Genomic DNA, 57,346 nt, shown 5'->3' with positions numbered 1-57,346 from the left:
CAACGTACAGGTTCAGTTAAATAGGTGAGAAAATGAAAAAAACAGCTTCTTCTGAAATCAAAAGAGGACAGGCCATCACTTTTCGTATCCCTTCAGATGTATCCGATTATACGTTAAGGCAGCTGCAGAAATTAAAGGAAACGGAAAGAAGAAATTTTTCCAGTAAGATTGCAGAGTATGTTCTTGATGGCGTTGGGCAATCCTCTCATCAGGAACGGGAGATGGTTGCCTTGCCCATGCCGAATAAGCTTAGTAAATCTCAGCGTGACTGGCTAAAGCATTCCCACTCAGAAGCAATGCTTGGAACGATTTTGTACCATCTTTTATCCGATCCTTTACGGGCTACGGCCTTGTTGGCCTCACTAAACAGCAATGGAATCAATGAGGATGTCTATGTAAAGGAAGAGGAAGAATTGGTGGAGAGGAGTTTGGAAGAAGAACCGAAGGAATTACCCGAAATGGATTTGGATGATTTTGATTGGAGTTTCGATGAGACTTCAGAACAGCCAGAGCAGCCGGAACCAGAAGAGGAAAACCTGGATGATCTTCTTGGCGACTTTCTTGATCAAATGAATCAGTAAAAGAGGAAGGGTATCTGACAACATGTTGGATATCCTTTTTTTGATAGGATTCGAAGGGGGTTAAAGGCGAGGATAGGACATGAAAAGAGGAACCGTGATGTCACGGTTCCTCTCTTTTATGCTAAGAAAATGAGTTGGTAAAGAAAAAGAACGGCAAAGATGTATACTAACGGATGGACTTCTTTGAATTTCCCTCTTGCGATTTTTAGTATTGGATATGAGATGAATCCAAGTGCTATACCATTGGCGATACTTGAAGTAAGAGGCATCGTAACAATGACCAAAAAGGCTGGGAAAGATTCGTCGAAATGGGTCCATTCAATCTCATTGATGCTTTTGATCATCATGCTACCAACTATGATCAAGCTAGGTGCAGTGATGGCCGCAATATCTGATACTGCCCCGATAAGTGGGCTGAAGAAAGCAGTGACCAAGAAAAGAATGGCTACGACAAGAGCGGTTAACCCTGTTTTACCACCTGAACCTACACCGGCCGAGGACTCCACGGAGGCGGCAGTAGGGCTTGTACCGAACATGGCTCCGATTGTTGTCCCAACGGAATCCGCGAAGAAAGCACTTCCTGCTTTCTCCAACTTTCCGTCTTTCAATAACCCAGCTTGGCGCACAATCCCGATTAGGGCTCCGGTGGTGTCGAAAAGCATAACGAGAAGGATGGAAAACACTACACCATATAGGCCGTAGTTTACAACATCCGCAAAAGAAGTGATTGGATTAGCGACAATGATGCCCTCGGGTAACGATGGCACCGAAACAAAATGTTCAATTTTAAGTTGTCCAGTAAATAGGGCAATGATCGCTGTAATGATCATCCCGATGAAAATGGAACCCTGAATCTTACGGACCATTAAAATGATGGTTATTACCAAACCGATTAAGGTAAGTGCCACTCCTGGGTCTCTGAAGCTCCCTAGGGTCACCAGGTTCGATTCATGACTCGTTACGACCCCAGATAAACGAAGCCCGATAAAGGTGATGAATAGACCAATCCCGGCGCTGATAGCATGTTTCAGATTATTGGGGATCGCTTCAATCAGTTTAGACCGGAAAGAAGTAAGCGATAATATGACGAAGATAATCCCTGTAACAAAGACTGCCGAAAAGGCAACCGTGTACGAGATATCATGCGTGCCTAGGACAGAGTACGCGAAATAGGCATTCAATCCCATCGCAGGAGCAATGACAATCGGATAATTGGCTAGAAAAGCCATGAAAAGAGTACCGACTAAGGTAGCGATGATGGTTGCTGTAAAAGCCTGTTCAAAAGGAACACCAGCATCAGAAAGAATTTTGGGGTTTACAACGATGATATAAGCTAATGTTAAAAAGGTTGTAAGCCCTGCAAGGACTTCTGTCTTAATATTCGTTTTCCGTTCTTTTAATTTAAACATGCGGCCACTCCTTCTTTTTATATACAAAAACTCCTTGTACGGACATTTACAAGGAGGAGACGCCCACCTTTTTCCAGGCAAGTAGCTCAAATAGTATAGTTAGTCAGAAATTTAAAATCTTATAAATTATATTAGAAAAACATCTAAAGCACAATACCATGAAAAATTTTCTCTCAAAAATAGATAATGATATACTAACAAAGAACTTGGAGTAAAGGAAATTGCCTTAGTGTAGAATCAATAATAGACAATGGATGTAATGATGATTTAAATAAGATATCACAAATATAGAGAGTAGGCCGATACATGACAAATTTCATCGAGCTTGGCATAAGCCCAGAAATTAACACGATATTGAAGCAAACCGGCATAACCAGCCCAACCCCGATACAGGAAAAATCGATACCTGACATAATGGCGGGACGGGATGTCATCGCGAAAGCACAGACAGGAACAGGGAAGACATTGGCATTTTTGCTTCCAATATTAGAAAAAGTCGACCCAAAAGCTTCCCACGTTCAATCATTAATCGTCACACCGACTAGGGAGTTAGCGTTACAGATAACGGCTGAGCTGAAAAAGTTCGCCAATGAGATCGAGGAATTGCAAGTGCTAGCCGTGTATGGTGGACAAGATGTGGAGCAGCAAATGAAAAAGCTGACACGGAATATTTCTGTCGTGGTAGCTACACCGGGCCGATTATTAGACCATTTACGAAGGGGAACCATTGATTTATCCCAAACCGAAACGCTTGTTTTGGATGAAGCGGACCAAATGCTCCATATTGGATTTTTACCGGAAGTGGAAGAAATCATGGGACAATTGCCAGAGACAAGACAAACGTTGCTCTTTTCCGCGACGATGCCAGAACAAGTCCATCAGTTGGCGAAGCGTTATATGGATAGACCATTGACAGCTGCTGTTAAAGCTGAGCAAGTGACGGTCGAGCAGATCCGTCAACTTGTCATTGAAACGACGGATAGGGCCAAACAGTCCTCACTGATCAGCATCATAAAGGAAGAACAGCCATATCTGGCGATTGTTTTTTGCCGGACAAAGCGCCGTGTTTCTGTTTTGAACGATGCTTTAAAGGCGGCTGGTTTCAACTCGGATGAACTTCATGGGGATTTGTCGCAGGCAAAACGAGAGCGCGTCATGAAAAACTTCCGGGATGCGAAGCTTCAATATTTAGTGGCCACGGATGTTGCTGCGCGTGGGCTGGATGTTGAAGGCGTGACACATGTTTTTAACTACGATGTTCCTGAAGATGCCGAAAGCTATATCCATAGGATAGGACGTACAGGAAGGGCCGGTGAGCATGGATTAGCCGTAACCTTTATTGCTACGAAGGATCTTCAGCTTTTGAGTGATATTGAAAAAGGTATTTCCATGAAAATTGAACGGAGAAAGATCGAAGGGGTTAAGATGTTCCAGCCGGGCGAAGTCGAGAATAAACGGAAGCGTCATGACCGCGACTCATCTGAAGGGGAAGCGCGTCGTCCACGTTCTGGTGGTGGACGCCGTCATAGAGAAAGAATCGATACGCGAGGTCCGAACCGAGGAAGTCACCGCTCCGCTAATCAGGCCGACAATCGTGAGTTGAGTCTAGAGAATACACGTGAGGGCTTTGCAAACCGAGGTCCTAAACGCGAGAACACACGAGGAGATCATAGGGATGAAAGTCGGGGACGTAGTCGCGACAATGTCCGAGGAGAACGACAAGGAGGGAGTCAAGGCAGAAGGGGGAATACCCATAGTCCGAATGGGAACCGTCGCAATGATTCAGGAGGTTCACCTAGCAGGGGCAGAAACCGATAAAGGGGGAAGGAGAATTGGACAAACCATGGTTGGCAGAATATCCAGTTTCCTTAGAACTTGCAAAGAATTTGATAAAGAAGCAGTTTCCCGATGTGGGCTTGGAAAAGGTGAGGCAAATCGGGGAAGGGTTTGACAATACGGTCATTCAGTTGAATGAGGAGTATGTATTCAGATTTCCCCGAAGACCCATTGCTGTTACCTTAATTCAAGTGGAAAACAAGCTTTTGCCTTCATTGGCCGGAAATCTTCCGCTAGCCATTCCTGAACCGGTCTTTTTTGGAGAGCCGAGCAGTAGTTATCCATATCCCTTTACTGGCTACAAAATGGTGAAGGGACACTTACCTGTGAAGGAAACCATGGAAAGTAAGATTTCCTCGGCAATAAAGTTTGCCCACTTCCTGAAAGTGCTTCACGGGTTTCCTGTGCCAACGGCGAAACAATTGGGTGTACAGCCTGATGGAATGCGGAGGCTTGATGTTTCTTTCCGGCAGGACAGCCTTGATGAGCAACTCTTAGCATTAGTGGCACTAGGCTATTCTGAACAGGCCCATGCCGTTTCGATGTATTTGAAAGACCTGGATGTATCGTATGAAGGGACATGCGATACCCTTGTCCATGGTGATATTCATGTCCGGAACGTCTTGCTCGATGCCCAGGGTGTACTAATGGGCATCATTGACTGGGGGGACGTTCATATCGGGCATCCAGCTATCGATTTTTCTTTTTTATACAGCTACTTTCCAAAAGAGGCGAGACGGTCCTTTTTTGAAATCTATGGTGAAATTGAAACCGAAGTCAAAAACCTGGCAAGATTTAGGGCGATTTACATGCTCGTCAGGCTGCTTGTGTATGGAATCGATCGAGGTGACAAAGAACTGATCTCCCTCACGCGCACAGGTTTGTCGTTGGCTATGGAAGATTGATTCTACTGATTTTTACTGATCTAGGAGGTTCGCATGAACGGAAACTATTTACATACAATTACATGGATAGGGGAATTGCTTGAGGATGAAAACATTCCCTATCAATTTACGGGACCCTCCGCTTTATTTATACAAGGGGTTGAAATAAAGGATACTATAAATGTCTCGGTCGACGTGCAGTGGGATGTTTTTGATGAAACATTTTCCCTTTTCATAGATCATGCTCCTTCACAGCCCGAAAAGAATCCTGAAACAGCCTTTTTCCAGGTTGAAAAGGATGGAATACTGATTACGGTCCGCTGTTTATTCAATAGGACAATTAAAACGGATCCTTACCGACTACTCATACCAGTAGGGGAAACCGAGCTTTGGTGCCAATCCCTATACAGCTACCTTTACAATGCTGAAATGCAGAGTAATCGTGATGAAATCCATGCGTATCTATTATCGGCACAAAAGGGCTTTACAGCTGAAAATGAACAGGCCTGGAATCAAAATAATTATCTAGCCCTTGTGAACCGTTACGGTAAACCGGATGAATTGGCAGGGAAGATCAAGCACAACCCGCGATGGAGATTGCATCCATTTTATAAATATATGGGAGACATAGTGGGTCGGAAAGTCACACATTTAATGGGATCGAATGGGGTCAAGGCAGTCGCCATGGCGATGTTGGGAGCTGACGTTAAGGTCGTGGATTTCTCTCGGGAAAATGCTACTTTCGCGAACGAACTGGCTGAATCATCCGACGTCAGCATTGAATATATTGTCTCGGATGTGCTGTCCTTGCCGCCCGAACATGCATTAGGAGACCAGGACTTGGTCTTGATGGAACTGGGTGTCCTTCACTATCTCATAGATCTGCAGCCATTATTCGAAACGGTAAAAAGGATGTTGAAGCCGGGGGGACGATTCGTGCTGCATGAGTTCCATCCAATTTCGACGAAACTCATAACCTCTTCTGGTAAAAAACATAAGGTGACAGGCAATTATTTTGCTCCTGCCATTGAAAATAACGAGGTGGCTTTTTCCAAACATATGCCTGAAGAAGATAAACAAAGCCTTTCGAAAGTGGTCCAACGCAAATGGACCATGGGTGAACTCATAACGGCAGTCGGAGAATCCGGTTTGATCATCAAAGTCCTTGAAGAAGAACCAAACCACAAAATCCATGACATTGGGATACCTAAAACGTATACGTTAGTAGCTGAACGTAGTGGGGACATGCATTAATCATTGAGCATGACCAGTCCCGTTCAATAAAATAAAGAGGGTGCCCGCAATGTATGCGGCACCCTCTTTGACCGTTCATTTAGTTGTTGTTCGACCATTCTTCGACGTCCCATACTTTCGTGACCCAATCTTCGTAGAAATCGGGTTCATGGCAGACAATCAGAACCGTTCCTTTATATTCTTTCAATGCACGTTTCAATTCTTCCTTGGCCACCACGTCTAAATGGTTTGTTGGTTCATCGAACAGAAGCCAGTTGCTTTCTGTAAGCATCAACTTACATAAGCGGACCTTGGACTGTTCCCCACCACTTAAATGGGCCATCGGGCGAGTGATATGTTCATTTTTTAAGCCAACCCGCGCGAGGATAGCACGTACTTGAGGTTGATCGAGATGAGGGAATGCGTTCCACACTTCATCGATCGGTGTCGTGTTGCCTGCTTGTACCTCTTGTTCAAAATAAGAAGGGAAGAGGAAATCACCAAGTGATCTTTTCCCGCTTAGTGGCTCGATTTTACCAAGAATCGTTTTTAACAGTGTGGATTTCCCCACTCCGTTACATCCCACAATGGCAATTTTCTCCCCACGCTCTATGTTCATTGAAAGTTTTGGAAGTAATGGACGGTCATAGCCGATTTCAATATCTTCCCCTTCAAATACATATCGGCTGCTCGCACGTGACTCTTTGAAATCGAAAGTCGGTTTCATCGCCGTTTCCGGACGGTCGATACGTTCTATGCGATTCAATTGTTTCTCCCGACTTTTTGCCCGGCCAGAAGTTGAATAACGGGCTTTGTTTTTTGCGATGAAGTCTTCCTGCTTTTTAATGAAGTCCCGCTGTTTTTCGTATGCATTAATATGTTGGTTCTTATTCAGTTCAGCAAGTTCAAGGAATTTTTCGTATGTCGCCGTATAACGGGTCAATTTCGAGAATTCTAGATGGAAGATGACATCAACTACGCCGTTCATGAACTCGGTATCATGTGAAATCAATAGGAATGCGTTAGGATATTCCTTTAAGTAGCTGCTCAACCAACGGATATGCTCTACATCCAAGTAGTTTGTCGGCTCATCCAACAGTAGTACTTGGGGTTGTTCCAATAGCAGTTTCGCCAGCAATACTTTTGTCCGCTGTCCGCCACTCAGAGCAGAAACGTCACGCTCAAGGCCTATCGCATCCAAGCCCAACCCGCGTGCCGCATCTTCGATTTTCATATCTAAATTATAAAAATCCCCAGCTTCGAGTTTATCTTGGATTTCCCCCATTTGTTCCAAAAGTTCTTCAAGTTCCTCTGGTGTCGCTGAACCCATTTTCTCGGTCACTTCATTCAAAGCTTTTTCCTGCTCGAATAAAGGTAAGTAGGCATCTCTTAACACATCGCGTATCGTTTTGCCTTTAGTCAGGACGGTGTGCTGGTCAAGGTAGCCATATTCAACGCCAGGTGTCCAATCAACTCGGCCTTCATCGTGAATCAGTTGCCCGGTAATAATGTTCATCATTGTTGATTTACCTACGCCGTTAGCGCCGACGAGGCCTACATGTTCCCCAGCCATCAAACGGAACGTAACATCTCTGAATAATGTCCGATCACCAAAGCTGTGTGCCAAATTATCTATAGAAAGTAAGCTCATTTATGTTGAACCTCCCAATTATTTTGAAAAAATCTCTACGTTTCATCATACTAAAATCTGTACTAGATTGCTATCTAATCTAGTAATTTACATATTGCGCATGAATTAGGTGGGGTCCACCGATAAATGGTTCACCAACTAGACGGTCTGCCTAAGTCACTTCGACATTAGTTGTTAGTCCCTAGTCCTTTATCGCCCTGACTAAAAATATATGAGATAATGAGAGAATCAGTTTAAAAGGGAAAGGATGTATTTGATGAGTAAAACAGTCGTACTGGCCGAGAAACCATCGGTCGGAAGAGATATAGCAAAAGTGCTGAATTGCGAAAAAAAAGGCAACGGTTATTTGGAAGGAAGTCAGTATATCGTCACCTGGGCGCTTGGTCATTTAGTTACCCATGCAGATCCGGAAACGTATGACGAAAAATACAAAACATGGCGGCTCGAAGACCTCCCTATGTTGCCTCCATCCTTGAAATTGGTCGTAATCAAGCAATCCGGAAAGCAGTTTCAAGCGGTAAAAACGCAATTGAACCGCAGTGATGTCAAGGACGTCATCATCGCAACCGATGCAGGACGGGAAGGGGAGCTCGTTGCACGTTGGATTCTGGAAAAAGCGAATGTTAAAAAACCAATCAAGCGGCTCTGGATATCATCGGTAACTGATAAGGCGATTAAGGATGGATTTAACAAGCTGAAGGATGGGAAAGAGTACGAGAATCTATTTGCCTCTGCAGTTGCTCGGGCCGAGGCGGATTGGTTTGTCGGTATGAATGCTACAAGGGCACTGACAACGAAGCATAATGCCCAGTTATCGTGCGGAAGGGTTCAAACGCCTACACTAGCGATGATAGCTGCCAAGGAAAAGGAAATCAAACAATTTCAGCCAAGGAAATTTTATGGCGTTACGGCAACGGCAGAATCTCAACTACGCCTTGTCTGGCAAGACGCCCATTCGAAAGATATACGCACATTCGAAAAGGCAAAGGCAGACAAAGTCCTTGCTGATGTGAAAAACAAAAAGGCTGAAGTGGTGGAAGTGAAAAAAGCCCATAAGAAGAATTTTGCGCCCCAGTTATATGACCTAACTGAGCTACAAAGGGATGCCAATAAGAAATTCGGTTATTCGGCGAAAGAGACACTTTCCATCATGCAACGTTTATATGAAGGACATAAAGTCCTGACCTATCCAAGAACGGACTCGCGTTTCTTAACCTCGGATTTGGTCGAGACGCTGAAAGAAAGATTACAGGCAGTCAGCATCAAGCCATATGCCCAATATGCATCGAGAATCTTGCGTAGCCCAATCAAGGCCAATAAATCATTCGTGGATGACAGCAAGGTGAGTGACCATCATGCCATCATACCTACTGAGCAAACGCCTCTACCGGGTAAATTGAGTGACAAGGAATCGAAAATTTACGACCTTGTCGTCAAACGGTTCCTTGCGGTTCTGATGCCACCATTTGAATATGAGCAAACGACCGTTACCGCAAAAGTGGGCAGTGAAACATTCGTCGCTAAAGGAAAAGTCATCTTGAAATCAGGTTGGAAGGAAGTCTATGATCATCAGTTCGAGGAAGAAGAGGCAAGTGATGGCCTTACAGAGCAATTGCTTCCGACACTCGAGAATGGTGACATCTTAGACATCACGGCAGTGAAACAAACAGAGGGAGAAACAAGACCACCGGAGCCATTCAATGAGGGCACCTTGTTATCTGCAATGGAAAATCCCGCTCGTTTCATGGCTGGGGAAAGCAAGGAACTCATTAAGACGTTGGGGGAAACCGGGGGAATCGGCACCGTTGCGACCCGGGCCGATGTTATTGAAAAATTGTTCAATAGTTTCCTGATTGAAAAACGTGGAAAAGGTCTTCATGTTACCTCAAAAGGTAAACAGCTCCTCGAGTTGGCTCCCGAAGATCTACGTTCGCCAGCGTTGACCGCACAATGGGAACAGAAGCTAACAGCCATTGCTAACGGAACGCTTGATAAGCGTACATTCATTGGGGATATGCGCACGTATGCGAAAAATATCGTTCACGAAATCAAGACGAGTGATCAAAAATTCAAGCATGATAACATTTCCGGTACAAAATGCCCGGATTGCGGCAAGTTGATGCTTGAAGTAAACAGTAAAAAAGGGAAAATGCTCGTTTGCCAAGACCGAGAATGCGGGCATAAAAAAGGTGTTTCACGTGTAACAAATGCAAGATGCCCACAATGCCATAAGAAAATGGAAATGAGAGGGCAAGGAGAAGCACAGACGTTCACATGTAAATGTGGCTTTCATGAAAAGCTTTCTTCATATAACAAACGAAAAGGTCAAAACAAGAATAAGAAAGTGTCTAAAAATGAAGTCTCGAATTATATGAAAAAGCAAAACAAAGAGGAGCCAATCAATACAGCATTAGCGGATGCATTGGCGAAACTGAAATTCGATAAATAATAGGAAAAGTCCAGTATCGGAATGATGCTTCAAGAGAAACCAGGGAGAGTATGGCTAATTTTGATGCTGGACTTGTTTCGATGCAGCTTATGCTAATAGCGAAATCTAAGGGATACGACACACTTACAATGGGTGGGTATAATAAACAACAATTCATTGAAAGATTCGATGTGCCTGAACGTTATGTTCCGATTGTCTTAATTGCAAAAGGGAAGGCAGCTTCACCTTCTTTCCAAACTACAAGATTGTCGTTAGATGAAGTAGCGAAGTTCATCTGAATATGAAAAAAGGATGGAGCAGATTTGCTCCATCCTTTTTCTATCATTCATCAATATCAATTAGATTTTATTCAGTACGGTACCTTGTAAATCAAATTCAGGTGTTTTATCGGTCGTCTGTTTGACCGTTTCTAATGGTGTGAGCGCACTGAAGGGCAACTGATCACCTGGACTGAAAATTGCTTCATCATTCTCTGGATTCCATTGGCTGTGAATACTCATGTTGGTATCCTCCTTTGGTGAGAAGATTTGTCATTTTCCTTCATGGTTTTCATCGAATGCTTTACTAGTTTCTAACACTGATCACCTGGACTGAAAATTGCTTCGTCATTCTCTGGATTCCATTGGCTGTAAATACTCATGTTGGTATCCTCCTTTGGATGAGAAGATTTGTATTTTCCTCGTGGTTTTCATGAAAGCTTCACTAGCTTCTAACGCTGATCACCGGGACTAAACACCGCTGCGTCATTCTCTTTGTTCCATTGGCTTCTGATAGTACTCATCTTGCACATCATCTCCTTTGGTGAGAATGTCTTACACTATTTATCTACCCGATCGGGACAAGATTAAACAATTTTTTCAAAAAAAGTAAAAAAATATACGAGTAATTATTATTTAGAGTCTTGTATTATTTCGCCTTCGAGAAAAATAACCTTTTTACGATATTTTTATCAATGGTGGAAATAATATTGTAGAAAAGGGGGAATTGATTTGGGGTTATCGAAATAATCATTAGATCATCATTGTCCTTTGTTATTCTTTTGACTCTAACAAGGGTGATGGAAAGAAAAGAAATCTCAGAGATGACATTCTTCAACTTTGCTTCTGCCATTTCCATCGGTTCAATAGCGGGAAATCTTTCTTTCAACCATCGTTTAAGCATTCAAAATGGTATAGTCGCCTTAATGATATGGAGTTTACTTACGATCTTATCTGGACGAATTGTCATTAAGTCTAAAAAAGCACGAAGAGTAATTGATGGGGAACCCCTTATCATTATCAAAAACGGTAAAATGATGGAAAAACCACTTCGCAAGGTTAACTTGGATGCAGATACGTTAATGGCATTGCTTAGGCAAAAAAGTATATTCTCAATCACTGAAGTGGAGTATGCCATTTTTGAAATTACGGGTAAGCTTTCCGTTATGAAGAAAGAACATAAACAGCCTATCGTAAGAGGCGACATGAATATTGGAAATCTTCAAAAGAACCCTTCGCCCATCATAACAGGCGTTATTTCGGATGGGGTAGTCAACATGGATAACCTGGATCAGTTAAACCTTGATATGGAGTGGTTGAATGGTCAATTAGCTAAAGCTGGTATTACATCAATCTCTGATGTCTTTTATGCTGAAGTTCAATCAGACCGAACACTTTATATGGACATAAAGGAAGGCAGTCTTCATTAAATGGTATGAATAATTGGACAGGCTGGATGCCATATCCCTCTTTTAATAAACAACTTACATCAATATTTCTACTTTTATCATTGTTCCAATAAAAAAAACAGCCAAAACCTCCATATTACAAGGTTTTGGCTGTTTTCCATTTAGCGTCCCAGATAGGAATCGAACCTACGACCTACAGCTTAGGAGGCTGTCGCTCTATCCTACTGAGCTACTGGGACATATAAAGGTAACGACGACTTTCTTATTATATTTGTTATTAGTAAACATTTCAAGGTTATAGCCTCTTGTTGCGAAAATATTCATGGGAAATTATCTATATTGACTGCCTTGTAGTGTCTGAATGGCAGTGTGAAGAAGGCGATAAATACCTTTCGCGCCATGCTTTTTCGTTCGACAGAGAAAGGCTAACTACGGTGGAGTCCATCAGTTACCCCACTAGTTTTTTGATAAAACCAACTGGATAAAAGTTTTTGTTGACGATGATAATCATTATCACTTATACTGATAAACATAAATATTCTATCTTGAAGTAATAAATAAAAGTGATTATATCCCGTTAAATCAACATTTGACAATATTTACAATCGAAAAAATATTATATCAATATAAGAAAGATGGTTGATTATGAAACCTATAGCCTATATAAGTACTGATATTCAATTCACAAGACTTAAAGACATCGATCATGAAAATGGTTTGGTTTCTTTGCAATTGTATGATATTCCATTTGCTGATTTCTCGGCATATGCTGGGGTCATCGTGACTAATTTCGTGGAAGAGGCCTTTTTACTTGAACATAAAGAAATCATCGAAAATTATTTGAATGATGGCGGCGTCATTCTTTCCCAAACCGAAAATTTCCTACCTTGGTTACCTGGTTGCGGAAATTGGATGCGTTCTCCGATTTCTTTGAAGGACCGTGAAATCCGCTTGACTGAGCCTGTACATCCTATGTTCGCAGGAATTGACCCTTATGATTTGAATTATAAAAAAGGGGTTCGTGGCTTTTTCTCAAGAGGATATCTTGAGGCTCCAGAACATTCGGAAGTAATCGTTGAAGACCAAGAAGGAAAAGCAATCATTTACATTGACCGAAAAACGACCGGTGGCACGATTGTCGCGGGTGCAGGAACGGATCTGTACCGCTTTGGAATCCAAGAAAATAGTTCGCGTGTGCTACGTCAACAAATTTTGGACTGGATACGCGAAGAGTATGAAGCAAACAAGGGGGAAACAAAGCAATGAAAGTGGCAATCTTAGATAACGGTTATAGTTTCCATCATCGTTTCTTTCAAATGGATGAGTTTGCTTATATGTATGATGATGTGCTTCAACTTCGTCAGCTCCATACATATGATTTAAGTCAATATGACACGCTAATTGTTAATGATCGGATGTCCCTAATGCTTTTAAAACGGTACCAATCGCTTTTCGTGAAGTTCCTTCAAGAGGGAAAACGTCTAGTCGTTTTCGGTGAAGTGCTGGATAATTGGCTTCCTGGTATAGACTGGGAGGAATCTGAAGTGAATTTCAGTTGGTGGGTGAAGGAGCATGGAGATTTACCTTTAATGGCTGAAAATACAGATCATCCTTTATATCAGCATGTATCCCTATCAGATATGAAGTGGCATTACCACGGGACGTTCAAAGTTCCGGAAGGGGCAAAATCACTTGTGAATACTCCCGACGGTCGCTCGATCATCTACACCGATGATGTGTCTTATAAAGGCGAATTGATCATTACCACCCTTGATCCAATATTCCACATTGGACTTGGATTCATCGACCAATCTAAACCATTCTTACATGGGATGGCTAAGTGGCTTAGAGAAGGATAAGGAGGAAGTTTTATGAAGAAGAAATGGACAATGTTAGCGGCAACCACTGCGATGGCCGCTTTGATTACGGGCTGTGGAAACTCTGGGGATGATTCGAAAGGCAATACTTCAGAAAAACAGACGACTGCAGAGGAAAAAGTGATTCAAGATCAACTTGGCCGTGATGTAACGGTACCAGGTAAAGTGGAACGTATTGCGGTCGGTGGCATTCTTCCGTACTTCTCGACTTGGTATGTAGCAACAAATTCGACGAAGGAAGTTGTCGGCTTGCATCCTAATGCGTATAATGCCGCGGAAAACTCGATTCTTTCTGAAATATCACCCGATATTTTAAAGGCAGATACATCATTCATTAAAAATGGCGAAGTGAACGTGGAAGAATTGATGAAAGTCAATCCGCAACTTTACTTTGAAAAAGCACAGGACCAAAAGTCCATAAACAAATTAGAAGATGCAGGTGTTTCGGTTGTGGCACTCAACCCTATGGATGCAGCAGCTGCGGAGCCATTGGCTACCTTCAACAGTTGGTTGGAACTGACTGGGGAAATTACGGGCACTACCGAAAGAACGGACAAGTTCTTGGAAAAGGGCCAAGCCGTTCAAGCCGAATTGGATAAGAAATTAGATGGCATTAAGGATAAAGACAAGCCTAGAGCATTAATCCTCTATCAGCACAGTGATAAAAGCATCATGGTCGGTGGGAAGAGCTTCTTTAGTAACCAATGGTTAAATGCTACAGGGGCCTATGATATAGCAGCAGAAGAAGTTACAGGAACAAAAGAAGTCAATATGGAACAAATCTACAAATGGAACCCGGATATCATCTACATTACGAACTTTTCGACAACTCAGCCTGAAGACCTAACGAACAATACAGTGAACGGACAAGATTGGAGTCAGGTCAGTGCTGTACAAGAAGGAAATGTATATAAAATTCCGCTGGGCATCTATAGATGGTTCCCACCAAGCGGTGATGCACCTCTTATGTTAAAATGGATGGCTCAGAAAAATCATCCCGAGCTATTTGATTATGATATGAAGGATGAAATCACGGATTACTACTCAGAGTTCTATGATTATGATGTAACGGAAGAACAAGTAGAGAACATTCTTCACCCATCTTCCGAAGCCGCAAAACAGTAAAGTAGGGAATAAAAATGAAAAAATGGAAAACGGTCCTCTTCTGGATATTGCCCATTGCGATGGTTCTCCTATCATTGAGCATCGGACGCTTTGGAATGGACTTAGGGACTCAAATTAAAATATTGCTTTCAACTGTGTTTCCAATCGAGCCAACATGGACACAGATGGAAGAAACAGTGGTCCTTCAAATACGTCTGCCACGAATTTTACTGGCCTTGTTAATCGGTGCGGGCCTATCGATTGCAGGCGCCTCTTTCCAAGGGATGTTCGGCAACCCCTTGGTCAGTCCCGATATCCTAGGAGTGTCTGCAGGTGCTGGGTTCGGTGCTTCCCTTGGGATTTTATTATTGGGACATGGTTTTGCATCTCAAGTCTTGGCACTTGGCTGTGGTTTAGCCGCCATCGTTTTCACGTTCATAATCAGCGGCAAAAAAGATTCACCGGTCTTCATGCTTGTTTTGGCTGGGGTTGTCACCTCCGCCCTTTTCCAAGCGTTGATCTCGTTAATTAAGTTTGTCGCCGACCCTGAGGAAAAGCTGCCAGCCATCACATACTGGTTAATGGGAAGCCTTGGAACGGCCACATACAAGGATTTATATGTGGGTGGACCAATCATCCTTGTCGGCATCTTGATTTTATATTCACTACGCTGGAGAATCAATTTACTGACCTTACCTGAGGATGAAGCAAAATCGCTAGGTATCCCGGTCACTAGATTGAAGTGGACGGTCATTCTTGGTGCGACGTTAATTACGGCTTCATCTGTAGCGATAGCCGGTATCATCGGCTGGGTAGGACTGATTATCCCTCATGTGGCAAGAATGCTCGTCGGGAACAACAATCAACTTGTCCTGCCGGTATCCCTATCGATTGGTGGCGCCTATTTACTCCTGATCGATAACCTGGCACGTTCTGTAACCGCTACGGAAATTCCGCTATCGATATTGACAGCCATTATCGGCGCACCATTCTTTGCGATTCTACTTAGAAAGACAGGAGGTGGGTGGTCATGAAAATCGAGGTGCAGGGAGGGAATTTTTTCTATGCTAAAAAAAGAGAGAAAGCTCCTTTTCTTTACCAGACCGACATTGACTTTTCGTTGAATGACGGAGAGATCATGGCGATCCTTGGCCCGAACGGTGCCGGTAAAACCACGATGCTGAAGTGTATCACCGGCCTTCTTGATTGGAAAAAGGGTCAAACGCTCATCGACGGAAAGCCGCTTACTGCGCTATCACGCAAAACGATCTGGAAACGAATCGGTTATGTTCCTCAGGCACATAAAATGGTTTTCGGATTTACTTTGGAAGAGCTTGTCATTATGGGAAGGGCGCCTTATATCAGTACGCTGTCCCAGCCTTCTGCAAAGGACCGGGAGGCTGCCATCGCTGCTCTTGAAATGGTTGGCATTGCGCACCTTGCCAAAAAGTCCTGTAATTCCGTCAGTGGTGGGGAATTGCAGCTGGCCTTGATTGCCCGGACGCTTGTATCGGATCCGGATGTATTGATTCTTGATGAGCCGGAATCGCATCTTGATATTCAAAAGCAAATCGTGATTTTACAGACACTTAAGCGGTTATCGAAAGAGAAGAACATTTCTTGTATCATAAACACGCATTATCCGAACCACGCATTCTACTTGGCTGACCATGTTTTAATGACTGCCAAGGAAAAGCGTGTGGTGTATGGCGAAGTCCGCGAAGTGATGACGGAAGCCCGGATGAAAGAGTACTTCGGAATCGAAATGAAGAAAATCATTTATGAGGAAGAGGATGACTTTTTGATTGAAACGATGGTGCCGAAAGATCTAGGTCTTTTACGTGATCAAAGTACATGCCGTTTTAATAGTGACATCTAAAGCTATAGAAGGCAGCCATGTGATGGTTGCCTTTTTGCGTTCCAAATCTTAATTTAAAGTAATCTGAAATATCATATAATACGATTTCCTAAATGGTGTATAATGAAAGGCAGTGAAATTATATACATATGAACAATTTGGTGTCTGTAAGGACTTGAAAGGGAAGTTGGTGAAATGCCAACGCGGTCGCGCCACTGTAAATGGGAGTTAACGGATGTATACCACTGTATGAATAATATGGGAAGGTGCCGTTAGCAATGACCATGAGCCAGGAGACCTGCCAAAATTGTACACCGGTAACCACGCGGATGGGGAGGTGTGTGGCAGAGCTATGTCCCTTTTTTGTTCCGTTGCCATACATGCATCCTCCGTTTTGATGGGGGATGCTTTTTTGTATGTCTTTTGATATTCGCAACACATGTGTGAAGGTCCAGAAATGAACTCAAAAATGATGGAGGTTTTAAGATGAGGAAGATATATAGTTTCATGCTTGTGATGGGATTGATGGTCGGTATACTGGTTGGCTGTAGCGATGCCTCCCAGGATGGAACAGGAGAAAACCAGTCGACAAAACAAGCTGTTAACCAGGGCTTCCCGCTTTCGTTACAAGATGCAGTGGGTAACAAAGTCACCATCGAGCAGAAACCAGAAAAAATTGTTTCATTAATCCCAAGTAATACAGAAGCGGTCTTTGCGCTAGGTTCGGGTGAGAAAGTGATTGGAGTGTCTGAAAATGACAATTACCCGGAAGAAACGAAAGATATTCAGAAGATAGGTGGAATGGAAATAGATACAGAGATGATTTTAGCCTTGCAGCCTGATATCGTTCTTGCTCATGAGAGTGCCCATAATTCCAAAGAAGGAATCCAACAGCTTAAGGATGCGGGTATTCCAGTTATAATCGTGAATGATGCTAAAAGCTTTAAAGAAGTGTATACGTCTATCGAGATGATTGGAACGGCAATAGGGGAACTGGATAAGGCAAAGGAAATCGTCAAGACGATGCAGACCAAGCTGGAAAAGATCAAAGAAAAGGCTAAGGCAATCAAGAGTGAGGATAGAAAAAGTGTTTTTGTAGAGGTTTCACCGTCACCTGAAATCTATACAACGGGAAAAAATACTTTCATGGATGAAATGCTGGACATCATTTCAGCGGATAATGTCGCAGGTGAATTGGATGGCTGGGTAAAACTCGATGAAGAGTCGATGATAGCGGCCAACCCGGATGTCATCATTACAACCTATGGTTACTACACAGGAGATCCAGTCAAAGAGGTAACGGGAAGAAATGGATGGGCCGACATTCAGGCAGTTAAGAATGGTGAGGTTTTCGATGTCCATTCAGATATTGTCACTCGTTCCGGTCCTAGGCTTATAGAGGGAGTAGAGGAACTTGCCAAATCAGTCTATCCGAACGTATTTAAAAACTAAACGGGCATTGGCCTATGTATTTGCCCTATCATTTTTGGTTATTTCGATATTGATCGGTATTTCCTTAGGATCGGTTTCCGTTCCGATACCAGTGCTTTTGCAAATCATTGGCAAGGAAGTCCTTCATTTGCCCCTGGCCATGGAACCGGATGGGACACTGACGAATATCGTGATGAACATCCGCCTGCCGAGGGTCGTGCTTGCAGGTTTGGTTGGGGCATCCCTTGCAATAGCAGGGGCAGCATTTCAGGGATTGCTCAGGAATCCCCTAGCTGACCCCTATACCCTGGGAATATCCTCAGGGGCTTCGCTTGGTGCAGTATTAACGTTGTTTTTGAATTTGTCACTGCCGTTTTTTGGCCTATATACACTGCCTACATTAAGCATTCTTTTTTCATTGTTGACGATTTTTTGCGTATTGACCTTTGCAAGAAAAATGGATCGTTCCATGAAGGTAGAAACGATTATTTTAACCGGTATCATTTTCAGCTCGTTTTTAAGTGCTTTCATCTCATTGATGATTGCATTGACGGGTGAGGAGTTAAGGCAAATCATCAGCTGGCTGATGGGAAGTGTCTCGATGCGTGGTTGGAGTCATGTCACGATCATTTTGCCATTTTTCCTCCTTGGTTCTCTCGTTTTGATGATGAATACCCACGAATTGAATGCCATGACATTTGGGGAAGACCGTGCGAGGCACCTAGGCGTGAATGTTCAGCGGAGGAAGATGCTGATTCTGATCGCCGGCTCGATACTGACAGGGGCTGCCGTTGCCGTATCAGGGACGATTGGCTTTGTAGGGCTGGTCATCCCCCATTTGGTCCGCAGGATTTGGGGGCCAGACCATACGCATCTGTTGCCATTATCAATGATTGTGGGAAGCGGATTTTTAATATTGGCTGATCTGGTGGCACGAACGATCATCGCACCGACAGAATTGCCGATAGGTGTTATTACTTCGCTTATCGGTGCGCCGGCATTCGCATTTATTTTATTAAAGAGACGGAGAGAAGGGTAGAAGTGTATGCTTGAAGTTAAAGGGTTAACAGGAGGATATGATAATAAAACGGTTTTGGACTCCGTCTCGTTTGATGTAAAAAAAGGAGAATTATTCGGTATTCTTGGTCCGAATGGAAGTGGGAAAACGACGCTATTGGGGATGCTTAGCGGTATCCTGCCGTATCAGGCGGGAACCATCGATATTAAGGGGAAAGACCTACAGGGATATTCGTCCAAACAACTGGCACAGGTCATCGCCGTTTTGCCGCAGCATTCCTCATTGGCTTTTTCCTATACAGTAAAAGATACCGTGGCCCTTGGGCGATATGCGCATCAAACAGGGTGGTTTCATAGTTGGACGTCTGAAGACGAAGAAATCGTTCAACGCGTGATGATGCAAACGGGAGTGGCAGTCTTTCAGGAAATGCATTTTGAACGTTTGTCAGGTGGGGAAAGACAACGTGTTTTGTTGGCACAAGCTCTTGCACAAGAACCGGAAATCCTTTTTCTCGACGAACCGACGAACCACCTGGATCTGTCTTATCAAAAAGAACTTCTTGATTTGATGAGGAAAATGGCTAAGGAACAACAATTGACGGTCATTTCAATTTTTCACGACTTGAACTTGGCTGGCTTATATTGCGATCGCCTGATGTTGCTTGAAAAAGGGCGAGTCCAAGTGATTGACGTGCCGAATGAAGTGCTTCAGCAGGAGCGGATTCAGGAGGTATATAGGACAAAGATCGAAAAACATCCTCATCCTGCCTTACCTAAGCCGCAAATGTTCATTGTACCCGAGAAGCATACAGGAGAGCTGGACCCTTTGGAGATCAATGAAAGTTATCTGAACCAGGCTCCGGAGTTCCTTCATTTAAGTTCACCCATTCCGCTTAGAACCATGTCATCCGGCGTAACTGGTTCGGGAACGGGGTGGCATCAGCACTTTGTTAATCGACATGTCCACTACGATTACAATTGTGATGACCATATTGCTGAAATGGCTGACTATTTGAAGACATACGGATTTGAACCGCAGGAAACCGTCGGAATGATGACGGCCGTGTTTTTGGATACAGTGTCATATCGACTTCTAAGAGATGAGGGTTTTTCGATATTCATCATGGTAACAGCGGGGGTAGGGAATGCCATCGATGCCTCTTTGGCAGACAGGCATTCATGGACTTCATCGCCGGGTACGATCAATACCTGGGTTTTCGTGAATGGCCATTTGGCGGAAGAAGCGTTCATTCACTGTATCGTGACAGCTACCGAGGCGAAGGTTAAAGCGCTTCATGACCTACATGTCTTAGATCAGGTGACAAACACATGGGCGACTGGAACATCGACGGATAGCATCTTGATTGCAGCAACACAAAGAGGAACCACCCTCCGTTATGCGGGTACCATCACGCCCCTCGGGAAGTTAATTAGCCGTGGCGTTTATGACTGTACGGTGGAAGCGATTGAAAATAGTAGGAAACGGATTGAAAGCTTATGATTTTTCACCATCTTTATGCAATCACATTGGCATTTATCCTAGATTTGGTCATTGGCGACCCTCCTGATTGGCCACACCCGGTTAAATGGATAGGATTGCTTATCAATAAACTTGATGAAGCTCTCAACGAAGGGACAAGAAAGAAGCGGAATGGACTGTTCATGCTACTGCTCATCTTGCTGCTCGTGTTGGCGGCCACAGGCATCACCGTCTATTTAGCGTATAGAATCCATCCTGCTGCCGGTATCATCTGGGAAGCGCTACTCATTTCCACCACGATCGCTCAAAAGAGTTTAAGACGGGCGGGAATGGATGTTTATCGACCATTGAATACACGGGATATGGCCAAGGCGAGGAGGAAGCTTTCTTATATTGTGGGCCGTGATACGGCAGATCTAGATGAACCGGAAATTGTTCGGGGTACCGTTGAAACGGTAGCGGAAAACACGAGTGACGGTATTACGGCTCCCCTGTTTTGGGCTGCCATCGGAGGCGCGCCACTTGCCATGATGTATAGGGCAATCAATACATGCGACTCCATAGTCGGATACCAAAATGATAAATATGCTGACTTCGGATGGGCTTCTGCCAAGCTTGACGATCTAGTGAACTGGATTCCGAGCCGTTTAACCGGTTTTTTGATGCTGATTGGATCAAAGTCAGTCCATAACGGCTGGAAGGGGCGGTGGGCTATATTATTCAAGGATGCCCATAAGCACCCAAGTCCGAACAGTGGGTGGTGCGAAGCGGGTGTTGCAGCCATCCTGGGCGTTCAACTGGGCGGAAGGAATATGTACAAAGGTGTGGTGTCCAATCGAGCTAGAATGGGCCTTCCAATTGTTCCGCTAGAAGCGATTCATATAAAAAAAACGATTACCATCATGCATCGGACTTCTTTTTTATTCCTGTTGATGCTTTGGTTAGGAGGACTTTTATTTGCAATTACCAACTCATGGCTCTAATCCGCATTATCTTTACAAAGCACTGGGAATCGAAATGCCACAATCGTATGTGGACTTCAGTGCCAATATCAACCCATTGGGTCCACCCTCTAGTATAAAACAGAGATGGTCGGGGTTTTTTGAGGGTATCCTCGACTACCCAGATCCACATGCCGTAGAGCTGACACATATGATAGCAAAAAAAGAAGCACTTCATGAAGATTCTGTACTTGTTGGAAACGGGGGAGCGGAAATCATAACGCTTGTGGCGAAAGAACTGGCGAATAAACGAGTGTTAATCATTCAACCAGCCTTTGCCGAATATGCCGAATCTTGTTTGGCAGCAGGTTGCGAGGTCGACTTTTTTCAACTGGAAGCGCCCAGGTGGGAACTGGACTTGGATCGATTACGTCCGCTTTTGCCTCAGTATGCTGCCATCTTTTTATGTACGCCCAATAATCCGACTGGCATTTCTTATAAGGAGGAGACAGTACGGGAACTAATCGAAGCATGCCAAAAAGCCCAATGCATGATGGTGCTGGATGAGGCCTTTTATGATTTTACGGATAATGCCTTTTCCTATGCACCTCTTATTAAAGAGTTTCCTCATTTGCTCATTTTACGATCAATGACGAAAATTTTCGCGATACCTGGATTAAGGCTGGGTTACCTATTGGCTGACCCGACCATTATTACACGGGCCAAGACCTTCAAACCACATTGGAGCGTCAACCATATCGCCCTGGAGGTAGGCAAACTCTGTTTGGCAGAAGAAGCATATATGAGTAAAACAAGAGCATATATTCAAAGGCAAAAAAGGGATTTATTCCGCTTTTATAAGGAACTGGATATCGAGGTCTCTGAAAGTACGGTGAATTTTTACTTAGTGAGGGACGAGTCTCTTTCCCTGTTTCCCTTTTTACTGAAAAGGGGCATCGTGCCGCGCCATACTTATAATTTTCCTGGTTTGGATGGCAGGTGGCTCCGGTTTGCAGTGAAAAGTGAGCAGGATAATAAGGCATTGATGGAGGCGGTAAAACAGTGGAAAACTCTAGGCTCTATTTTATAACGGGGGGCGTTCGAAGTGGTAAAAGCAGCTTTGCAGAAAAAAAGGCGGTGGAGCTTGCCATTCAATCGGGCGGCAACCTACATTATCTTGCTTGTGGCCGGAGTTCTGATGCCGAAATGGAAGAGCGGATTAATAGGCACCGTCAGGACAGGCATAGAAGTCCGCTTGCATGGAGGACATCAGAATATCCGACGGATGTTAGCCGAATAGGGAAGGACCTGGATGCAAAATCAATCGTCTTGCTTGATTGCCTGACGACGTTGCTCGATAATGAATTATTTCTGCCTAATGTGCCCCTTACAGAGGATTTTCTACATAAAGTATTCACCAAAATAATCAAGGGCATCGGTGAAATCAGGAAGGAAGCTCAAAGCCTGATTATCGTAAGCAATGAAGTGTTACAGGAGCCCATTTTTCAAGATGAATTTCTACATACATACGGAAAAGTGCTCGGATTGCTTCATCAAGCGATCGTTGAAAGGGCAGATGAGGCCTATCTTGTCGAATCAGGTGTCCCTCTAAGGATGAAAGCGGGTATCCCTGAATGAATAGCTGGATTGGATTCTTAATTAACTTGCAATTTTTTACGGTGTTTCCCATAAAGAAACAACTTCCAATGGATAAGAAGTATATTCACCGGGCGATCCAAACGTTTCCTTTGGTCGGATTGTTTCTAGGTCTGATATTAGGGGGAGTGCTATACGGGCTTGTGGAATGGACACCATTTTCCCCCCTAGCCATTGCGTTTGTGCTATGGGTATTAACGATTGCCCTAACAGGTGGGTTGCACCTTGATGGTTGGATTGATGCAAGTGACGCCTTCTTTTCGTACCAAGATAAAGAACGACGACTGGAGATCATGAAGGACTCCAGGACCGGTGCATTTGGTGTCATTTCTGTCATTGTGCTGTTAGCTGCCCGCTTTATATGGATGTATGAAATCATCGAACGGATCAATGAATGGACTTATTTTTTGATTATCATGGTTCCCTTTCTAAGTAAATGCGTGATGGGCTATTTACTTAGCCGGATGCAGTTGGCTAAAAAAGAGGGACTGGGCGCCTTTTTCCAAAGTGCAGTCAGGAAAAACAGCTTGCACATATATTGGATTTACCTGCTTTTAAGTTTTGCGATAGCTTATTTAATCGATATCAACCTCATGGCTTTATTCGCGATCATGGGGATCGCCGCACTACTCTTTCTCCTTTATATAAAACGGAAAATCATCCGTTGGTTCGGTGGAATAACGGGTGATGTGCTGGGCGCGTCAGTTGAAGGAGTGGAGGTGTGGTTATGGCTGATTCTGTGGCTATTACACTACTTCGCCATGGGTTGACGGAAGCCAATGAGCGAAAAGCCTATTTAGGGTGGACGGATTCTCCCTTAAGCATAAAAGGAAAAAGGGATATCGAAGAATGGAAGCGATACTATCCAAGATATGAAAGGATTCATTCAAGCGACTTACTTAGGTGCATGGAAACATCAAGGCATCTGTTCCCAGAGGTTGATCCAGTGGGATGGCCTGCTTTCCGTGAAATGAATTTCGGCAGGTGGGAAGGCCGAACTTATGAAGAACTGAAGACGAATGCTGATTATCAAAAATGGCTGGAGGATCCCATGGTGGCAGCTGTTCCTAAAGGGGAGAGTTATCCTGAGTTTTCCAGGCGGGTTCATAATGGCTGGGCCCGGTTGATCGCGGATGAGGATAGCTCCACGTATGCGGTGATGACTCATGGAGGTGTGATACGTGAGCTTCTTGCCCGTTATGCACCGGTGGAAAAGCCCTTTTGGGATTGGTCGATACCCCATGCGAAGGGGTATGAGCTGATTTGGGAAAACAAGGAAAGGTTGAGGAGGGGTGAACGTTGCACTTTGTTACAGGCGGTGCCTATAATGGGAAAACTAAATGGGTCAAGCAATTTTACGGGTTGAATACTGAGGGTCTATGGCTATCAGGCTATCAAAACGACCAACCGGATTTCAGAGATTTTCAAAAGGATATCGTCGTGCTACAGGGAATCGATGCGTGGATTGGGCAGGATGTGAATATCATGGATGTGGAGTCAATCCGGAAGAAGTGGAAGGAAATCCTGGACGGCTGGCGAATATGGGAGAAAGAAGAAAGTGGTCGCACATGTGTTGTCATCGGTTCGGATCTATCAAAAGGCATCGTTCCAATCGAAAAAAAGAACCGTCAATGGCGTGATGCATGCGGATGGATCTTTCAAGATGTGGCCTCCATTTCTACACGCGTGGATATCATTTGGTATGGAATCAATCAACGAATTAAATAGAGGAGGAATAGAGATGAAAATATATACACGTACAGGTGATAAAGGGCAAACAAGCGTAATCGGGGGCCGTTTGGATAAGGATGATATCCGTGTTGAATCTTACGGGACTGTGGATGAAGTGAATAGCTATATTGGGCTTGCCGTAACTGAATTGGATTCGGCGGTTTTTGAAGATATACTAGTAGATTTGGAAAAGATCCAACATGAGCTATTTGACTGCGGTGGTGATTTGGCGACCGTTTCTGATAAAGCCCCTCAAAAGTTGACGGATGAGGCGATTACATACTTAGAAGAACGAATCGATGCCTTCATCGTCGAAGCCCCTGAATTGGAAAAGTTCATATTGCCAGGTGGTACAAAAGCGGCTGCAACAATCCATATAGCACGTACCGTTACAAGAAGGGCTGAACGATTGGTGGTTTCCTTGATCAAATCGGGTGCAGCGGTGTCTCCTCTTTCCCTGCAATATTTAAATCGGTTATCGGATTATTTCTTTGCGGTCGCACGAGTGATCAACTTCCGCCTTGGTGTGAAGGATGTCGAATATGCCCGTAGTGCTAACGTATTCCGCGGAGGAAAAAGAAAGGAAAAGGAATAAACATGAACGCAAGAAAAATCACCATGAGTTCCATGTTCATCGCCTTATCGTTGGTCGGGGCGATGATCAAGATTCCTTCCCCAATTGGAAGTATAGCTTTCGATAGCTTTCCGGCACTATTGGCGGCTGTTGCATTAGGCCCGATTACGGGAGGAATCGTGGCTGGTTTAGGCCATATCTTATCTGCCTTGATTGGCGGCACGCCACTTGGTCCGTTTCATTTCTTAATCATGTTGGAAATGGCAGTCCTTGCTTGGATGTTTGGTGTCCTATATGACCACGATAAGAAAATAAGCGCTTTTTCCTTTTTCTTTTTAGGTAATGCCTTCATCGTAGGATTACCTTTCGCATTCTTGGTTAGCACTGAGTTTTACATGATGTTGGTACCTTCCTTAACGGCGGCTACAGCATTGAATGTATTCTTGAGCATTCTTTTGATTCCTCGTCTCGTGCCAGTCTTGAAAAAGGTGTTCATACGAGAAGGAATGATTGGATGATGGATTCACTGATCTTGCCGTTCAATGATTCCCAGTCCTTGGTTATCTCAACAGATAATAGTGGTGGAATCGGGCTGAAGGAAAAAGATCTTGTTCATGTCCCATATGAGGTGGTCGGCTATTACTCTTTTCGGGTAGCGGTCATGGAATGTTTGGCCTCCGGTGGGAGCCCAATCGCTGTCGTCCTTCAAAACTTCTGTGGCGATGAGGCCTGGGGAAGTTTGACGAAGGGTGTGAGGAAGGGAATGGATGAAATAGGGTTAGACCTGTCCATTACTGGCAGTACAGAGAGTAACATGCCCCTCCAACAATCCGCATTAGGGTTGATGGTCATTGGAAAACGGGAAAAAGGGTTGGGTTCGAAGGAAACTTCCAATCGGAAAATGGCCATTGTCGGCAGGCCGTTGGTTGGCGACGAGGTTATGGAACAACAGCAGTGGGTTGCACCTTTATCCCTCTTTAAATGGTGCTCCGAACTTGAAGGGGTCCGCCTCCTTCCTGTAGGTTCGAAAGGCATTGCCTATGAATGGGAGCAGCTGGATCCTCAAGGTGGGGGAATACCCGAACGGATAAAGAGTCGTGTAGATATCGAGAAATCATCGGGTCCATCTACCAGTTTTTTGATCACCTATCCTGAAAGCCTAGAAGCGGACATTTTCCAACGTTGCGGTCCGCTTATTCTCGTGTGATGGTACATATGTATATAAAGGGAGAGACCTGATTTGCGCCGAGTAGGGTCCCTCCCTTTTTCGTCTAGTAAGCGCCCTTGATGATCCTATAATTCATCTTATGAGTTGGAGTAATTAGGGAAACACTCATAATATTACGGAGCTGTTTGTTAAAGATCCGTTCATATGGCTAAGCTACTGGAATGGTTGAGTGATTCTAATTCTAAGGCCATTTTACATCCCTGCACCCTATGACTCTATTGGGGGACCTGATTTTACGAAACCCGCTTTTTACCGGATTAGGCTTTGTTTCTTCCTTTACATGGGTCTACGCAAAGGGTTTTAATAAAGAAGAACATAGCAGCGTATTCTATTTGGCCCGACCTGTATCTAGTAATTGATGATACATGTATGAATCGAAAATGGGGACGGCATTTCAGTCGTTTCGCTTATCCTAATCTTACTATTGGATACAATTGTTTAAGAGAAAGGAGCACGATGTAATAGCATGAAACATTCTAATTATATGATGGGAATCGATATTGGGACAACAAGTACAAAAGTGGTTCTTTTTACGAAAGACGGTAAGGTAGTGCAAACATGTTCTAAGGGATATCCATTGAACAGTCCCACACCGTCCGTTGCAGAACAGGACCCTGAAGAAATCTATAAGGCGGTCTTGCTGACAGTCGGTGAGGTCATGATTGCAAGTGGGATTGAAAAAGAAGAATTGGGGTTTATTTCGTTTAGCTCGGCCATGCATAGTTTGATTGCCATGGATACAGGCGGAAACCCACTAACCAACAGCATTACATGGGCTGATAATCGAAGTGCTGCCTATGCCGAGGAACTGAAGGCATCAAGTCAGGGAGAGGCATTATACCATAGGACGGGGACACCGATTCATCCGATGTCACCCATCACGAAAATCATGTGGCTTAGAAATGAACACCCAGTAATTTTTAACAAAACGGATAAATTTCTAGGAATTAAAGAATATATCATTTATAAATTTTTCAATGAATATGTGATGGACTATTCTATGGCTTCAGCAACAGGCCTGTTCAACTTGAAAACGATGGAGTGGGATGAGGAAGCATTGGTGATTGCCGGAATCGGTTCGGACAAACTACCAAGGCTTGTGCCGACGACCCATATCCTTTCCAACTTGGGTGAGGGATTGGCTGCGAACATGAATATTTCCCCTGATACACCAATGGTCATTGGTGCCAGTGACGGGGTACTAGCTAACTTGGGGCAAAATGCCATCAAACCGGGTATATTTGCGGTAACGATTGGCACAAGTGGAGCGGTCCGTACCGTCAGTGACCATCCGCTTACGGATCCAAAAGGGAGAACGTTTTGTTACGCCCTTACTGAAAGGCATTGGGTCATTGGCGGACCGGTCAATAATGGCGGGATTACCTTCCGATGGGCCAAGGACCAACTTGGTCGGGAGGAAATTGCGAGAGCGAAAGTATTGGGCCAGGACCCTTACGAAATCCTGACCGAAATGGCAACGCATATCGCCCCTGGTTCCGATGGGTTGATTTTCCACCCATATATGGCTGGGGAAAGGGCGCCGTTATGGAGTGCTGATGCTAGAGGCTCCTTCTTTGGATTGGCTCTTCATCATACCCGTGATCATATGGTCCGATCTGTACTTGAAGGCGTGATGTATAACTTATATAGTGTGCTGCTCACTGTAGGGGAATTGACCGGGGCCCCCAAAAAAATCCATGCGAGTGGCGGCTTTGTCCGTTCCAAGCTTTGGCGTCAAATTATGGCTGATATATTTAACCAGCATGTGAAGATTCCTGAAAGCTTTGAAAGTTCGAGTCTAGGGGCTGCCATTCTTGGTCTCTACGCTTTAGGGGAAATCGAAAGTTTGGATGCGGTGGAGGATATGGTCGGTAACACCCATGAGCTCGAGCCCATTGAGGCAAATGTGGAAATATACCAAGAACTCATGTCGATTTACCTGTCCGTTTGCCGAAAATTAGAAGGAGATTACAAGCGAATTGCCGACTTCCAACGTCGACATTTAGAGTGATGCGACAAAAGCACAGCTGTTAAAAGCTTGTGCTTTTCTTTTGGCTTATTTTCAAAAATGGTAAGATAGAGGAAAAAGGTAAGGGGATTTAAGAGATGGGAGCCAGTAAAACAAATGCCATGCGTATTCTCGATAAAATGAAAATAAAGTATGAGAAGATAAGTTACGATGCGAATGATGGGAAAATTGACGGGATTACAGTGGCTAATAAAATCGGTAAAGCACCGGAAACGGTCTTTAAAACGCTTGTTACCCATAATGGTCCTCAACAGCTTTATGTGTTTGTCATCCCTGTGGCTGCTGAGCTGGATTTGAAAAAAGCGGCCAAAGCAGCAGGTGTGAAAAAAATCGAAATGCTTGCCGTTAAAGATCTGCAAAAGTACACCGGGTATATCCGCGGAGGCTGTTCACCTATAGGAATGAAAAAGCAGTATCCGACCTTTATTGATGAAAGCGCATTAGACCTGTCCGAAATCATCGTGAGCGGTGGGAAGATCGGTACACAAATTGTCCTGGAACCATCGGGATTCTTGATGGGGGCAGAGGCTGAAACTGCGGCCCTTTTAAAGTGAATCTAAAAAGCTCCCATATAAGGTTTTTAGTCACTTTGAACTTTTAGGCATTCACCTACCTGTGCTTCATGGCATACGCTGTCTTGAAGATACATCTGTATGGTAAAGGAGAGTGTGGAAGTGTCAGGAAATGCGATGAATTATTTTGCCGGAGGTAATACGGCCAAAGGTTTTTATAGCTTATATGATTCAAACCTTACGGGATTGGAGAAATTATTCATCCTAAAGGGAGGACCTGGGTCAGGGAAATCAACGATTATGAAAAAGATTGGCCAGGAATGGCTGGATAAAGGCTACGACATAGAGTTTTTGCACTGTTCCTCCGATAATGATTCCATTGATGGGGTGATCGTCCCTGCATTGAAAGTAGGTCTTGTGGATGGGACGGCACCGCATGTAATTGAACCGAAAGCGCCAGGGGCTATAGAGGAATACGTTAATCTTGGAGCTGCCTGGTATTCCCAGCAGCTGGCGGCTGAAAGGGCAAACATCATTCGATTGACGAATGCCAGAAGCAAGAGCTATGAGGCGGCTTATGGCCACTTTGCCAAAGCGTTGGAGATACATGACGAATGGGAAGAAATCTATAAAGCAAACATCGATTTCGCCAAATTAAATGGATTGACGAATAAATTGATTCAGAGTTTTTATAGAGATATATTCTTGAACAAAAAAGCGGATGTTCGCCACAGGTTCTTAGGTGCAGCCACTTCAAAGGGTGCTGTTGACTATGTTCCGAACATTACAAAAGGTGTGCATAAACGATACTTTTTGAAAGGGCGTCCGGGTTCAGGTAAATCGACGATGCTGAAGAACATTGCCAAATCTGCAGAGCAACGTGGCTTTGATGTGGAAATGTATCATTGTGGATTTGACCCTGACAGCTTGGATATGGTGATCGTGCGTGAAGTGGGCATCGCCATTTTTGATAGCACCGCCCCTCATGAATACTTCCCAAGCCTTGAAGGGGATGAAATCATCGATATCTATAAGACGGCCATCCTTCCGGGAACCGATGAGATATATGCCGATCAAATCAAGGCTGTCTCTTTGAGGTACCGGGAGAAAATGAATGAAGCGACAGCGTCTCTGGCGAAGGCTAAAGAGCAGCATGACGAACTTGAAGCAATCTATGTGAAGGCCATGGATTTTACGGCTGTCGATGACATGATGAAAGATATTCAGGAACAGATTGGTGAGCGGGTAAAGGCAATGGATAACCCAACAATATTACATTGAAAAGAGACTGCACCTTTTTTAAAATGAGGTGCAGTTTTACATAGAAGGGACAATCATTTAGATCATCTTATATGCACAAGGATGTTAATCATTTCTTATTAGGGTAAAATAAGGGTAAAAAGAAAAGGGAGTGGTTAAATGATTAAAACGATTGCGATTGATATGGACGGAACATTACTGAATAAAATGCAAACGGTGAGTGAAGAAAATAAATCAGCGATTCATAAGGCTCAAGAAGAAGGGATCGAAGTCATCATTGCTACTGGAAGATCGTTTGAGGAAGCCAGATATGCTTTAGATAAAGTGGGCCTTGAATGTCCGATCATCTGCGTGAATGGCGCTGCCCTCTTCACGCAAGAAGGGAAGGTAGCGGCTTCCCATCCAATGCCGATAGCTTCCGTAAAGAATGCAGCGGAGTGGCTTGAAGAACGGGGAATCTATTTCGAAATTTATACGAGCAAAGGAATTTTCTCTAAAAACTACGAGACCGCAATCGATGCCCTTGTGGATGTAATGGTCACGGCAAATCAGGATATTGACCCGTCCCAAATTAGAAAGTATGCAGAGGCTCGTCTACAATTGGGACATGTTACATCCATTGCGGATTATACTGAGCTTTTCGACCAAGCTGAGTTGGAACTATATAAAATCCTTGGTTTCTCCACGGATTTGCAGGTATTGGACCAAGCTGCCTCGCGGTTCAAAATGGATGAAGGGACTGCTGTCACCTCTTCGGGTCGTGAGAATGTGGAAATCACGAGCAAACATGCCCAAAAAGGAATCGTACTCGAAAAGTATGTGAACGAAAAAGAAGGCTCTATGCAGGAGACGATGGCCATTGGAGATAATTATAATGATATATCCATGTTTGAAAGAGTGGGTTTATCCGTCGCAATGGGAAATGCCCCGACCGACATTCAAAACCTTTGTGATGAAGTGACAGGGACAAATGAAGAACATGGAGTAGCGAAGGCCATTTTAAAGGTTCTTAAGAAGACAATCGAATAACTCGGCAAACCGAGGGAGGGAATTTATTTGAAAAGATGGTGTTCATTGATCCTCATGATTACGTTGGCCTTGACGGGATGTTCAGGGGGAGAGGGAAATAACGGAGCACAGCCTGAGGAAGACTCAACAGAAACGGCGATAGATGGCCCTGAGGTACTGGTAACGAACCTGGCTTCTCCATGGTCGATTCAGAAAGATGGAGAGACTTTGTATGTTTCAGAACGGTCAGGCACCATCGTGCAATGGAAGAATGAGCATATGGAGAGGCAGAAGGTTCAGCTGGAAAAGAAGTTGTCCTCAAAGGCAGAAGCTGGATTGCTTGGATTTGTGCTCGACCCTGACTTTTCGAAGAACCATCAAGCTTTTGCCTATTACACCTACGAGGAAAACGGAAAACCATCCAATCGGATCATCACGCTCCAACAGGTGGATGATACATGGAGAGAGAAGGAAATTCTAATCGACAAGATTCCAAGTGGTGACTATCATCATGGAGGACGCTTAAAGATTGGCCCCGATGGAAAACTATTTGCCACAACAGGAGATGCAAGGGAACCAATGATTGCCCAGGATCTTGATTCTTTAGGTGGCAAGCTTTTGCGTTTGAATCTTGACGGAACCATCCCCGACGATAATCCTTTCGAGAATTCCTATATTTTTTCTTACGGACATCGCAATCCGCAAGGCCTCGCTTGGGATGAAACGGGACAACTGTTCGAAAGTGAACATGGTGAATCTGCACATGATGAATTAAACGCGATTCTCCCTGGAAAGAATTATGGCTGGCCGGAAATAGAGGGAAGTGAGGCACAATCAAATATGGAAGCTCCTATGATTCATTCCGGAAATGATACATGGGCACCTTCTGGGATTGCGTATTCAGATGGCAAGCTTTTTGTTGCTGCCTTAAGGGGAGAAGCACTTAAGAGGTATGATATAAAAAGTGGGGAAATGACGGATTTAGTTACCGATTCTGGCCGGATACGAGATGTGTTAGTAGACGGGGGATTCCTATATTTTATTAGCAATAATACAGATGGGCGTGGAAAGGCCGATCGTAATGATGATAAACTTTATCGTTTGCCCTTAGCTAAGTCCCATTAAGAGATGTCCTGTAAAGGGCATTTTTTTTATGCTTCCAAGGAGGAGTGGGAATACTGATAATGTGTGAGTAGTATCTGGATAAATCAATAGGGATTGGCTGGACAATTCAGATGAATCGTAGTATAGTTACCTAGGTAACTAATTTTCAGGGGGAATACCTTTGTTTTTACGTGATGGTTTATTTTTTCACCATAACCTGCAATTCTCAAGAACGTTCACCAAGAAGTTAAATGAGCAGCTGGCAAAGGTCGATCTTTTTCATTCTCAATGGATGATTATCTATTATCTGAAGGAATATGGTAGTACCACGTTGGTTGAAATCAGCAATTACTTAGATGTCGAGAAACCGACAGTAACCCGGACGGTGAATCGATTGGAAGAACGAAAATTAATCGAACAAATACCGGGAAAAGATAAACGGGAACGGAGAATTCAGTTAACTGATTTAGGTGAAAAAACATACCTAAAAGCTAGAAAGGCAGTAGATGAATTCGAACTTCAATTAATAGATGGTTTGTCTGAAGAGGACTGGGAAGCAACATTGCGGACCTTAAAATTCTTAAAGGAAAAGTTACAACAATCGTAAGGAAGAAGGATTGAAATGAATCAAAAAACAAAATTGTGGACGAAAGACTTTATTATTGTTTCGTCCGCAAACTTTTTTCTCTTTTTAACGTTTTATGTCTTGATGGTCACTTTGACCCTTTATACGATGGATAATTTCCATTCTTCTCAAGCTCAAGCCGGACTGGCGTCGAGTATTTTTGTCTTGGGAGCAGTACTTGTACGACCAATCGCCGGAAAAAAGATTGATCAATTAGGTCGGAAGAAAATGCTTATTGGTTCGTTGGTATTATTTTTTATAGCCTCCGTTTTCTATCTGCAAGTGGATAGTTTGCCGCTTTTATTTATTGATCGGTTGGTTCATGGTATCTCATTTGGTCTCGCTACAACGGCCACTGGAACAATTGTTGCTGATATCATACCGAATGAAAGACGTGGTGAAGGTACGGGATACTTTGCCATGAGTACAAACCTGGCCATGGCATTTGGTCCATTTATCGGATTGTTCATTACCCAGCATTTTAGCTACTCCTTTATTTTCTATGCCGCGTCACTATTCGCTGCATTCTCTTTAGCGGCTTCTTTATTTTTATTTGTACCTGAGGCAACAAAAGATCAAGCGCCTCGACCACGGGGGTTCAACATCAAAGACTACTTTGAAAAACGTGCTTTACCGATATCCATACTTGTGATGTTTGCAGGTTTAGCCTATTCGAGCATCTTGTCCTATTTAACTTCTTTTGCAAAGGAAATAAACTTACTGGATGCCGCGAGCTTTTTCTTTGTCGTGTTCGCTATATTCCTTTTAGTTACCCGTCCATTTACAGGGCGTATGTTCGATGTGAAAGGTGAAAATGCTGTAATTTACCCTTCCCTTGTCTTATTTGTAATTGGGATGGTCGTACTAAGTCAATCGCAACATGCCTTGACGCTCTTGATTGCAGGTGCTTTCATCGGTGTAGGATATGGTACGTTTCAGTCAAGCGCACAGGCTATATCCATCAAGGAATCTCCATCAAATCGTATGGGATTGGCAACCTCCACATTCTTTACCTTTTATGACTTTGGAATTGGTTTAGGACCGTTTATGCTAGGGTTCCTCGTTCCTTATACTGGTTTTAAAGGGTTGTTTATCTGCATGGCTGTTCTGTCAGTCTTGTTGATAGTCATTTACTATTTTGTTCATGGTAAAAAGGCATCAGCAAGGGCATCCAGGCAGAATACGGGCGATCAAATGATTTCTTGATTATCCCTTATTTGTTTAAAAATATGGAAAATGGGGATACTTATTGTATGATTTACTTTTCTAAGTAATCCCCCTTTTTCTACGTCTGTTACAAACAGGCGTTTTTTTATGGAAATAAATAAAAAAACCGCCAAATGGCGGTTTTTAAAATTTGTAGGTCCATAATCGCTCTTTTCGAATCCAGTCGAGGAAATCAGCATCTTGGTTTTCGAATTTTTCCTTCCAATCAACCACCATTGCTTGTGTTTGCGATCGGTGCGCGGTTATGGCCGCTACCTTTTTATCTTCAGCTGCGGTGATGTCATGGATGATATCGGGTTGTCCCAATTCATCGATGCAATTATTGGAAAAGGCGACACAATGGAGCTTTGGACGGTCTTTTTCTTCGATTCTTTCTACAGCGCGAACGACGGCACGTGCTGTCGCTTCATGGTCGGGGTGGACACTGTATCCTGGATAAAACGTTATGACCAATGAAGGATTAAGTTCATTGATGGCCTCTGTGAACAGGGAGGTCAATTTTTCATCATCTTCAAACTCAATCGTTTTATCTCGTAAACCAAGCATGCGCAAGTCTTGGATACCAATGGCATTCGCTGCATCGATTAATTCTCTTTTGCGAATTTTAGGAAGGGACTCTCTAGTTGCGAAAGGAGGATTTCCTAAATTTCTACCCATTTCCCCTAGAGTCAAGCAGAGGTAGGTAATCGGTGTGCCGGCTTCACTATGTAAGGCAAGCATCCCTGAAACAGAAAAGGCTTCATCATCGGGGTGCGGGAAAATCACTAAAATATGCTGTTCTTTTTCCATAATACTCGTCTCCTTTCGTTCTACTTACAATAATTATAAAAGAGTTCCGCCGAAGAGAAACGTACGTGCGGGATGAATAGAAATGGTGTAAATATCTTTTGGTTATTCAAAGGGAGTAGAACTGATCTGAAGGGAAACGGCAAGTTTTCCCGTGAAATCAAGTCCTGCCAACAATAATCTTCCTTGATCATCGATCTCGAAGTGGTTTACGCCTTCAGCATACACCCAGCCAATCATGAGTTTTAAGCCGACGCGAAAAGGTCCGTCCCCAATAATCTTACCGTGTTCATATTGAATTTGTGCATTACGAATATAAGCGCCTGCAGAAAAAAAAGCTTCATCCACATGGGTGGCATAGGCACCGTTAGTCGTTTCAAGGTGAAGGTATACATCTTTTCCTGCAAATGAATCGATGGCTTTCTGCACCTCTGAACGGTCTATAGGTTTCATTCGACAATTCCTCCTTTACTGGGTAACTATAAGCATTTTCCATCTTTCTATTTTACTAAAGTTAAGCGGAAAAAGCGAAGAGGGCCGCTCGAGTATTTGAGCAACCCTCTTAATTAATAGTATTTTTTATTTTTTAGGCGTCCCATATTTATGGTATGCACCATGATTGACCGGACCTACATAATCATTCATTTTCCAAGAATGACGGACGGCTTCGGTAATGAAGTCTTTTGCGACATAAATGGCTTCACGAGGGCTCTTTCCTTCAGCTAACTGTGCCGTAATGGCAGCTGAAGATGAGCAGCCGGCCCCGTGTGTATTGGTCGTTTCGATTTTTTCGGATTCCAGGATTTCAAACTCTTTTCCATCGTATAAAAGGTCGATGGCTTTGTCATGATCCAGCTTATTACCACCTTTGATCAGAACATATTTGGCACCAAGGGCATGGATTTTCTCGGCAGCCTTTTTCATATCATCAATCGTTTTGATCGGGGCAGTCCCAGCCAATTGTGCAGCCTCGAAAAGGTTTGGAGTAACGACTGTTGCACGTGGAACAAGCAACTCACGAAGTGCGACAGCAGTTTCCGGATGTAAAACTTCATCTTCCCCTTTACATACCATAACCGGGTCGATTACGACCTTATCCAGTTTCAATTCGTCTATTTTACGAGCAACAAGCTCAATGATTTCAACAGAACCAAGCATGCCTGTTTTCATGGCATCTATCCCGATAGAAAGAATCGTTTCTAATTGGGCTTCTAAAATTTCGACCGGTGTAGGGAAAACATTGTGAGACCAACCGTTTTTAGGATCCATGGTGACAATTGTCGTTAAAGCGGACATTCCGTAAATCCCGAATTCTTGAAATGTCTTTAAATCAGCTTGAAGACCTGCACCGCCGCTGGAATCTGAACCAGCAACAGTCATAGCTCTATTCATGGTCATTATGTGACCTCCTCAGGAGTATTGAATGATATGGATATTATCAGTGTACCGTAATATCTTATTTTTAGAATATACCAAAATTTATATTATGTAAAACTAAGAAGATATCTGGAAATACAGGCTTTAAAATGGGGCGGGACATGACATAGAATGAACAAATCTCATCTGGTAATTTTTATGGGAGTACAGCCAAATTTTGTATTGAAATGGTGAATTATTCAATGAAAAAGGGATATAATGCGTAAAATCCATTTGAAAATGTAAAACACCGGAGAAATATGCTATATTCAATCTTTTGATAAGGGTGTGAAAGTGTTAATATTTTAAAAGTTGATTTAAACTATTGAGGTACGACCGAATTCGTTTAAAAAGGACTTATTCATTATAACGTTTCCAAATGGTAAAGGGTTCAATCAAATAATAGGAGGTGTTTCAGTTGAATTGTACGATCTTGCTTTTAGCCGGTGGCCAATCAAGCCGAATGGGTATGAATAAAGCCTTGCTGAAAATAGGCGAGGCGGTGAACATCCAAAGAGTGGCGAACGTCTTTAAAAAGGTTACGGAAAACATCCTGGTTGTTACGAATTCACCTGAAGAATATCACTTTCTTGAATTACCTTTCATTCCTGATATATATATAGGTCAAGGTCCGCTTGGAGGACTCCATGCTGGAATGTCCTCTTCCGAAACAGAGCTGCAGGTCCTTAGTGCCTGTGATATGCCTTTTGTAAATGATCAGGCGATCAATGAAATGCTTTCATTTTATGAATCGGATTTTGATGCCATCATTCCGGAAATCAATGGAAGACTTCAGCCGCTCTTTGCGGTCTATCACAAAAGGTGCCTACCCTTGTTAACGGAATGTCTGGAGAAGAAGGAATTGAAAATGAAGCTTTTTCTAGAAAAGATCAGGGTGAAAGTCATCAAGGAAACCGACTTTTCGTTATATCATGAAGACCCTGAGCGTTTCCGTCTTCTCTTTTTTAATATGAATACAATGGAAGATTATGAAGAAGCAAAACATATATACCAAACTGAAATTGTCAGAAAGGAAGGTACCCCATGAATTTTGAAATTTCGAAGGAACCGATCGTCATTCAAGAAGTGGTAGATAAAGTAGTTAAGCGGGATGCAGGTGCAGTCACGACCTTCATTGGTACAGTTAGGGAAATGACGAAGGGGAAGAAGACTCTATTCTTAATATATGAGGCTTATGAACCGATGGCGGTCAAGAAGTTAGAACAAATCGGGATGGAGATTAAGGAGCGCTGGCCTGACGCAGAAACGGCGATCACTCACCGGGTCGGTCAATTGGAAATTACGGATATTGCGGTGGTCATCGCTGTAAGTACACCACATCGTAACGACGCGTATGAAGCTAATCGATATGCCATAGAAAGAATAAAGGAAATCGTTCCGATTTGGAAAAAGGAACATTGGGAAGATGGGGAGACATGGGTTGGCAATCAACTAGAAACCGTACCTTATCCTAATGGAAAGCCAGAAGAGGGGGATCTCGATGATTAAAGTACTTTTGTTTGCTCAACTAAAAGATGAAATGGGAAAAGAGACTATTTCTATAGAAGGAAATGGGTTGAGCGTGGCTCAGCTAAAGGAAAAGATTAGGGCCGAGTTCCATTTGGAAGGTCTGGATACGGTAATGACAGCGGTCAATGAAGAGTTTGCCGGAGACGAAGTGATAGTGGCTGATGGAGATACCATCGCCTTCATACCACCTGTCAGCGGAGGCTAATTAGATAGGGGGGAATCATAGTGAATGAGCGATATTCAAGACAAACCTTGTTTTCTCCGATCGGTGAAGGAGGACAGGCCCACATTCGTCAAAAGCATGTCTTGCTTCTGGGAGCTGGAGCGCTTGGTTCCGCTAATGCAGAAGCCTTGACTCGTGCAGGTGTGGGAAAGTTGACCATTGTGGACCGGGATTACGTCGAGTCCAGTAATTTACAACGTCAACAGTTATATACGGAACAGGATGTCGAGGATAAACTGCCAAAGGCCGAAGCGGCAAAGCGGCACTTGCATGCTATTAATCACGAAGTAGATGTAGCGGCGGTCATCATGGATGCCACTGCACGCACGCTTGAACCATTATTGGGTCATGTGGATTTGATAATAGATGCTACAGATAACTTCGAGACTCGGATGATAATCAATGATTTATCACAAAAGCTTCAAATACCTTGGATATATGGGGCATGCGTAGGCAGTGTTGGCATGACCATGACGATTCTTCCAGATAAAACACCGTGTATGAACTGCCTGATGAAAACCATTCCGGTACAAGGGATGACCTGTGATACCGGTGGAATCATCTCTCCAGCCGTAACCATGGTAGTGGCTCATCAAACGGCTGAAGCCTTGAAGATTTTAGTCGAAGATTGGGAAGCAGTTCGACCAACGCTTGTTACATTCGATTTATGGCGAAACCAATATCAAACGATTAAATTAACGAAAGCAAAGAGAACGGACTGTCTTTCATGTGGGGAGCAACGGACGTATCCGTTTTTAAATGCGGATAATATGACCAAAACCGCTGTCCTTTGTGGAAGGGATACGGTACAGGTCAGGCCATCAAAGCCATTGAAACTCCAACTAGAGAAGCTGGCCAAAGATTTAAAGGGAAGTGACTATTTAGTCAAGGTTAATCCTTTCCTTCTTTCTTGTGAAAAAGACGGGGAGCGTATGGTCATTTTTCAGGATGGCCGAGCGTTAATTCATGGCACGAAGGATATGGTCCATGCAAAGGCGTTGTATCAAAGAATTCTTGGATAACACAAAAAATGAGGCTCCCGAATGGGGCCTCATTTTATATAGGATGTGATATAGGGTAAATGGGTAATGGGTTAACGGGAATTAATGAGTAACTCCGTCTTTGTTGTCTTGTTTGGATGCAATGATGACGACTTTTCCTTCATCTAACACTTCTTCATAACGTTCCGCTTCTGTTTTGGTAAGTCCAAGATTGCTCATTCGGTTACGTAGTTCGTCCCCACGTGATTTGAAGAGGTTTCCAACTGTATCGAGGAAACCTTGTTCCTTCATGCCGACATCTTCAGTATTTGTATTTTCGGTAAGGTGCTTAGAGCGATCCTTATCGTGAGCAAATAAATATACATCATCCTTCGTATAGCCGGTTGTAACTAACTCATCGATTTTTTCCTTAGCTTGTAAACCGTTTTCTACAACATGTACTTGATACATATAAACTCCTCCTTCAATTTTAGTGTAAGACTTTCTTAAATTGGGTAAATGGAATCTTGCATATCTCAGCTTGTTATTAGCTATAGTAGTATATAACCTTATTTAGCCATTGCTAAACATTTACCTTATTAATTATTAATAGGTGGTGAAACGGAACAGCTTTTGCAATCGATAGGTAACATATTTTAAGAACGGTAATTTATCCTGGTATTCGCTATAGTCTGAAGTATATTCGCCCTTTTCATTTTTCCAAAGCCGCTGGAAATAGTCATCCACTTCCTGTGCGACTTCGGTGTCTTTAGGGGCATGGATTTCAACATTGGCTTCTAGATTATAATCGTCTAGGTTTCGGGCTGTGTAATTGGCTGATCCTCCAATTATGACGGTTTCCTCTTCTTTTTGAATCGTCATCAGTTTCGTATGGAACTGTTCTTTATCGGTTTTGTACCAACGTATGTTGATATTCCCTTCATCTAGCTTTTCGAATTCGGCTGCAACCGGCAGATTGGGAAGCCCCATTTTTTGACTGCCAAATGCATTTTGATTCGGGTCCAATATCATGTGGATCCAGACACCTCTCCTGGCCGCATCGGTCAATGCCTCGACGACGTGTCGGTCAGCGATATAGAACATGGCGAGCTGGATTCGATCGCCTTTCTTTGTTTCCCTAATGGCTTTTAGGACATGTTTGTTGATTTTTCCTTCCGTCAATAATTGAACGGAAATGGGGCCATTTTCTTCCGCTGTTCCTTTAACTTCAGGAAATGCCTTCGGACCGTCAGAGAACCTCGATGCGGCTTCTTCCGCTTTGACGAAATCACTGATGATGTTGCCATCCATCTGGAAAGCAATATTGGAATGGAACCCACTTGCATCGTGAGGATTTGCGGATGAGATGATGACTGTCTTTTCAGTAGCTACCACTTTTCTGTGATTGGCTTTGATATTCATTAATCGAAGATAAGACCGTGCCGTGACCTTTGGGGCATTATTAGCCATGGGATTGACAATCCAGCCTTTCCCGCTTTCCCCAAACCATTGGAAAAATGTTCGATATAGTCCGGAATAGAGTGGATTGGGATCCCGGAGTCGGTCCAAGTTGGTTACGACCACTTCGATGTCATTTTGTTTCAGCTTTTCTAACTCGTCTAATTCGTATGCATTATAGGAGGTGTTCACTTCATCGGTAATGAACATAACCTCAAGTTCAGGTTTCTTCTTCTTTTGGGCTATCAGTTTATCTGTTAAAGTCTTGCTTAATTTAGGGAAGTCTACTTTCTCATCATAGAAACTATTAAACAAGAACATATCAATTACGATAAAAGAATCGGCCTCTTCAATTGCATGATAGATGGTCTGGAAGATTCGCTGTTCATGCTGTACCTTTCCTTGTTCATCATGATAAGAGAGATCATAAATGAAATCGATATCCTCGACATGATGTATCTCCCCCTCGTAGGATATTCCTTTGGGCAGGGGTTTATAGCTGTTATAGACAATGACCGCGATGACAACAAGGAGCATACTAACAAGCAAATAAAATCGTTTGCGTTTATACCATTTTTTCATAGAAAATCCTCCATCTTACTTAAATTGCTTGCTAACTATCTATTTCCCCTTTTTAGGGGTATATAGAAACATGAATCAGAAAATGAGTTTGATATAATAATTGGAAAAGCGAGAAAGGGGCTAGTAAAGATGACAAAGCCGATTTTAACGAATGACTGGTGGCCTCTATTGAAAGAGGAATTTAAAAAGCCATATTATCAGGATTTAAAAGAATTCATCACACGAGAATACAATCAGCATGCCATACATCCGAGTCCGGAAGATATTTTTAATGCGCTTCACTGTACACCGTATGAAAAGGTAAAGGTCGTCATTCTTGGCCAGGACCCTTATCATGGACAGGGTCAGGCCCATGGTCTTAGCTTCTCGGTAAAGCCTGACGTCCGCATCCCGCCTTCTTTACGAAATATCTTTAAAGAACTGAAAAGTGATCTGGGCTGTGAGGTTCCTGACAATGGTTACCTAGGCGAATGGGCGGAACAAGGTGTGCTTCTCCTCAATACCGTTCTAACTGTACGTGAAGGGGAGGCACATTCCCACAGGGGCAAAGGGTGGGAGACCTTCACGAATCAGATCATCCAGCTGTTGAATGAGAGGGAGACACCGGTGATTTTCATCCTTTGGGGAAAGCCAGCTCAAACAAAACTGCGTTGGATAGATGAAAAGCGCCACCCAATCATTACTTCCGTCCACCCGAGTCCGCTGTCTGCTAGCCGTGGTTTCTTTGGCAGTAAGCCATTCTCCAAAACCAATGAACTTCTTATGGAAATGGGATTGGCTCCTATCAACTGGCAAATATCGAACCGCAAAGGGGGCATGATAAATTGAAACGAGTAAATTGCATGGCCTGCAAGCATTTTTATGTGACGTGGGATCCTAAATTCCCCAAAGGTTGCCGCGCCTTTCAATTTAAAACATCCAATCTGCCATCCCTTGATGTGTATCGCTCCTCGGGTGAGCCTTGTTTGAAGTTTGAATCCAAAGCCAATTGAAAAGTAAGTTTTCTTCCCCCTTAATGTTTGCTATGCTAGGTAGGGAAGTTAGGAAATGTATGCAGACGAGGTGGTAAATGTGGATATCTCATCCAAACAGATGCTGGATAAAATGGAAGAGCTTGTGACAAAAGCTAAACTGGCGAATTCAGAGACTAAGTTGCAAGGGTATGTAGTTGCCATTCAGGCACTTTGTGAAGTGATGGTGGATGAAAAATCGGAAAATAACAAAATAATGAAGCCCATTACATTCACACAACCTGTTATGTCGAACATACCGAATGCAGAACCGGTTAAAATGGATGAAGCCAATGGGGATTCCTTATTTGATTTTTAAATAAAAAGTAAGAGAGGCGGAGCAATCGTGAAATTATTTATCATCTTAGGAGCGTTGAATGCATTCATAGCCGTGGCACTAGGAGCATTTGGCGCACATGGACTAGAAGGGAAAATACCTGATAAATATTTAGCAACCTGGAATACGGCTGTAGATTATCAAATGTTCCATGCGGCAGGCTTGTTGGTTATCGGTTTGTTGGCGGGGAAAATTACGAGCCCACTCATCAATTGGTCGGGTTGGATGATGTTCATCGGCATTATCATATTTTCCGGTAGCCTTTTCGTTCTGAGTGTCACTCAAATCAAAGTGCTAGGTGCCATCACACCAATCGGTGGCGTTTCATTTTTAGCAGCTTGGATCTTGATGATCATTGCTGCCTATAAGTATTTATGAAAAATTCAGCTGGCCGCATTCAGGGGTCAGCTCTTGTTTTTTGCATGATGAAAACGAACAGCCTCAGGATTTCTGAGGCTGTTCGTTTTCACATAGTCACTTTCTATCTAGGAGAGTATGTGGTAAGTCCAGCTCCTCCGAATGGATAGTCATACTCAATTTCTTCATCAAAGGTAATGTAATCTAAGAATACCATTGGTATCAAATAACGTTTTCCGGTCTGTGGGTCACTGATGATTAGATGATCGCGTCCGGCCGCTTCGATGATCCCCTTGAAGATTTTTGCATTCCATTCTTTATTGTTTTCAAATGTGGTATAAACGGTGGCCAGTTTCCCTTTATTCAAGCGTAATATGTTCTCTATATAAGATTGTTCGACTGGAAGCATGCCCGGTACTTGTGGACCGGTGGTGGGAGCGTTCATCGGCGTAGGGATTTGCTGCTGGGTACCGCCTGTAGTGGGCATCTGTGGTTGATAAGCAGGCTGCTGCTGGTAGCCTTGTTGCTGCTGGTATTGACCCTGCTGCTGTCTTTGGGATGGGTCACTTTCATATGGGTTATAAGAGTTTCCTCCATAAGGATAATTGCCATAAGGATTATTTTGTGACATTGCATTCCCTCCTGAAATTCTAGGTTATTTCGGTTCTTGAACAGCTGAACATCCGAGTGTCTTGGCTGGAAGAAACAGTGCGATTTATAGCAGCCGGAGTGGGACGGTTTACATGGATAATCTAGGGCAGACCCGGACACGGCCCAAAAAACCACAATGAATGTTACACATGCCATTGAACTACTGCATGTATGGCAGTCTGAAGCTGAATGAGACTGTGAAAAAAATTAGCATCACTAAAGAAAATGTATGGGACGATTCTGGATTTTATGTCATGGTAGTGGAAATAAAAAGGGGATGAAAAAGAAAAGCTCCCGGGATGCCGGAAGCCTTTGTCTTATACATATAAGAAAGTTGGTATGTTATCTTCTGAAAGGATGTTGCCGACGAAGAATGAACCAAATGCAGCATAACGGGCGCTGACTTCATCGAAACGCATTTCATAAATCAACTTTTTGAATTGAAGAACATCATCCGCAAATAGGGTAACGCCCCATTCGTAATCGTCAAAACCGACAGAACCGGAAATGATTTGTTTCACTTTACCGGCATAGCTGCGGCCGATCAAGCCATGCGAACGCATCAAGTTTTTACGTTCTTCCATGGAAAGCATATACCAGTTGTCTTCTCCTTCACGGCGCTTGTCCATCGGATAGAAACATACATGCTTCGCCTGAGGAAGGATTGGATAAAGTCTTGAACGTACATGAGGATTTTGATATGGGTCCTCACCGTCTCCACCTGCTAGATAATTGCTTAATTCCACGACAGAAACGTAAGAATAAGCTGGGATCGTATATTCGGCAAGTTTCGTTTTATTGAATTCATTTTCAATGGCATTCAATTCTTCCATTGTCGGACGGGCAAACATAAGCATGAAGTCGGCTTTTTGTCCTACGATGGAATAAAGGGCATGACTGCCTTCATTGTTGCTTTGGGTCGTATTCCATTTATCCAATAAACCTTGGAATTCCGAAATAGCTAATTGACGTTCGTCACTTGATAACGTTTTCCAAGAGGCCCAATCAATCAGGCGGAAATCATGTAGACAATACCATCCATCAAGTGTTTGTGCTGCTTCACTCATTACGATCACTCCTATGTCTTAATATAACTTTAATATAACATAGTTTCAGTATAAGGAAATTTATATCAAGCCGCAAATGTCTTCGGTCATTCTTCCGTGTTCAAGGAATGTTCATATGTACGATTTTGCAAAGAAGACCAATGATTCTGGAATTTAAATAGCGGCTAGAGTATTCTTAGAAGAAGAGCATGAAGTTTACGAAGTGGGTAATATAGGAATGAATAGAAGGTACATACATTCAAGGAGGATGAGCTTGTGAGCGATTTATTTGAAATTTTAGAATCGAAGATAACAGGGAATAATCTAAAAATCGTTTTTCCGGAAGGGCTGGATGGACGCGTTTTGGGAGCAGCGGGAAGGCTTGCTAAAGCGAAATTATTAACACCTGTATTAATTGGCGATATCGGCAAAATTCAAGAGAAAGCCAAAGACCTCAAAATTTCTCTGGATGCCATTGAAATTTACGATCCGAAAAATTACATCATGATGGATGAGATGGTTGAAGCTTTTGTAGAGGTTAGAAACGGAAAAGCATCCGTTGCGCAAGCCCGTGAAATCCTCTTGGATGAGAATTACTTTGGGACGATGCTCGTTCACATGAAACAGGCACATGGCATGGTGAGTGGAGCAGCCCATTCAACGGCTGATACAGTCCGCCCGGCATTACAAATCATTAAAACAAAGCCAGGTGTTCAAAAAACCTCGGGAGTCTTTATCATGGTCCGCGAAGAGGAAAAGTACGTATTCGCTGATTGTGCCATCAATATTAACCCGGATTCCCGTGATTTGGCTGAAATCGCATTGGAAAGCGCCAAGACGGCCCTGACATTCGATATCGAACCAAGAGTCGCGATGCTGAGTTTTTCTACGAAGGGATCGGCCCATTCACCAGAAACGGAAAAGGTCGTTCAAGCCGTCGCCTTGGCAAAAGAAATGGATCCACACCTTCTCCTGGATGGAGAATTTCAATTCGATGCGGCGTTCGTTCCTTCGGTTGCTAGGCAAAAGGCACCGGATTCTCTCATTCAAGGAGATGCCAATGTCTTTATATTTCCGAGTCTTGAAGCCGGTAATATTAGTTATAAGATGGTTCAGCGTCTGGGTGGTTTCGAAGCGGTGGGTCCAATCCTACAAGGACTTAACCGTCCAGTGAATGATCTTTCCCGTGGCTGCAGCGAAGAGGATGTATATAAATTGGCACTCATCACAGCCGCACAAGGATTCGTTGCGCAATACCAGTAATGACGTGAATGATATTGATAGAGGGAGATTTCTATGAGTGAAACAGATTCATTATTAAGGCAGCAAGAATGGCGGATAATTGACCAGTCATCGGTTGGTCCCCAGTTTCCAGCCCTAGAATCCTTCGCGATGGATGATACATTATGTGCCTCCGTAGGTTCCGGCCGCTCGACGGCCGTAGCCAGGGCTTGGGTGCATCATCAAACCATCGTGCTTGGTATTCAGGATACGAAACTTCCTTTTCTTAAAGAGGGAATTAATTATTTGGATAAGCACGATTTCAAGGCGATTGTACGGAACTCAGGAGGGTTGGCCGTCGTGTTAGATGAAGGAGTCCTGAATGTATCACTCGTTTTCCCTGAAAGCGAACGGAAAATCGAAATAAACCGTGGATATGATGCCATGTGGGAACTGATTAGACGTATGTTCAGCGATTTCCCGGTCAGCATCGAAGCAAAAGAAATCGTGGGCTCCTATTGTCCAGGGAGCTATGACTTAAGTATCGATGGCAGGAAATTTGCCGGTATATCGCAACGCCGGATCCGCAATGGTGTGGCTGTACAAATATACATATGCGTCAATGGAAGTGGTGCACAAAGGGCCGAACTTGTGAAAGGTTTCTATCAGACCGCCAAAAAGCAGGTCGAAACGAAATTCACTTATCCGGATATCACTCCTTCCGTAATGGCCTCGCTTACTGAGTTATTGGGGGTTAAGTTAACTGTCCAAGATGTTATGCTCAGATTCCTGAACGTATTGAAGGAGCATAGTGGGAAGATATTTTCCGATTCCCTTTCGGCACAAGAGTGGCCTTTATATGAAGGATACTTAACAAGAGTGGTAGAACGTAATAACAAAGTCTTCGATGCATTGGAAGAGGAATAAATGGTAAAAAGCTGTTCCTGAAGGAAGGGACAGCTTTTTTCGGTGTTGCTTCCGAGTATAGTATTCACTGAAACTGAAAAAGAAACTTTTAGTAAGATGTTACCAGGCTAATACATGAAAAAAGAGCCCTTTCCAGACTCATTTTTCGGAAAATGTATAGGGAATGGCTATTTGTCATGTGGTTGACCTGATAAAAGGCCCCCGCATTATCTTTATTCAGCCATTTTCTCCAGATTTCCATTTCGGTCCATTTTGAATTTTGTGGCCGGGCGCTCTTCTTCCTCTAATAGGACTAGCTTCCTGGCACGATTCATGATATTCATCAATGTTTCGTAATCTTCCTGCATCAAGCCGCTATTTTGTTCAAGGTGGGATACTTTATTTTGAAGTTCTTCATTCCGTCCTTTTAACTCTTTTATTTCTAACTTCAAGCGTTCATTTTCAGTTTGTAATGTTTCGGCTTGTAGCAATCGCCCATTCATGGACTCCAAATAAGCGATAACCATATCCAGGCCCATTGCCGGCGTGCTGGTAGGCATGCTTGTGTTCCTTTGTTGTGTCGGAACGAACGCTTCATCAGAAAATTCCTCTGCGGTTTCATAATTAGTAGATTCTATTACTGCCGTATCAGTCTCTGATTCCACGTCCTCTTCTTGCAGGAGAGGAGCCATGATATCAGAAATCATTGGGGATGGCGGTGTATAGAGCAGACGTTTTTTTCCTCCCTGATCTTTTCCGAGAATCCGTTGTCTCTGTTTTCTTTGTTTTTTTGCTAGAGACAGCGCCTTATCATAATTATGGCGGACAACTGCATTCCAGCGAAATCCACAAGCTGCGGATGTGCGGTTCAATTTGTCACCGACCTCTTCGAATGCGTTCAGTTGCGTGCTGCCTTCACGTACATGCCGTAATACCGTTTCTGCTAACAGTAAATCATCCTCTTCTGTCCAGGCATCTTGACGAACCTTCATTTCTACATACTCCCTTTCTGGTAACTTTTTAAAATGATCATTATATGAATATCTTGTAACAATGATTGATTAGGTGTTCTACTAGTATTTTGGACAAGATATGGATTTTTTATACAAAAAGGTTAAAAGGATACTAGTTTTTTGTGAGGGAAGGAAGAATAAGTTGAATGGACTTAGTACTTCCCCTATTTGGGGCATCCACTTATGACAAAGCATCTTTTCTCCTTCCATTCCGTCTCTTGATATTCATAGATAGAAACGGTAAAATACCATTTAGTCACGTAAATAGAACGAAAATCATTTGTTATAGAAAGGATGCTTACCGAGGATGTCCAATGAATTCAGAGTGTGTGATGACTGCCTGGCAGTAAACGTCAAAACATTAATTCCACGGCTGGAAAAGCTTGATCCTGACGCGAAAATTGAAATTGGCTGCCAATCCTATTGCGGTCCGGGCAGGAAAAAATCCTTTGCTTTTGTCAATAACCGCCCAGTTGCGGCCCCGACAGAAGACGAGTTACTAGAGAAAATAGATAAGAAGCTAAAGTAGCTTTATGTATAAATAATTCAGCAGTTTTGAAACGTGAAACATGCGACTCGTCACCCAGATTCAATAAACTGTGGTGATTTTTTAATTCCGTTATTTTCTCTATCAAAATCCATAAAAACTCCTGATTTCATATAAAATCAACAGGCTTTCTATCATGGGTCGAGTTAGGATATTCTATAAAGACAAGCTATAATAAAAGCAATGAGATTATGAAAATGAGGGTAGTCCATGGAATATTCTGGCGAAAAATTACAAGAAGAAAAAGTATTTAAAGACCCAGTACACCGGTATATACACGTTCGGGACCGGGTTATTTGGGATTTGATCGGCACGAAAGAATTCCAGCGTCTTCGCAGAATCAAGCAACTAGGAACGACCTATCTTACCTTTCATGGTGCAGAACATAGTAGGTTTAGCCATTCGCTTGGGGTATATGAGATTGTCCGAAGAATTGTCGATGATGTCTTCGAAGGGAGACCGGAATGGAAACCGGAGGAAAGGTTGCTTTCGTTGTGTGCGGCCTTGCTACATGATTTAGGACATGGCCCATTCTCTCACTCTTTTGAAAAGGTTTTTGATTTGGACCATGAACAGTTCACTCAACAGATCATTATCGGTCATACAGAAGTGAATGAGATCCTTCTCAAAGTAGGACCCGATTTTCCCAAAAAAGTAGCGGAGGTCATTGCCAAAACGTATAAAGGCAAATTAGTAGTCAGCTTGATTTCTAGTCAAATTGATGCCGATAGGATGGATTATCTGCAACGGGACGCTTACTTCACTGGGGTAAGCTACGGCCATTTTGATATGGAGCGGCTATTAAGGGTGATGCGGCCGCGTGAGGAGCATGCTGTCATTAAGCAAAGTGGGATGCACGCGGTGGAAGACTATATTATGAGTCGATACCAAATGTATTGGCAGGTCTACTTCCACCCGGTTACACGGAGTGCCGAGGTCATCCTAACGAAAATTTTGCATAGGGCAAAGTATTTATTCGAAACCAACTACCAATTTGCCCAAGAACCCCGTCACTTTTATTCAATGTTCAAGGGCAATGTCACGTTAGAAGATTACTTGAAAATGGATGAATCCGTGATGCTCTACTATTTCGGGGCTTGGGAAGAAGAAGAGGATCCAATCTTAAGGGATTTATGTATCCGTTTCGTGAATCGAAAACTCTTTAAATATGTTGAGTTTCATCCTTCGAATAATCAAATGAATAAACTAATGGAATTAAGGGCGCTATTCATTGAGGCGGGAATCGATCCTGATTATTATTTAGTCGTCGATTCCTCCTCGGACCTTCCCTATGATTTTTATCGTCCAGGCGAAGAAGAAGAGCGTTTGCCAATCCATTTGCTGCAAACGAATGGCGAACTTCGGGAATTGTCGCGTGAATCCGAAATAGTGGACGCCATTTCAGGAAAAAGACGAACGGACCATAAGTTGTACTTCCCGGCAGACTTACTGCGCGATGAATCAACGAATAAAGATATAAAAAAACAAATCCGTCAGCTATTGGAGCTGTCGATTTAAAGCGGTACATTTTGGGTGAGGAGTGACGAGCCTTGTTTAAGGATCATGCAAACATTATCAATGCCATTTCAACTGCAGGTGAAATTTCAGGTCGAAAAAAGCTGCAAAAAATTGTTTATATAGCGAAGAAGTTATCCTTTCCTTTTCATGAAAAATTTCAATTTCACTTTTACGGACCGTACTCGGAGGAATTGACTTTACGAATAGAGGAACTTTGCGCAATGGGGTACCTGAATGAAGTGAAGGAGAAAAAGGCGGGCTATTATCAATACTGCTATTCCATTACGGAGGCGGGAAAAGACTTCTTGTCGATACAGGAAGTTGATATGCCTTCTCTTGATACATGCTTATTGGATATGAATGAACAAAATGCCCGGTTTTTGGAACTTGTTTCAACGGTCCTTTACTTTGATACGTTGGAAAAGGAAGAGGTCATTGAAAAAATCTTCACGCTGAAAAGCAAGCAAAAATATACGCTTGAAGAAATAGATGATGCATATGAATATATAGAGAAGCTACAAGGAAAAGCTAAGCCGAATTGATGGCTTAGCTTTTACGATTATGAACCTCTTATTGGTCGCTTTTACGAACGCCGGCAACGGCTAAGTGGTTTTTAGCCATTTCTTCGATGAAAATCGTTACAGCTTCGGCTGGTGCACCGGTTGTTTCTGAAACAGCTGCTGTTACTTTTTCAACCAATGCTTTTTTTTGCTCCTCGGTACGGCCTTCAAGCATCTTGACTGTTACATATGGCATTTTCATATTCCCCCATTCTTTTTAATAGATGTAGTGTTTCACATTAGGGAAATATTTGCAAGATACTGAAATCAGAGTTTTTTCACATCTTGAAATTTTCATGTATACTAACGGTAATAAACATTGGGGGAGAAGCTATTGGATCAATTAGGACAGTTTTTGGCTTATAGTTTGGATAGGCTTCCTTACGTGATTGTCGTTCTTTTGATCGCGTTTACGGTTCATGAATTTTCCCATGCCTATGTGGCCTATAAATTTGGGGATCCGACAGCTAAGAATCAAGGAAGGGTCACCTTGAATCCCATACAGCATTTGGATCCAATCGGTACGCTCCTGATTTTGATTGTAGGATTTGGTTGGGCAAGGCCTGTCCCTGTCAATCGGTTTCATTTTAAGAATCCAAGACTGGCTGGCATACTGGTTTCCTTTGCAGGTCCGCTCAGCAATCTTCTTGTGGCGACGATAGGCTATTTAATCTGGTACGGGTTACTCGCTTCAGGGTTGGGACCTTACGACATGCCATTCTTCGTGGAACCTTTCTTTACGATGTTGATTCACTTAAATATCGTACTGTTCGTATTCAATTTGATACCACTGCCACCTCTTGATGGGTATCGGATCGTAGAAGATTTGGTTTCGGTGGAAATGCGTGCGAAAATGACTCAGTATGAGCAATACGGATCCTTGATTTTCCTGATTTTAGTCATCACACCGTTGGGTAAATATACAATCAGTCCGATTATGAATGAACTTGTACCATTCGTTCGTGACAATCTCGGACACACTGTAAGTCTTTTGTTTTTTTAATATAGTAAATGACGAAACTGAAGGAGGTTATTAACATGGAAGAACAACCAAAGAAAAAGATAGGCTTCAATATTATTAAAAATGATCCGATGAAAGGCCATGGCGGATATGGCGCTGGTGTTTTAACTCTCGACAATATTTCACCGGTCATCATTGATGTGGATGCTGGTGAAGCGGAAGTCGACATCGGCGCGATGCATGCAAGAAGTGCTGTGGAAAAAGGAATCAAGTTTCTAAAGACAAAAGAGGAAGTGCCAAATGGGAAACCCTACTGGCTTGTTTGGGTAACGATTGAAGCCCTGCAAACTGGTCCGTACTATGCCGGGGTGACCGCTTGTGAGATGACGGTGGACCGCTCAATCAGACGTGGGTACAAATCCTTGCCGGAACATGTTAACCGGATGGATAAATCCTTGAAACGCCATATCATCGTCGAGGATATGGACGATAAATCAAAAAGCATCCTTGCCGAGTTCCTGAAAAACCACGATGCAGGAATGTTGGAGCGTTCATCCGATGAGCTTAAACAGTCTTTGATGGTTTAAATGTGTATTATTGTATGAAATGTGAAGTTTAGTAAAAAAATCACTTGTACGAAGCGAATAAAATCAGTAAACTTAGAGACAGCAGTTTAGACACTGTGGAACTAGGACAGAAAAACCCCGAAGCCGCTACCGGCTTCGGGGTTTTTCGTTATCCCCAAGGTTTTAAGATTTTTTTATACCAGGGGTTTTTATGTTTCCCGTCCTTCGGAGCACTTTTGGTGTTCTTTTGCTTGAAGTGCTCTTCACAGTATTCCACGGGTTCGGTTCCTTTTACATAGTAAGTTAATCTGGAGACGGGGCAGGCATCTGTTGCAAGTTTGCCGCTTGCTGGATTGACATGTACACCGATTACATTACCCGTTTCCTTAAAGGGTTTGGAAGGTTGCCCTTTCAAACCCTTCTCCATATAGGATGCCCATATTTTTTTCGCATAACTTTTTTCGGCGGGGATTTCTATCTTTTTCCCTTGATCGTAGCCAGTCCATACACCTGCAACCAGTTGAGGCGTATAACCGACCATCCAGCTGTCGGTGGAAGTGGAACCCGACTTCCCTGCGACGCGGTGCGTCAGTTGGGAACTGATCGTGCTCCCTGTCACCTTCGTGTAGCCGTTTAGCGTTTCGTCAAAAACGCCGGTAAGCATTTCGGTCATGACAAATGCCTTATCCTTATCCAGAATCTGTTCACCTTTCTGGGACCGTTCGAAGATGACTTCACCTCTTCGGTCTTCCACCTTGGTGATGAATGTAGGCTCTACCTTTTTACCACCGTTAGCCAGGATTCCGTATGCATTGACCATTTCAATGGGTCTCACATTGGATGTGCCAAGTGCAAGGGAAGGAACCGCATCCATTTTGGAAGTGATGCCAAAACGACGTGCCGCATCAACCAATGCCTGTTCGCCGAGAAATAGATGGGTCTTCACGGCATAAATGTTGTCGGATAAAGCAATGGCCTGTGCCATCGTTATTTCATCATTCGCATACTGATAATTATAGTTATGCGGCTTATATGAAGTATGGCCATCATCAAAGGTAAAGGTTGTGGCCTCACTTTTTAAAGTGGTTGACGGTGTAAACCCGTTTTCTAGTGCTGAATAGTATAGAAGCGGCTTTATTGTCGATCCTGGCTGGCGTAGGGCCTGTGTGACACGGTTGAATGGTGAAGCTGTGTAGTCAGTGCCCCCGACGAGTGCGCGGACTTCCCCGGTCCTGGGATCCATGGCCACCAGTGATGCTTGGATGCTAGCCTGTTCGGGTATGACAGTGGAGAGGGACTCCTCTGCGATGCGCTGTTGATTTTCATCCAATGTGGTATAAACCTTTAAGCCCCCGAGCTCGATTGTCCGGTCATCTAAATGAAGTTGCGTTTTTAGGGCCTGTTTGACGGCATCCTGGAAGTAAGGAGCCATTTTCTTGGTTACAGTACCATGTTCGCCATTTAAAGAAAGGGATGCCTGGAGGGCTTCATCCGTATCAGCTTTTGAAATATAGTCTTTGGTTTGCATGGCATGCAGGACGACCTTTTGCCTTGATTTGGCCTTATCCAGGTTGTCCAAAGGCGAATAGTTGGATGGCCCCTTTGGGATTCCGGCTAGCATGCTTGCCTCCGGGAGCGTCAAATCCTTGGCATCCTTACCGAAGTAATATTGGCTTGCAGCTTGTGCTCCATAGGCGCCATGGCCATAGTAAATCGTATTTAAATAGCCTTCTAGAATGTCTTTTTTTGAGTAATTCATTTCCAGGCGTATTGTATAGAACGCTTCATTTAGCTTACGCGACCACGTCTTATCATGGTCAAGGAAGAGATTCCGGGCATATTGCTGGGTGATCGTACTTGCCCCTTGAACCTTGGACATGGCACGGACATCAGCAAGGATGGCACCACCGATCCGTTTTATATCAAAGCCCTTATGGGTGTAAAATTGGCGATCTTCTACTGCGACTGTTGCCTTGACTAGTTCGGGTGAAATCGATTCCAGCCCGACCCAGTAGCGCTTTTGACCATTATCGGATTCTCCGATCACATTTCCGTCATGGCTATAATACAGCGTCGATTGAGGTACAGCCAAAGGCGGCGGGCCTAGTATTTTTGCATACATCAGTAAAGAGAGAAGCAAGACAAAGAGAATGATGAGACCTATTGTGGCAAAAATGATGAAAGCCCGCACATATTTAGTTGTCCTTTTAAAACGTTCGCTTGGAATGAGCTCCATTGCTTTCACCTCTCTTATTTTTAAAAAAAGAATCTATTACTATTATGGAAAAAAAAGATATTTTTAAACATAAGAAGTGGAATTGTAATATTTATCTTGCATTTCTGGTAGATTCGTCTATACTTTTTCTAGCTAATGGGTATACCGAATATCGGCCAATTAGTTGAAAGACTATAAGATTTTGGAAAGGAAGCGTTAATAAATGAGCATTTGGTTTACTGAGAAACAAACAGAGAATTTTGGTATTACGATGAAAGTGAATCGTACTTTACATACGGAACAAACGGAGTTTCAAAAGTTGGATATGATTGAAACTGAAGAATGGGGAAATATGCTTTTGTTGGATGACATGGTGATGACATCCCAACGCGATGAGTTCGTTTACCACGAGATGGTAGCCCATGTTCCTTTATTTACACATCCTAATCCAGAAAATGTTTTGGTCGTAGGAGGAGGAGACGGCGGAGTTATCCGTGAAGTTCTTAAGCATCCAAGCGTAAAAAAAGCTACACTGGTTGATATTGATGGAAAGGTCATCGAATACTCCAAGAAGTATTTACCTGAAATTGCAGGCATGCTAGAAGATCCACGTGTCGATGTGCAAGTAGGGGATGGCTTTATGCACATCGCGAAGAGTGAAAATGAATTCGATGTGATTCTTGTGGACTCTACCGAACCAGTGGGTCCTGCTGTAAATCTATTTACCAAAGGCTTTTATGCCGGCATCTCCAAGGCTTTGAAAGAAGACGGAATCTTCGTTGCCCAATCGGATAACCCTTGGTTTAAATCGGACTTAATCCGCGATGTACAGCGCGACGTGAAAGAAATATTCCCGATCACAAGCCTTTATTTAGCCAATATCCCGACGTATCCAAGTGGGCTGTGGGCATTCACGATCGGTTCTAAAAAATATAATCCGCTTGACGTTCCAGACGAGCGTTTCCATGATATAGAAACAAAATATTATACAAAAGAACTTCATAAAGCAGCTTTTGTTCTGCCTAAATTCGTTCAAGATTTAGTGAAATAAGGGGGCATGAACATGCGATTCGATGAAGCGTACTCAGGCAATGTATTCATTAAAAGCCATCCGGACTTCGAGGAATCCGAAGCGGTGCTTTATGGTATGCCGATGGACTGGACAGTCAGCTTCCGTCCGGGTTCCCGTTTTGGACCAACAAGGATTCGTGAAGTTTCAATCGGCTTGGAAGAATACAGCCCATACTTAGACCGTGAATTGGAAGAAGTGAAATTCTATGATGCTGGGGATATCCCATTGCCTTTCGGTAATCCGCAACGCAGTATCGATATGATTGAAGAATTTGTAGACGGTGTGCTTGATGCCGGTAAATTCCCATTGGGCATGGGGGGAGAACACCTTGTTACATGGCCTGTCATAAAAGCCATGTTTAAAAAGTACCCCGATATGGCCATTATCCATATGGACGCCCATACAGATTTGCGGGAGGATTATGAAGGAGAGCCACTTTCCCATGCTTCCATCATCCGAAAATCAGCAGAGCTTATCGGGCCAAGTAATGTTTATTCATTTGGAATCCGTTCCGGGCTAAAGGAAGAATTTCAATGGGCAAGGGAAAATGGCATGCACATCTCTAAGTTTGAAGTGCTTGAGCCCCTGAAGGAAGTATTGCCGCAATTAGCGGGTCGTCCGGTTTATGTGACGATAGACATCGACGTGCTTGACCCTGCGCATGCGCCGGGTACAGGGACCGTCGACTGCGGTGGTATTACGTCCAAAGAGCTTTTAGCTTCGATCCACGAGATAGCCCGTTCAGAAGTGAATGTGGTTGGCTGTGATTTAGTAGAAGTGGCCCCGATTTATGATCCATCTGAACAAACGGCGAATACGGCAAGCAAGCTGATTCGTGAAATGATTCTTGGTTGGGTTCAAAAGGGTTAAATATGATAGGGGAGGCTGTTCCTGCATTTTAGCGGGAATGGCCTTTTTTGTATGTATTCGGGAAATATCATCGCTTTCCCTTCGTAATTAAGAGCTTGTCTTGCGTTACATTCAAATGAATTGCATACTAAGACAAGATATGAAACTTTATTTTCCGCTCCAAGTTGAAACTTCATTGAAGAATATTTATACTTATAAAGTTAAGAACGAGATGATGAAGGAAGTGTAGCTTTGACTCTTCATGATATAGATAAGCAGAATGTTAAAGTGACATTGCAGACAAAAATCAGGCATGGCTCTGAAACGGAAACGTATGAGCTCGTCACTTTTGGTACAAGGATGTATAAAGGGTCCGATTTGTATTTGCAATATGCAGAGGAAAATGAAGCCGGCAAAACGCAGACAACCATCAAGCATAAAACGAACGAAACGATTCTGCTTAGGAACGGTGCCGTTAAAATGAGACAGCTTTTCCGCTTGCAGGAAGCGACAAATGGACATTATGAAAGTATATATGGCAGGTTGGGGCTATCGACGACCACAAAGAAAATTCAGCATCAATGGGATGAAAAGAAAAAGGAAGGGAAACTGATCCTTCGCTATGCACTACATATGCAGGGAAGCGAACCCGGGCAATATGAAATGACGATTTCCTACAAGGAGGAAGCTTAGAACATGAATATAGTAAATGAGGTACAGGCAAAACTGAAACAGGAAATTAAAAATGCGGTTATTAAAGCTGGTCTGGCAACGGAAGAACAGGTTCCCCAAGTAGTGTTGGAACTTCCAAAAGATAAGACACACGGAGATTACTCCACGAATATGGCAATGCAATTAACGAAAATCGCAAAAAAAGCACCGAAAATGATTGCTGAAGCGATCATCGAAAACTTTGACCAGTCCAAGGCATCCATTGAAAAAATTGAAATCGCAGGCCCGGGATTCATAAACTTTTACATGGATAATGCTTATCTGACAGAGTTGGTTCCAGTGATTCTGAAAGCAGATGAAGCCTATGGGGAAAGCGATTATGGTAAAGGCGAAAAAATCCAGGTGGAGTTCGTATCCGCAAACCCGACTGGTGACCTTCACCTTGGTCATGCGCGTGGTGCTGCTGTTGGTGACACGTTATGTAATGTTCTATCAAAAG

63 protein-coding genes, 1 tRNA gene and 1 riboswitch (2 of these 65 running past the window's edge) are annotated in these 57,346 nt (G+C 43.3%); of the genes, 50 read left to right on the top strand and 14 right to left on the bottom strand.

Features of this window, described 5'->3' with window-relative positions; translation table 11 throughout:
• Both ACIQXQ_RS02490 and ACIQXQ_RS02485 read left to right on the top strand, forming a co-directional pair.
• A protein-coding gene (locus tag ACIQXQ_RS02490) for an Alp7A family actin-like protein (RefSeq protein WP_402870090.1) crosses the window boundary here: on the top strand, positions 1–24 show its end. It extends 1,170 nt beyond the left edge of the window; the window shows 24 of its 1,194 coding nt (coding positions 1,171–1,194); its start codon lies beyond the left edge, outside the window; it ends in the stop codon at positions 22–24.
• 8 nt (positions 25–32) lie between these two features.
• A complete protein-coding gene (locus tag ACIQXQ_RS02485; protein ID WP_402955015.1) occupies positions 33–581 on the top strand; it encodes a hypothetical protein in 549 nt (182 codons plus the stop codon).
• Positions 582–697: 116 nt separating this feature from the next.
• Here the strand turns inward: ACIQXQ_RS02485 and ACIQXQ_RS02480 are convergent, their stop codons facing one another.
• On the bottom strand, positions 698–1,990 hold the full coding sequence (locus tag ACIQXQ_RS02480; RefSeq protein WP_402870094.1) for an NCS2 family permease: 1,293 nt from the start codon (positions 1,988–1,990) through the stop codon (positions 698–700).
• Positions 1,991–2,296: 306 nt separating this feature from the next.
• Between ACIQXQ_RS02480 and ACIQXQ_RS02475 the strand changes: the two genes are divergently transcribed.
• From ACIQXQ_RS02475 to ACIQXQ_RS02465, 3 genes are read left to right on the top strand one after another with little or no spacing between them, the layout of a single operon-like run.
• A complete protein-coding gene (locus ACIQXQ_RS02475; RefSeq protein ID WP_402870096.1) occupies positions 2,297–3,808 on the top strand; it encodes a DEAD/DEAH box helicase in 1,512 nt (503 codons plus the stop codon).
• Positions 3,809–3,822: 14 nt separating this feature from the next.
• Positions 3,823–4,731, top strand: a complete 909-nt coding sequence (locus ACIQXQ_RS02470; RefSeq protein ID WP_402870099.1) for a phosphotransferase — start codon at positions 3,823–3,825, stop codon at positions 4,729–4,731.
• A 33-nt stretch (positions 4,732–4,764) separates the two neighbouring features.
• Positions 4,765–5,964, top strand: coding sequence for a class I SAM-dependent methyltransferase (locus tag ACIQXQ_RS02465; RefSeq protein ID WP_402955012.1), 1,200 nt, complete (start codon positions 4,765–4,767; stop codon positions 5,962–5,964).
• A 79-nt stretch (positions 5,965–6,043) separates the two neighbouring features.
• Here ACIQXQ_RS02465 and abc-f read toward each other — a convergent pair whose 3' ends face one another.
• Positions 6,044–7,594, bottom strand: a complete 1,551-nt coding sequence (gene abc-f, locus ACIQXQ_RS02460; RefSeq protein WP_402870105.1) for a ribosomal protection-like ABC-F family protein — start codon at positions 7,592–7,594, stop codon at positions 6,044–6,046.
• 256 nt (positions 7,595–7,850) lie between these two features.
• Here abc-f and ACIQXQ_RS02455 point away from each other — a divergent pair, with 256 nt between their 5' ends.
• Complete coding sequence (locus ACIQXQ_RS02455; protein WP_402955009.1) at positions 7,851–10,043, top strand: DNA topoisomerase III; 2,193 nt, start codon at positions 7,851–7,853, stop codon at positions 10,041–10,043.
• Positions 10,040–10,321 carry a nitroreductase family protein gene (locus tag ACIQXQ_RS02450; RefSeq protein WP_402955136.1) on the top strand — a complete coding sequence of 94 codons (282 nt, stop codon included), beginning with the start codon at positions 10,040–10,042 and terminating at the stop codon, positions 10,319–10,321. Before ACIQXQ_RS02455 ends, ACIQXQ_RS02450 begins: the two co-directional genes overlap by 4 nt.
• 60 nt (positions 10,322–10,381) lie before the next feature.
• Here ACIQXQ_RS02450 and ACIQXQ_RS02445 read toward each other — a convergent pair whose 3' ends face one another.
• The gene (locus tag ACIQXQ_RS02445; protein WP_402870111.1) at positions 10,382–10,543 is read right to left on the bottom strand and encodes a hypothetical protein; all 162 of its coding nucleotides are present in this window, start codon (positions 10,541–10,543) and stop codon (positions 10,382–10,384) included.
• A 497-nt stretch (positions 10,544–11,040) separates the two neighbouring features.
• Between ACIQXQ_RS02445 and ACIQXQ_RS02440 the strand changes: the two genes are divergently transcribed.
• A complete protein-coding gene (locus ACIQXQ_RS02440) occupies positions 11,041–11,730 on the top strand; it encodes a YetF domain-containing protein (protein ID WP_402955132.1) in 690 nt (229 codons plus the stop codon).
• Between the two features lie 144 nt (positions 11,731–11,874).
• Here the strand turns inward: ACIQXQ_RS02440 and ACIQXQ_RS02435 are convergent.
• Positions 11,875–11,948, bottom strand: a tRNA-Arg gene (locus ACIQXQ_RS02435).
• A gap of 406 nt (positions 11,949–12,354) precedes the next feature.
• Here ACIQXQ_RS02435 and ACIQXQ_RS02430 point away from each other — a divergent pair.
• The 24 genes from ACIQXQ_RS02430 (at position 12,355) to ACIQXQ_RS02315 (ending at position 34,350) form a co-directional block, all read left to right on the top strand.
• A complete protein-coding gene (locus tag ACIQXQ_RS02430) occupies positions 12,355–12,975 on the top strand; it encodes a hypothetical protein (RefSeq protein ID WP_402870117.1) in 621 nt (206 codons plus the stop codon).
• Positions 12,972–13,568 carry a hypothetical protein gene (locus ACIQXQ_RS02425; RefSeq protein ID WP_402870120.1) on the top strand — a complete coding sequence of 199 codons (597 nt, stop codon included), beginning with the start codon at positions 12,972–12,974 and terminating at the stop codon, positions 13,566–13,568. The genes ACIQXQ_RS02430 and ACIQXQ_RS02425 overlap by 4 nt, the downstream gene beginning before the upstream one ends.
• 12 nt (positions 13,569–13,580) lie before the next feature.
• Positions 13,581–14,711 (top strand): ABC transporter substrate-binding protein, encoded by a 1,131-nt coding sequence (locus ACIQXQ_RS02420; protein ID WP_402955006.1) that lies wholly within the window; start codon positions 13,581–13,583, stop codon positions 14,709–14,711.
• A 14-nt stretch (positions 14,712–14,725) separates the two neighbouring features.
• Positions 14,726–15,724, top strand: a complete 999-nt coding sequence (locus ACIQXQ_RS02415; RefSeq protein ID WP_402955003.1) for a FecCD family ABC transporter permease — start codon at positions 14,726–14,728, stop codon at positions 15,722–15,724.
• Positions 15,721–16,569 carry an ABC transporter ATP-binding protein gene (locus tag ACIQXQ_RS02410; RefSeq protein ID WP_402955000.1) on the top strand — a complete coding sequence of 283 codons (849 nt, stop codon included), beginning with the start codon at positions 15,721–15,723 and terminating at the stop codon, positions 16,567–16,569. The genes ACIQXQ_RS02415 and ACIQXQ_RS02410 overlap by 4 nt, the downstream gene beginning before the upstream one ends.
• A 121-nt stretch (positions 16,570–16,690) precedes the next feature.
• Positions 16,691–16,868: riboswitch (cobalamin riboswitch) on the top strand.
• Between the two features lie 166 nt (positions 16,869–17,034).
• Positions 17,035–18,000 carry a helical backbone metal receptor gene (locus ACIQXQ_RS02405; RefSeq protein WP_402954997.1) on the top strand — a complete coding sequence of 322 codons (966 nt, stop codon included), beginning with the start codon at positions 17,035–17,037 and terminating at the stop codon, positions 17,998–18,000.
• Positions 17,963–19,018 (top strand): FecCD family ABC transporter permease, encoded by a 1,056-nt coding sequence (locus ACIQXQ_RS02400; RefSeq protein ID WP_402954994.1) that lies wholly within the window; start codon positions 17,963–17,965, stop codon positions 19,016–19,018. Before ACIQXQ_RS02405 ends, ACIQXQ_RS02400 begins: the two co-directional genes overlap by 38 nt.
• Positions 19,019–19,024: 6 nt before the next feature.
• Positions 19,025–20,497 carry a heme ABC transporter ATP-binding protein gene (locus tag ACIQXQ_RS02395; RefSeq protein ID WP_402954990.1) on the top strand — a complete coding sequence of 491 codons (1,473 nt, stop codon included), beginning with the start codon at positions 19,025–19,027 and terminating at the stop codon, positions 20,495–20,497.
• The gene (gene cbiB, locus ACIQXQ_RS02390; RefSeq protein ID WP_402954987.1) at positions 20,494–21,459 is read left to right on the top strand and encodes an adenosylcobinamide-phosphate synthase CbiB; all 966 of its coding nucleotides are present in this window, start codon (positions 20,494–20,496) and stop codon (positions 21,457–21,459) included. The genes ACIQXQ_RS02395 and cbiB overlap by 4 nt, the downstream gene beginning before the upstream one ends.
• Positions 21,434–22,507: a threonine-phosphate decarboxylase CobD gene (gene cobD / locus ACIQXQ_RS02385; RefSeq protein WP_402954984.1), complete on the top strand. Its 1,074-nt coding sequence runs from the start codon at positions 21,434–21,436 to the stop codon at positions 22,505–22,507. The genes cbiB and cobD overlap by 26 nt, the downstream gene beginning before the upstream one ends.
• On the top strand, positions 22,480–23,055 hold the full coding sequence (locus ACIQXQ_RS02380) for a bifunctional adenosylcobinamide kinase/adenosylcobinamide-phosphate guanylyltransferase (RefSeq protein WP_402954981.1): 576 nt from the start codon (positions 22,480–22,482) through the stop codon (positions 23,053–23,055). The genes cobD and ACIQXQ_RS02380 overlap by 28 nt, the downstream gene beginning before the upstream one ends.
• On the top strand, positions 23,052–23,843 hold the full coding sequence (gene cobS / locus ACIQXQ_RS02375; protein ID WP_402870151.1) for an adenosylcobinamide-GDP ribazoletransferase: 792 nt from the start codon (positions 23,052–23,054) through the stop codon (positions 23,841–23,843). Before ACIQXQ_RS02380 ends, cobS begins: the two co-directional genes overlap by 4 nt.
• Positions 23,801–24,439, top strand: coding sequence for a histidine phosphatase family protein (locus ACIQXQ_RS02370; protein ID WP_402954978.1), 639 nt, complete (start codon positions 23,801–23,803; stop codon positions 24,437–24,439). Before cobS ends, ACIQXQ_RS02370 begins: the two co-directional genes overlap by 43 nt.
• On the top strand, positions 24,373–24,801 hold the full coding sequence (locus tag ACIQXQ_RS02365; protein WP_402954975.1) for a bifunctional adenosylcobinamide kinase/adenosylcobinamide-phosphate guanylyltransferase: 429 nt from the start codon (positions 24,373–24,375) through the stop codon (positions 24,799–24,801). The genes ACIQXQ_RS02370 and ACIQXQ_RS02365 overlap by 67 nt, the downstream gene beginning before the upstream one ends.
• A 13-nt stretch (positions 24,802–24,814) precedes the next feature.
• Positions 24,815–25,399 (top strand): cob(I)yrinic acid a,c-diamide adenosyltransferase, encoded by a 585-nt coding sequence (locus ACIQXQ_RS02360; protein WP_402954972.1) that lies wholly within the window; start codon positions 24,815–24,817, stop codon positions 25,397–25,399.
• Positions 25,400–25,401: 2 nt separating this feature from the next.
• Complete coding sequence (locus ACIQXQ_RS02355) at positions 25,402–25,896, top strand: ECF transporter S component (RefSeq protein WP_402954969.1); 495 nt, start codon at positions 25,402–25,404, stop codon at positions 25,894–25,896.
• Positions 25,893–26,585: an AIR synthase related protein gene (locus ACIQXQ_RS02350; protein WP_402954962.1), complete on the top strand. Its 693-nt coding sequence runs from the start codon at positions 25,893–25,895 to the stop codon at positions 26,583–26,585. The genes ACIQXQ_RS02355 and ACIQXQ_RS02350 overlap by 4 nt, the downstream gene beginning before the upstream one ends.
• Before the next feature lie 487 nt (positions 26,586–27,072).
• Positions 27,073–28,617: a gluconokinase gene (gntK, locus tag ACIQXQ_RS02345; RefSeq protein ID WP_402954959.1), complete on the top strand. Its 1,545-nt coding sequence runs from the start codon at positions 27,073–27,075 to the stop codon at positions 28,615–28,617.
• A 95-nt stretch (positions 28,618–28,712) separates the two neighbouring features.
• Complete coding sequence (gene ybaK / locus ACIQXQ_RS02340) at positions 28,713–29,189, top strand: Cys-tRNA(Pro) deacylase (RefSeq protein ID WP_402954956.1); 477 nt, start codon at positions 28,713–28,715, stop codon at positions 29,187–29,189.
• Between the two features lie 120 nt (positions 29,190–29,309).
• Positions 29,310–30,428: a PRK06851 family protein gene (locus tag ACIQXQ_RS02335; RefSeq protein WP_402955129.1), complete on the top strand. Its 1,119-nt coding sequence runs from the start codon at positions 29,310–29,312 to the stop codon at positions 30,426–30,428.
• 138 nt (positions 30,429–30,566) lie between these two features.
• Positions 30,567–31,436, top strand: coding sequence for a Cof-type HAD-IIB family hydrolase (locus tag ACIQXQ_RS02330; RefSeq protein WP_402870173.1), 870 nt, complete (start codon positions 30,567–30,569; stop codon positions 31,434–31,436).
• Between the two features lie 27 nt (positions 31,437–31,463).
• The gene (locus tag ACIQXQ_RS02325) at positions 31,464–32,540 is read left to right on the top strand and encodes a PQQ-dependent sugar dehydrogenase (protein ID WP_402870175.1); all 1,077 of its coding nucleotides are present in this window, start codon (positions 31,464–31,466) and stop codon (positions 32,538–32,540) included.
• A 160-nt stretch (positions 32,541–32,700) separates the two neighbouring features.
• Positions 32,701–33,126, top strand: coding sequence for a MarR family winged helix-turn-helix transcriptional regulator (locus ACIQXQ_RS02320; RefSeq protein WP_402870177.1), 426 nt, complete (start codon positions 32,701–32,703; stop codon positions 33,124–33,126).
• A gap of 15 nt (positions 33,127–33,141) precedes the next feature.
• A complete protein-coding gene (locus tag ACIQXQ_RS02315) occupies positions 33,142–34,350 on the top strand; it encodes an MFS transporter (RefSeq protein ID WP_402870180.1) in 1,209 nt (402 codons plus the stop codon).
• Positions 34,351–34,494: 144 nt separating this feature from the next.
• On the opposite strand, the gene bshB2 is transcribed toward ACIQXQ_RS02315, so the two are convergent.
• The 3 genes from bshB2 to pdxK form a co-directional block, all read right to left on the bottom strand.
• Complete coding sequence (gene bshB2 / locus ACIQXQ_RS02310) at positions 34,495–35,160, bottom strand: bacillithiol biosynthesis deacetylase BshB2 (protein ID WP_402870183.1); 666 nt, start codon at positions 35,158–35,160, stop codon at positions 34,495–34,497.
• A gap of 102 nt (positions 35,161–35,262) precedes the next feature.
• Complete coding sequence (locus ACIQXQ_RS02305) at positions 35,263–35,610, bottom strand: YojF family protein (protein ID WP_402870186.1); 348 nt, start codon at positions 35,608–35,610, stop codon at positions 35,263–35,265.
• A 126-nt stretch (positions 35,611–35,736) separates the two neighbouring features.
• A complete protein-coding gene (gene pdxK, locus ACIQXQ_RS02300) occupies positions 35,737–36,555 on the bottom strand; it encodes a pyridoxine/pyridoxal/pyridoxamine kinase (protein WP_402870188.1) in 819 nt (272 codons plus the stop codon).
• A 436-nt stretch (positions 36,556–36,991) separates the two neighbouring features.
• Here pdxK and mobA point away from each other — a divergent pair, with 436 nt between their 5' ends.
• From mobA to ACIQXQ_RS02280, 4 genes are read left to right on the top strand one after another with little or no spacing between them, the layout of a single operon-like run.
• Complete coding sequence (gene mobA / locus ACIQXQ_RS02295; RefSeq protein WP_402954953.1) at positions 36,992–37,621, top strand: molybdenum cofactor guanylyltransferase; 630 nt, start codon at positions 36,992–36,994, stop codon at positions 37,619–37,621.
• Positions 37,618–38,082 carry a molybdenum cofactor biosynthesis protein MoaE gene (locus ACIQXQ_RS02290; protein WP_402870194.1) on the top strand — a complete coding sequence of 155 codons (465 nt, stop codon included), beginning with the start codon at positions 37,618–37,620 and terminating at the stop codon, positions 38,080–38,082. Before mobA ends, ACIQXQ_RS02290 begins: the two co-directional genes overlap by 4 nt.
• On the top strand, positions 38,075–38,308 hold the full coding sequence (moaD, locus tag ACIQXQ_RS02285) for a molybdopterin converting factor subunit 1 (RefSeq protein ID WP_402870199.1): 234 nt from the start codon (positions 38,075–38,077) through the stop codon (positions 38,306–38,308). Before ACIQXQ_RS02290 ends, moaD begins: the two co-directional genes overlap by 8 nt.
• Positions 38,309–38,328: 20 nt before the next feature.
• Positions 38,329–39,348, top strand: coding sequence for a MoeB/ThiF family adenylyltransferase (locus ACIQXQ_RS02280; protein WP_402870201.1), 1,020 nt, complete (start codon positions 38,329–38,331; stop codon positions 39,346–39,348).
• 81 nt (positions 39,349–39,429) lie between these two features.
• On the opposite strand, the gene ACIQXQ_RS02275 is transcribed toward ACIQXQ_RS02280, so the two are convergent.
• Together ACIQXQ_RS02275 and ACIQXQ_RS02270 are read right to left on the bottom strand one after the other, a co-directional pair.
• Positions 39,430–39,777: a YflT domain-containing protein gene (locus tag ACIQXQ_RS02275; protein WP_402870203.1), complete on the bottom strand. Its 348-nt coding sequence runs from the start codon at positions 39,775–39,777 to the stop codon at positions 39,430–39,432.
• A 135-nt stretch (positions 39,778–39,912) separates the two neighbouring features.
• Positions 39,913–41,346: a phospholipase D family protein gene (locus ACIQXQ_RS02270; RefSeq protein ID WP_402870206.1), complete on the bottom strand. Its 1,434-nt coding sequence runs from the start codon at positions 41,344–41,346 to the stop codon at positions 39,913–39,915.
• Positions 41,347–41,475: 129 nt separating this feature from the next.
• Here ACIQXQ_RS02270 and ACIQXQ_RS02265 point away from each other — a divergent pair, with 129 nt between their 5' ends.
• The 3 genes from ACIQXQ_RS02265 to ACIQXQ_RS02255 all read left to right on the top strand — a co-directional run bounded on the left by ACIQXQ_RS02265 (position 41,476) and on the right by ACIQXQ_RS02255 (position 43,071).
• Positions 41,476–42,174, top strand: coding sequence for a uracil-DNA glycosylase (locus ACIQXQ_RS02265; RefSeq protein WP_402870208.1), 699 nt, complete (start codon positions 41,476–41,478; stop codon positions 42,172–42,174).
• 219 nt (positions 42,175–42,393) lie between these two features.
• Entirely contained in the window at positions 42,394–42,675 is a 282-nt protein-coding gene (locus ACIQXQ_RS02260; RefSeq protein WP_402870211.1) for a YwdI family protein, read from the top strand.
• Between the two features lie 27 nt (positions 42,676–42,702).
• Positions 42,703–43,071 carry a DUF423 domain-containing protein gene (locus ACIQXQ_RS02255; protein WP_402870213.1) on the top strand — a complete coding sequence of 123 codons (369 nt, stop codon included), beginning with the start codon at positions 42,703–42,705 and terminating at the stop codon, positions 43,069–43,071.
• A 103-nt stretch (positions 43,072–43,174) separates the two neighbouring features.
• Here the strand turns inward: ACIQXQ_RS02255 and gerQ are convergent, their stop codons facing one another.
• Both gerQ and hemQ read right to left on the bottom strand, forming a co-directional pair.
• Positions 43,175–43,681 carry a spore coat protein GerQ gene (gene gerQ / locus ACIQXQ_RS02250; protein WP_402870216.1) on the bottom strand — a complete coding sequence of 169 codons (507 nt, stop codon included), beginning with the start codon at positions 43,679–43,681 and terminating at the stop codon, positions 43,175–43,177.
• Between the two features lie 337 nt (positions 43,682–44,018).
• On the bottom strand, positions 44,019–44,768 hold the full coding sequence (hemQ, locus tag ACIQXQ_RS02245) for a hydrogen peroxide-dependent heme synthase (protein WP_402870218.1): 750 nt from the start codon (positions 44,766–44,768) through the stop codon (positions 44,019–44,021).
• A gap of 255 nt (positions 44,769–45,023) precedes the next feature.
• Here hemQ and pta point away from each other — a divergent pair, with 255 nt between their 5' ends.
• Both pta and lipL read left to right on the top strand, forming a co-directional pair.
• On the top strand, positions 45,024–46,010 hold the full coding sequence (pta, locus tag ACIQXQ_RS02240) for a phosphate acetyltransferase (RefSeq protein ID WP_402954949.1): 987 nt from the start codon (positions 45,024–45,026) through the stop codon (positions 46,008–46,010).
• Between the two features lie 33 nt (positions 46,011–46,043).
• On the top strand, positions 46,044–46,895 hold the full coding sequence (gene lipL, locus ACIQXQ_RS02235) for an octanoyl-[GcvH]:protein N-octanoyltransferase (protein WP_402954946.1): 852 nt from the start codon (positions 46,044–46,046) through the stop codon (positions 46,893–46,895).
• A gap of 212 nt (positions 46,896–47,107) precedes the next feature.
• On the opposite strand, the gene ACIQXQ_RS02230 is transcribed toward lipL, so the two are convergent.
• On the bottom strand, positions 47,108–47,866 hold the full coding sequence (locus tag ACIQXQ_RS02230) for an RsfA family transcriptional regulator (protein ID WP_402870225.1): 759 nt from the start codon (positions 47,864–47,866) through the stop codon (positions 47,108–47,110).
• A 328-nt stretch (positions 47,867–48,194) separates the two neighbouring features.
• Here ACIQXQ_RS02230 and ACIQXQ_RS02225 point away from each other — a divergent pair, with 328 nt between their 5' ends.
• From ACIQXQ_RS02225 to ACIQXQ_RS02215, 3 genes are all read left to right on the top strand, one after another.
• Positions 48,195–48,416 carry a YuzB family protein gene (locus ACIQXQ_RS02225; RefSeq protein ID WP_402870227.1) on the top strand — a complete coding sequence of 74 codons (222 nt, stop codon included), beginning with the start codon at positions 48,195–48,197 and terminating at the stop codon, positions 48,414–48,416.
• Between the two features lie 228 nt (positions 48,417–48,644).
• A complete protein-coding gene (locus ACIQXQ_RS02220; RefSeq protein WP_402954943.1) occupies positions 48,645–49,952 on the top strand; it encodes an HD domain-containing protein in 1,308 nt (435 codons plus the stop codon).
• 32 nt (positions 49,953–49,984) lie between these two features.
• On the top strand, positions 49,985–50,494 hold the full coding sequence (locus tag ACIQXQ_RS02215; protein WP_402870231.1) for a YwgA family protein: 510 nt from the start codon (positions 49,985–49,987) through the stop codon (positions 50,492–50,494).
• Between the two features lie 28 nt (positions 50,495–50,522).
• Here ACIQXQ_RS02215 and ACIQXQ_RS02210 read toward each other — a convergent pair whose 3' ends face one another.
• Entirely contained in the window at positions 50,523–50,708 is a 186-nt protein-coding gene (locus tag ACIQXQ_RS02210) for a 2-hydroxymuconate tautomerase (RefSeq protein WP_402870233.1), read from the bottom strand.
• 138 nt (positions 50,709–50,846) lie between these two features.
• On the opposite strand from ACIQXQ_RS02210, the gene ACIQXQ_RS02205 reads away from it, so the two are divergent.
• Positions 50,847–51,515, top strand: a complete 669-nt coding sequence (locus tag ACIQXQ_RS02205) for a site-2 protease family protein (RefSeq protein ID WP_402954940.1) — start codon at positions 50,847–50,849, stop codon at positions 51,513–51,515.
• A gap of 35 nt (positions 51,516–51,550) precedes the next feature.
• Positions 51,551–52,060, top strand: a complete 510-nt coding sequence (locus ACIQXQ_RS02200) for a YwhD family protein (RefSeq protein WP_402954937.1) — start codon at positions 51,551–51,553, stop codon at positions 52,058–52,060.
• Between the two features lie 148 nt (positions 52,061–52,208).
• Here the strand turns inward: ACIQXQ_RS02200 and ACIQXQ_RS02195 are convergent, their stop codons facing one another.
• On the bottom strand, positions 52,209–54,275 hold the full coding sequence (locus ACIQXQ_RS02195) for a transglycosylase domain-containing protein (RefSeq protein WP_402954934.1): 2,067 nt from the start codon (positions 54,273–54,275) through the stop codon (positions 52,209–52,211).
• A gap of 202 nt (positions 54,276–54,477) precedes the next feature.
• On the opposite strand from ACIQXQ_RS02195, the gene speE reads away from it, so the two are divergent.
• The 4 genes from speE to argS form a co-directional block, all read left to right on the top strand.
• Positions 54,478–55,305, top strand: coding sequence for a spermidine synthase (gene speE / locus ACIQXQ_RS02190; protein ID WP_402870241.1), 828 nt, complete (start codon positions 54,478–54,480; stop codon positions 55,303–55,305).
• Positions 55,306–55,317: 12 nt separating this feature from the next.
• A complete protein-coding gene (gene speB, locus ACIQXQ_RS02185; protein WP_402870244.1) occupies positions 55,318–56,196 on the top strand; it encodes an agmatinase in 879 nt (292 codons plus the stop codon).
• Between the two features lie 231 nt (positions 56,197–56,427).
• Positions 56,428–56,868, top strand: a complete 441-nt coding sequence (locus ACIQXQ_RS02180) for a YwiB family protein (RefSeq protein WP_402954930.1) — start codon at positions 56,428–56,430, stop codon at positions 56,866–56,868.
• A gap of 3 nt (positions 56,869–56,871) precedes the next feature.
• A protein-coding gene (argS, locus tag ACIQXQ_RS02175) for an arginine--tRNA ligase (RefSeq protein WP_402954927.1) crosses the window boundary here: on the top strand, positions 56,872–57,346 show its beginning. 1,196 nt of this gene lie beyond the right edge of the window; 475 of the gene's 1,671 nt are visible here — the first part of the coding sequence; its start codon is at positions 56,872–56,874; its stop codon lies off the right edge, out of view.

Source organism: Peribacillus sp. NPDC097198 (genome assembly GCF_044762055.1).
Taxonomy (GTDB): Bacteria; Bacillota; Bacilli; order Bacillales; family DSM-1321; genus Peribacillus.
Note: the sequence above shows the minus strand (reverse complement) of the source record. Positions and strands in the feature narration are given on the sequence as shown.

Coding starts and splice junctions, on each gene's coding strand:
- ACIQXQ_RS02485 (WP_402955015.1), top strand. CDS start 33: ATGAAAAAAACAGCTTCTTCTGAAATCAAAAGAGGACAGGCCATCACT.
- ACIQXQ_RS02480 (WP_402870094.1), bottom strand. CDS start 1,990: ATGTTTAAATTAAAAGAACGGAAAACGAATATTAAGACAGAAGTCCTT.
- ACIQXQ_RS02475 (WP_402870096.1), top strand. CDS start 2,297: ATGACAAATTTCATCGAGCTTGGCATAAGCCCAGAAATTAACACGATA.
- ACIQXQ_RS02465 (WP_402955012.1), top strand. CDS start 4,765: ATGAACGGAAACTATTTACATACAATTACATGGATAGGGGAATTGCTT.
- abc-f (WP_402870105.1), bottom strand. CDS start 7,594: ATGAGCTTACTTTCTATAGATAATTTGGCACACAGCTTTGGTGATCGG.
- ACIQXQ_RS02455 (WP_402955009.1), top strand. CDS start 7,851: ATGAGTAAAACAGTCGTACTGGCCGAGAAACCATCGGTCGGAAGAGAT.
- ACIQXQ_RS02445 (WP_402870111.1), bottom strand. CDS start 10,543: ATGAGTATTCACAGCCAATGGAATCCAGAGAATGATGAAGCAATTTTC.
- ACIQXQ_RS02430 (WP_402870117.1), top strand. CDS start 12,355: ATGAAACCTATAGCCTATATAAGTACTGATATTCAATTCACAAGACTT.
- ACIQXQ_RS02425 (WP_402870120.1), top strand. CDS start 12,972: ATGAAAGTGGCAATCTTAGATAACGGTTATAGTTTCCATCATCGTTTC.
- ACIQXQ_RS02420 (WP_402955006.1), top strand. CDS start 13,581: ATGAAGAAGAAATGGACAATGTTAGCGGCAACCACTGCGATGGCCGCT.
- ACIQXQ_RS02415 (WP_402955003.1), top strand. CDS start 14,726: ATGAAAAAATGGAAAACGGTCCTCTTCTGGATATTGCCCATTGCGATG.
- ACIQXQ_RS02410 (WP_402955000.1), top strand. CDS start 15,721: ATGAAAATCGAGGTGCAGGGAGGGAATTTTTTCTATGCTAAAAAAAGA.
- ACIQXQ_RS02405 (WP_402954997.1), top strand. CDS start 17,035: ATGAGGAAGATATATAGTTTCATGCTTGTGATGGGATTGATGGTCGGT.
- ACIQXQ_RS02395 (WP_402954990.1), top strand. CDS start 19,025: ATGCTTGAAGTTAAAGGGTTAACAGGAGGATATGATAATAAAACGGTT.
- cbiB (WP_402954987.1), top strand. CDS start 20,494: ATGATTTTTCACCATCTTTATGCAATCACATTGGCATTTATCCTAGAT.
- cobS (WP_402870151.1), top strand. CDS start 23,052: ATGAATAGCTGGATTGGATTCTTAATTAACTTGCAATTTTTTACGGTG.
- ACIQXQ_RS02370 (WP_402954978.1), top strand. CDS start 23,801: ATGGCTGATTCTGTGGCTATTACACTACTTCGCCATGGGTTGACGGAA.
- ACIQXQ_RS02360 (WP_402954972.1), top strand. CDS start 24,815: ATGAAAATATATACACGTACAGGTGATAAAGGGCAAACAAGCGTAATC.
- ACIQXQ_RS02355 (WP_402954969.1), top strand. CDS start 25,402: ATGAACGCAAGAAAAATCACCATGAGTTCCATGTTCATCGCCTTATCG.
- ACIQXQ_RS02350 (WP_402954962.1), top strand. CDS start 25,893: ATGATGGATTCACTGATCTTGCCGTTCAATGATTCCCAGTCCTTGGTT.
- gntK (WP_402954959.1), top strand. CDS start 27,073: ATGAAACATTCTAATTATATGATGGGAATCGATATTGGGACAACAAGT.
- ybaK (WP_402954956.1), top strand. CDS start 28,713: ATGGGAGCCAGTAAAACAAATGCCATGCGTATTCTCGATAAAATGAAA.
- ACIQXQ_RS02330 (WP_402870173.1), top strand. CDS start 30,567: ATGATTAAAACGATTGCGATTGATATGGACGGAACATTACTGAATAAA.
- ACIQXQ_RS02315 (WP_402870180.1), top strand. CDS start 33,142: ATGAATCAAAAAACAAAATTGTGGACGAAAGACTTTATTATTGTTTCG.
- bshB2 (WP_402870183.1), bottom strand. CDS start 35,160: ATGGAAAAAGAACAGCATATTTTAGTGATTTTCCCGCACCCCGATGAT.
- ACIQXQ_RS02305 (WP_402870186.1), bottom strand. CDS start 35,610: ATGAAACCTATAGACCGTTCAGAGGTGCAGAAAGCCATCGATTCATTT.
- pdxK (WP_402870188.1), bottom strand. CDS start 36,555: ATGACCATGAATAGAGCTATGACTGTTGCTGGTTCAGATTCCAGCGGC.
- ACIQXQ_RS02290 (WP_402870194.1), top strand. CDS start 37,618: ATGAATTTTGAAATTTCGAAGGAACCGATCGTCATTCAAGAAGTGGTA.
- moaD (WP_402870199.1), top strand. CDS start 38,075: ATGATTAAAGTACTTTTGTTTGCTCAACTAAAAGATGAAATGGGAAAA.
- ACIQXQ_RS02275 (WP_402870203.1), bottom strand. CDS start 39,777: ATGTATCAAGTACATGTTGTAGAAAACGGTTTACAAGCTAAGGAAAAA.
- ACIQXQ_RS02270 (WP_402870206.1), bottom strand. CDS start 41,346: ATGAAAAAATGGTATAAACGCAAACGATTTTATTTGCTTGTTAGTATG.
- ACIQXQ_RS02265 (WP_402870208.1), top strand. CDS start 41,476: ATGACAAAGCCGATTTTAACGAATGACTGGTGGCCTCTATTGAAAGAG.
- ACIQXQ_RS02260 (WP_402870211.1), top strand. CDS start 42,394: ATGTATGCAGACGAGGTGGTAAATGTGGATATCTCATCCAAACAGATG.
- gerQ (WP_402870216.1), bottom strand. CDS start 43,681: ATGTCACAAAATAATCCTTATGGCAATTATCCTTATGGAGGAAACTCT.
- hemQ (WP_402870218.1), bottom strand. CDS start 44,768: ATGAGTGAAGCAGCACAAACACTTGATGGATGGTATTGTCTACATGAT.
- lipL (WP_402954946.1), top strand. CDS start 46,044: ATGAGTGAAACAGATTCATTATTAAGGCAGCAAGAATGGCGGATAATT.
- ACIQXQ_RS02230 (WP_402870225.1), bottom strand. CDS start 47,866: ATGAAGGTTCGTCAAGATGCCTGGACAGAAGAGGATGATTTACTGTTA.
- ACIQXQ_RS02225 (WP_402870227.1), top strand. CDS start 48,195: ATGTCCAATGAATTCAGAGTGTGTGATGACTGCCTGGCAGTAAACGTC.
- ACIQXQ_RS02220 (WP_402954943.1), top strand. CDS start 48,645: ATGGAATATTCTGGCGAAAAATTACAAGAAGAAAAAGTATTTAAAGAC.
- ACIQXQ_RS02210 (WP_402870233.1), bottom strand. CDS start 50,708: ATGCCATATGTAACAGTCAAGATGCTTGAAGGCCGTACCGAGGAGCAA.
- ACIQXQ_RS02200 (WP_402954937.1), top strand. CDS start 51,551: ATGGAAGAACAACCAAAGAAAAAGATAGGCTTCAATATTATTAAAAAT.
- ACIQXQ_RS02195 (WP_402954934.1), bottom strand. CDS start 54,275: ATGGAGCTCATTCCAAGCGAACGTTTTAAAAGGACAACTAAATATGTG.
- speE (WP_402870241.1), top strand. CDS start 54,478: ATGAGCATTTGGTTTACTGAGAAACAAACAGAGAATTTTGGTATTACG.
- speB (WP_402870244.1), top strand. CDS start 55,318: ATGCGATTCGATGAAGCGTACTCAGGCAATGTATTCATTAAAAGCCAT.